This window comes from Micromonospora sp. NPDC049257, assembly GCF_040678915.1.
GTDB lineage: Bacteria > Actinomycetota > Actinomycetes > Mycobacteriales > Micromonosporaceae > Micromonospora > Micromonospora antibiotica.
This window is the reverse complement of record NZ_JBFAQU010000022.1, coordinates 1-56,842: the sequence shown is the minus strand read 5'-3', so window position 1 is coordinate 56,842 and position 56,842 is coordinate 1. Positions and strand designations below refer to the sequence as shown.

Genomic DNA, 56,842 nt, shown 5'->3' with positions numbered 1-56,842 from the left:
CCGGGCTGCTCACCGTCGCCGCCGCGCCCACCGTGCACGGCGACCGGGAGCGGGCCTGGCAGGTCTGGCGACGGGACCGCCACGACCACCCCAGCCCCAACGCCGGGCAGTGCGAGGCGGCCATGGCCGGCGCGCTCGGCGTCCGGCTGGGCGGCCGCAACGTCTACTTCGGGCGGTCCGAGGTGCGACCGTTCCTCGGTGACGGCCCACGCCCCGAGGCCCGGCACCTGAAACGGGCCGGCCGGCTGTCCGGGACGGTCGGCCTGGCCGCCCTCGCGCTGGCTGCCGCCTGGCCGTTGACCGGCCGCCCGCTGGCCACCGCCGCCGGCCGCACCCTGCTGCGTCGACCGGCCCGGCAGATCGTCGCCCGTCTCGGCACCGCCGGCCGGGTGAGCGGACGGTGAGCGGAGGGCTGCTCGTCGCGGGCACCACCTCCGACGCGGGCAAGAGCGTGCTGACCGCCGGCATCTGCCGCTGGTTGCACCGGCAGGGGGTCGCCGTCGCGCCGTTCAAGGCGCAGAACATGTCGAACAACTCCGCCGTGGTGGTCGGCCCCGACGGGCGTGGCGGTGAGATCGGTCGGGCCCAGGCGATGCAGGCCGCCGCCTGTGGCCTCACCCCCGACCTGCGGTTCAACCCGGTGCTGCTCAAACCGGGCAGCGACCTGGCCAGTCAGGTGGTGCTGCTCGGGGAGGCCGTCGACACGGTCACCGCCGGCAACTTCCGTACCATGCGACCCAGGCTCGCCGAGACGGCGTACGCGGCTCTGGCCGAACTGCGGGCAACGTACGACGTGGTGATCTGTGAGGGGGCCGGCAGCCCCGCCGAGATCAACCTGCGGGCCGGCGACTACGTCAACATGGGGCTCGCCCGGCACGCCGGTCTGCCCACCATCGTGGTCGGTGACATCGACCGGGGCGGCGTGTTCGCCTCGATGTTCGGCACGGTCGCCCTGCTCGACCCCGCCGACCAGGCGCTGATCGCCGGCTTCGTGATCAACAAGTTCCGGGGCGATCTGGGTCTGCTCCGCCCCGGGCTCGACATGCTGCACCGGGTGACCGGCCGGCCCACCTACGGGGTGCTGCCCTGGCAGCTCGACCTGTGGCTCGACGCCGAGGACTCGCTGGCCTACGGGCGGGTGCTCGGCCGGCCCGCCGCCCCGTACGGCACCGAATGGCTCGACGTCGCGGTGGTCCGGCTGCCCCGGATCAGCAACGCCACCGACGTGGAGGCCCTCGCCACCGAGCCGGGGGTCCGGGTCCGGCTCACCGTCGAACCCGCCGAGCTGGCCGCCGCCGACCTGGTCGTCCTGCCCGGCTCCAAGTCCACCGTCGCCGACCTGGCCTGGCTGCGGGAGACCGGGCTCGCCGAGGCGGTCACCGCGCACGCCGCCGCCGGCCGGCCGCTGCTCGGCATCTGCGGCGGGTTCCAGATGCTGGCCACGGCCATCCACGACCCGGTGGAGAGTCGGCAGGGCAGCGTCCCCGGCCTGGGCCTGCTGCCCATCGAGATCACCTTCGATCCGGGCAAGACCGTCCGGCCCGCCGTCGGCACCGCCGCCGACGTCCCGGTGCGCGGCTACGAGATCCACCACGGGTTCGTCTCCGCCGCCGATCCGGCGCTGCCCCCGCTGCTGCACCACGCCGACGGCCGTCCCGAAGGCGCCCGGCTCGGCGCGGTGCACGGCACCCACTGGCACGGTGCGTTCGAGTCCGACGGGTTCCGCCGCCGGTTCCTCACCGAGGTGGCCCGGTCGGCCGGGCGGCACGGCTTCACGGTCGCACCCGACACCAGCTTCGCCGCCGCCCGCGAACGCTCCCTCGACCTGCTCGGTGACCTGGTCGAGGAGCACCTGGACACGGCCGCGCTGTGGCGGCTCGTCGAGACCGGCGCCCCCGCCGGCCTCCCGTTCATCCCGCCCGGCGCACCACCGACGAACTGACCGTCCCGCCCGCACCGGCCGGTCGCGGCGATCGTGCCGCCCGTGGCCCGGCCACCGGCAGGTCGTCAGAGCCGGACATCGGCGGCCCCCGCCGGGCACCTTTCAGAGGCGGGCCTCGCCGTCACCGGCCCGCTCAGAGCCGGACGTCGGCGGGGCGGTCGGACAGGGGCAGCCCCGCCTCCCGCCACGCCTGCACACCGCCCGTCATGTCGGTGGCGTTGCGCAGGCCCAACGCCTGGAGGCTGGCCGCCGCCAGGCTGGAGCTGTAGCCGTGCCGGCACACCACCACGATCTCCCGGTCGTAGCCGGTCGACTCGGGGATGCGCCAGTCGCTGGCCGGGTCCAGCCGCCACTCCAGCACCGTCCGGTCGATGACGATCGCGCCGGGCAGTTCCCCCTGCTCGTGGCGTTGACCCTCGGTACGCGTGTCGACCAGCAGCGCACCCGCCCGTACCGCCTCGACCGTCTGTTGAGGACTCAGCCGCCGCAGCCCGGCTCGGGCCTGTTCCAGCAGGGCGTCCACACCGGGACTCATCACGTCATTGAGCACGTCCAGATCATGCCCCGGCCCCCGCACCCCCGCCTGACGAACAGCACTCCCCACGGCGGAACCAGGCTCACGGGGGACACCCGCTAGCGTCACCGGTGTGACGGTGGCCCTGGTGGAGGCGTACGCGACGCTGGCCCGCCGGGTGCTCGGCGGACCCGCCCGGTTGGGGCGTACCCGACTGGTGGCCGTCGACGGGCCCAGCGGCGCGGGCAAGAGCGTGTTCACCGCGCGCCTCGCGGACGCCCTGGCCGCCCTGCCCGACGGCGGGCGGCCACCGGTGGTGCACACCGACGACCTGCTCGACGGCTGGGACGACCAGTTCACCTTCTGGACCCGGCTGGAACGACGGGTGCTCGCCCCGCTGCGGGCCGGCCGACCGGGGTCCTACCAGCGGTACAGCTGGGTGCGGCGGTCGTTCCTGCCCCGCGCGGTGCCGGTGCCGGTCGCGCCGGTGCTGCTGCTGGAGGGGGTGAGCGCGGCGCGGGCGGCGATCCGGCCGGAGCTGACCCTGTCGGTGCAGGTCACCGCCCCGGCCGGGCTGCGGCTGCGCCGCGCGCTGGACCGGGACGGGGTGCAGCTCCTGCCGGAGCTGCGGCGCTGGCACGCCGGGGAGGAGACCCACTTCGCCGCCGACCGGACGGCCGCCGCCGTGGACCTGGTGGTCGACGGGGCACCGACGCTGCCGCACGACCGGGACCACTACTACGTCCGCCGCCCGCCGCCCCGGTCGACCCGGCCTGACTCCGCTGACCCCGGTCTGACGCCCGTGCAGGGGACGGTCGCTGCCGGTTCCGGCTCGCCGGGTACCTCCCGGTAAGGCCGGCATACGATGCCGGTCATGACCTCACCGATCATGTCCGAGTCCGAGGTACGGGCCGCCGTCGCGCGGGAGCTGCCCGGTGTCCGTGCCGACCTCGAACGCCTCGTCCGCATCCCCGGCATCGCGTTCGAGGGCTTCGACCACTCGCACGTCGAGCGCTCCGCCGAGGCGGTCGCCGAGTTGCTGCGCGGCTGCGACCTCGACGTGCGGATCGTGCGGTCGGGCGGCCAACCCGCCGTGATCGGGACGAGGGCCGCCCCGCCCGGCGCACCCACCGTGCTGATGTACGCCCACCACGACGTGCAGCCCGTCGGCGACCTGTCGCTGTGGGAGTCCGAGCCGTTCGAGCCGGTCGAGCGGGACGGCCGCCTCTACGGGCGCGGCGCGGCCGACGACAAGGCCGGCATCATGGCGCACGTCGCCGCCCTGCGCGCCTTCGGTGACCGACTCCCGGTCGGCGTGGTGCTGTTCATCGAGGGTGAGGAGGAGTACGGCTCCGACTCGCTGGAGCGGCTGCTCGCCGAGCACCGGGAGGAGATCGCCTCGGACGTCATCGTGATCGCCGACTCCACCAACTGGGACGTGGGCGTACCGGCCCTGACCACCTCGCTGCGCGGCGTGGTCAACCTGTTCGTCGAGCTGCGCACCCTGGACCACGCGGTGCACAGCGGCATGTTCGGCGGTGCCGTGCCGGATGCGCTGACCGCGCTGGTGCGCCTGCTGGCGACCCTGCACGACGATGCCGGAGACGTGGCCGTCGCGGGCCTGACCAGCCGGACCGGTGCCGCCGTCGACTATCCGCAGGACCGGTTCCGGTCCGAGGCCGGGCTGGTCGAGGGGGTGTCGCTGATCGGCAGCGGCCGGATCACCGACCGGCTCTGGACGAGGCCGGCGTTGGCCGTGCTCGGCATCGACGCCCCGGCCACCGGTGAGGCACCGAACGCGCTGGTCCCGGCGGCGAAGGCCAAGCTGAGCGTACGGCTGGCGCCGGGTGACGACCCCAAGCGGGCGTACGACGCGGTGTGTGCCCATCTGGAGCAGCACGCCCCGTGGGGTGCCCGGGTGGCGGTGACCCTGGAGCACGACGGTGACCCGTGTGTCATCGACGCGTCGGGGCCGATGTTCGACGCGGCCCGCGCGGCGTTCCGGGCCGCCTGGGACGGCACCGAGCCGGTGGACATCGGCGTCGGCGGTTCGATCCCGTTCATCGCCACCTTCCAGGAGATGTTCCCGCAGGCGGCGATCCTGGTCACCGGGGTGGAGGACCCGCACGCGCGGGCGCACGGCCCGAACGAGAGCCTGCACCTCGGTGAGTTCGCCCGGGTCTGCCTGGCCGAGGCGCTGTTGCTGGCCGGGGTGGCCGAGCAGGGGCGGCAGGCCGGTTAGGCCGCGGAACCACAAATTTCGGGGTCGTTGTCGGAGTTTGCGGCGTGTCGGACGGCAGGCTGGTATAGCCTTTCGAACATGCGTACGAACGACGTGATGACGCGGCTGGAAGCCGCCGTGAGCGCTCTGGGAGACGTCGACGTCTCCGCGTGGCCCGAGGACACGCTCAAGGAACAGCTCGGCGAGCTTTCGGCGGTGTTGGTCGCCCTGGACGGGGTGTTGTCCCGGGTCGCCGACGGCGTCCGCGCCCGGGGTCTGCGCATCGAGGAGCCCGTCTCGGCCTGAGCCGTGGTCCGGGTGGTCACACCCGGTGCCGTTGGGGAGGACGGCCCGATCGGGACGGCCCGGGTACGGCAATACCCGGGTGATGTCGGGGGTGGCTGGCAGGATGAGGTGCGTGCGGTTCCTCGACCTGGCAGCCACCTCCGCGGCCGTCGCGGCCACCTCCGGCCGACGCGCCAAGGTGGAGTTGCTGGCTGGCGCGCTGCGGGCGCTCGACCCGTCCGAGGTGTCGGTCGGCTCCGGCTATCTCGCCGGTGAGCTGCGCCAGCGGCAGACCGGCGTGGGCTGGGCCAGCCTGCGCGAACTGCCGCCACCGGCCGCCGGGCCGACCCTGACCGTGACCGCTGTCGACGCGGCGATCGACGAGATCGCGGCCGTGCACGGCCCCGGTTCCCAGGCCCGCCGCCGGCACCTGCTCGCCGCCCTCCTGGGTGCCGCCACCGCCGACGAGCAGCGGCTGTTGGTCGACCTGTTCCGTGGCGAGCTGCGCCAGGGCGCCCAGGCGGGCCTGCTCGCCGACGCCATCGCCCGGGCCGCCGAGGTGCCGGTGACGGCGGTCCGCCGCGCCCTGCTGCTCGCCGGTGACCTGCGGGCCGTCGCGCTGGCCGCCCGCACCGGCGGGGCCGCCGCACTGGCCGGGTTCGGGCTCCAGGTGGGCCGGCCGCTCGCGCCGATGTTGGCCCAGAGCGCACCCTCGGTCGATGCCGCGCTCCAGGCCACCGGGGTCCCGGCGGTGGTCGACGTGAAACTCGACGGCATCCGCATCCAGGTGCACCGCAACGGCGACGACGTCGCGGTCTTCACCCGCAGCCTCGACGAGATCACCGACCGGGTGCCCGGCGTGGTGGCCGCCGTGCGTGCGTTGCCGGCCCGGGAGCTGGTGCTCGACGGCGAGGCGATCGGGTTGGACACCGCAGGCCGCCCGTTGCCGTTCCCGCAGACCTCCAGCCGGGCGGCCCGCCGGGCCACCGCCGCCGCGACCGCTGCGACCTCCGCCGACGCTGCGACTTCCGCCGACGCTGCGACTTCCGCCGACGGTGCGACCTCCGCCGACGGTGCCCCCGCCGCCAGCGCTGCGGCCGACGTGGCCCCGCTGGCCGAGGCGACCGCGCTCACGCCGTACTTCTTCGATCTGCTGCACCTCGACGGCGACGACCTGATCGACCTGCCCGGCCGGCAGCGGTGGGCCCGGCTCGCCGACGTGGTCGACGGATCGCTGCTGGTCGGTCGGGTCGAGGTCGACGATCCCGAGCAGGCCGGCGCGGCGTTCGCCGCCGCGCTCGACGCCGGTCAGGAGGGGGTGGTGGTCAAGTCTCCGGACGCCCCCTACGACGCCGGTCGCCGGGGCACGGCCTGGGTCAAGGTCAAGCCCCGGCACACCCTCGACCTGGTCGTGCTGGCGGTGGAGTGGGGCAGCGGCCGGCGGGAGGGTTGGCTGTCCAACCTCCATCTCGGGGCGAGGGATCCGCGCACCGGTGAGTTCGTCATGCTCGGCAAGACCTTCAAGGGGCTCACCGACGAGTTGCTGCGCTGGCAGACCGAACGCTTCCTCGGGCTGGCCGTGGAGCGCGGCGACTGGGTGGTGCGGGTCCGCCCCGAGCAGGTGGTCGAGATCGCCTTCGACGGGGTGCTCGCCAGCACCCGCTACCCGGGCGGGGTGGCGCTGCGGTTCGCCCGGGTGCTGCGTTACCGCGACGACAAGTCGGCTGCCGAGGCCGACACCATCGACACGGTCCGGGCACTGCACGCCGGACGGCTCACCGGCTGAGCCGCACCCGGTGGGACGCCGGTCAGAGCGTGGACAGCGACCGGGCGTAGTTGACCTGGTTGTTGATCTGCTGGACCTGCGCCTGGTCGACGACCGGGATGCGGGCCACGTACTGGTGTCCGCCGTTGGTCACCGTCACCTGCACGGTGCCGTGGTGCCGCGTCTCCTTGATCAGCAGGAAGAGCAGGCTGAAGATGGTCAGGCAGAAGAAGCCGAGGATGGCGCAGACGATCGCCCAACTGGCGATCTTCTCCTCCCGCTGCCAGTAGTCGGCCACGTACCAGGTGGCGCCGGCCAGGGGCAGCACGCCGGTCGGGGTGCGGATCACCGGCGGGGTGACCATGATCTCGCCGATCTGCACCGCCACCGGCTGCTGACCACCCATCGCCCCCGGCGGCGGGGTGAAGCGCGGCGGGTACGGCCCCGGCTGGCCCATCGACGCGGCGTACGGGTCGACCCCGGCCGGTGCCGGGAACGGCGCCGGTGACGTGGCGAACTGGGCCGGTGGGGCCGAGAACTGGTCTGGCGATGCGGAGAACCGGGCGGGCGGGGCCGAGTACGGTCCGCCGCCCATCGACGGGGCGGAGAGGTCGACCGGCACCGCCGGGGGAGGTGCGGTCGGGAACGGGGCCGTGGGAGGTGTCTGCTGCGCCGGGGCCGGGGGCACGTCCGGCGACGGCGCCCAGGGATCGTAGGCGGGGTTCGCCGGCGTGGGCGGATCGGACGGGTACGACGGGGCGGGGTCGGAGGTCACCGCGACACCTCACGCGCGTTGAACATCCTGCGGACCATACAGCGTCCGGCGTCGCCTTGCGTCCCGGTGTGGTGCCGTGTTCCGGCGTGGTGCCATGTCCCGGCGTCGCCCCGCGTCTCGGCGTGGTGCCATGTCCCGGCCCCGCCCCGCATTTCGGCGTCGCCCCGTGTTCCGGCGTGGTGCCGGCCTGTCGGCCCGGCCGGGTAGGTGCCTGTCGTGCGTCCTTTCGAGGTGATGACGAGAACGAGTCAGGCCTACCGGGGCGTGATGGGCCGAGTCGCACGGTCCCGGCGGTCGACCGGTTGATGCTGTGACGTCATCAGCTCGAAAGGACGCGCACCCATGATGCGCCGCCCCCGGCTGGTGCCAGGTCCGCCGGCGGTGGGGCGGCGCGGGTCGGCTGGGACCCGTACCGTCCGTCCGGGGGAACCGACCCGGTCGGCCAAGCCTGGTCGGCAGTGGAGTGCCTGGCGCTGCGGGAGGGGACCGTTCAGCGGGGATCGCGGCCAGGCGGGGGTGCCGGTCGGGCGAAAGTGCTGGTCGGGCGGTCAGGCGGGGGTGACGGGTTCGGCGGCTCGGTCGACGGGCGGCTTCGGGGCGTCCAGGCCGGCGGCGCGGCGGGCCTCCCGCCGGGCCACCCAGCCGTAGCCGAAGAGCGTCATCGCGGCGAACAACCACCACTGGACGACGTAGCCGAAGTTCTGCCAGTTGTTGGTGTGCCCGATCGGCACCGCCCGGAACGTCGGGTCGTTCGCCGGGGTCTGCTCGTCGAGCAGCAGGTACGCCCCGTGCAGCGGGTACGGCAACTCCCGGGCCAGCTTGTCCACGGTCACCCGGCGGGTCTCCAACCGGCCGTCGCGCCGGTCCACCCCGTTGCCGCCGCTCTCGGTGGGGTGCACCCGGCCGACGACGGTCACCGTGCCGGTCGGCAGTGCCGGCACCTCGGGCATCGCCAGCGCGCCGCCGGGTGCCGGGGGGACCCAACCCCGGTCGACCAGCACCGCCGTGCCGTCGTCGAGCACCAGCGGGGCGAGCACCTCGAAGCCGACCCTGCTCTCCACCGTGCGGCCCCGGACCAGGACGACGTTCGCGGCGTCGTACCGGCCGCTGACGGTGACCCGGCTCCATTCGTCCTGCTCGGCGGGGGCTGGGCCGACCGTGCCCGCGCCGCCGGTCGGGGCGGGCAGCGTCGACCGTAGCGGTGCGGGGGTGCCCGCGGTGCCGGCGTCGATGCGTTCGTTGACGGCGGTGCGCTCCCGGTAGCGGTCCAGCTGCCAGTTGCCGAGCAGCACCATGACGGCGGCGGCGACCAGGGTCAGCGCGAGGATGCCCAGCCAGCGTGGGGTCAGCAGGAACCGGTACACAGCACGAGGCTACCCGTATGACCGGGGCCACCCTCCGCGACGGCCCGGGACCGGCCCGGGTGGCACCGGATCGGCGGTCCCACCTGTTGATGCGGGCGGGTATGGTCACGCGAGCGGATCGCCGCCGGTGTTCCTGGCGGCCGTCCGGGTCACCGTCCGTCACCACCGAGGAGTCGATGATGACTGCCGTGCCGCGCCTCGTGTTCAGCGCGCCGTCCTCCGGTCACGGCACCAATGCGCTCTCCGTCGGCCTGCTGGCGGCGCTGGCCGACCGGGGGCTCGACGTCGCCGGTTTCAAGGTCGGCCCGGACCACGTGGACGCCGCGTACCTCGGCCTGGCGGCCGGCCGTCCCGGTCGCAACCTCGATCCCCGGCTGATCGGGGCCGACCGCCTCGGGCCGCTCTTCGCCCACGGCGCGCAGGGTGCCGCGCTGGCCCTGGTCCAGGGCACCATGGGGCTGTACGACTCGGTCGCCGGCCGCCCCGAGGCGGAGTCCACCGCCGCGGTCGCGACCGCCCTGCGCAGCCCCGTCGTGCTGGTGGTCGACGTGGCGGCGATGGGGCAGTCGGTGGCGGCCCTGGTGCACGGTTTCCGCTCGTACGACGAGCAGCTCTGGTTGGGTGGGGTGATCCTCACCCAGGTCGCCTCCGGCCGGCACGAGTCCATGCTGCGGGAGGCGCTCGACGATGTCGGGGTGCCGGTCTACGGGGCGTTGCGCCGCCACGAGCTGCCCCCGGTGCTGCCTGCGCGCCGGCACGGCGTGGTGCCGGTCCTCGCCCGCGACGCGGAGGCGACCCGGGCGGTCCGCCGGCTCGGTGAGGCGGTCGCCGGCACGGTCGATCTGGAGCGCCTGCTCGCGCTGGCCCGCTCTGCTCCGGCGCTGTCCGTCGCGGCCTGGTCGCCGGCCACCGGGACCCCGGTGGCGGACGCGCCGGTGGTGGCGCTGGCCGGGGGGCCCGGCGGCAGCTACGGCCACCCGGAGACCGCCGAGCTGCTGCGGGCCGTCGGGGCGCAGGTGGTCACCGTCGATCCGCTGCGCGACGAGGCGCTGCCCGCCGGGACCCGCGCGCTTGTCGTCGGGGGTGCGCTACCCGAGTCGTACGCGCGGGACCTGTCGGCCAACCGGCGGCTCTGCATCGCGGTGGCCGAGCTGGCCCGTACCGGCCGCCCGGTGCTCGCCGAGGGCACCGGCCTGCTGTGGCTGGCCCGGGAACTGGACGGGTTGCCGATGTGCGGGGTGCTGGACGCGATCGGCGCGAGCCGGGACGGTCTGGTGGTGGGCTACCGGGAGGCGACCGCCCAGTCCGACAGCGTGGTCGCCCGGGCGGGTGCGACGGTGGTGGGCTACAAGCAGCACGGCGCGGTGCTCACCCCCCGGTCCGGGCCACGGGCGGCCTGGAGCTGGGAGGGTGGCACGCCCGAGGGTTTCGTCTGGCGGGGGGTGCACGCCTCCCAGCTCGGCCTGCACTGGGTGGCGTACCCCGAGATCGCGACCCGGTTGGTGACGGCGGCGGCGCTGCCGTCGCCGGTCGAGGGCGTCGCCGCCCCGGCCTGACGGCACCCGTCGGCCCGGGTTTCAGCCGACGATGGCGTCCGACGGTGGGGTGAACTGGCGGGTCGGGGTGCCCTTGAGACCGTCGCGCAGGGTCTGGGCGACCGCGTTGACCGGCACCTGGGACTGCCCGTCGCCGACGGCGTTGAACGGGTTGTCCGGGTCGGCGATGAAGCTCGCCGCCGCCAGTTCCGGGGTGTAGCCGACGAACCAGGCCGACCGGGTGCTGTCCGTGGTGCCGGTCTTGCCGGCGACCGGGCGGCCCACCGTGCGGCGGACGCTGTCCGCCGTCGACCAGCCGCCGCAGGTGCCCTTGGCCGGGGTGTCGCCGGTGGGGCAGCGGGCGGCGTCGGTGGCGGCACGGGCCGCGTCGGCGTTGACCACCTGCCGGCAGCGGGGCTTGGCGACCTCCCGTTCGATGCCACCGGCGGTCTTGTAGGTGGCCGGGGTGCCGTCCCGGTTGGTGATCGAGTTGACCGGCATCGCCTCGCAGTACCGGCCGTCGGCGGCGATCGCGGCGTACGCGTTGGCCATCTCCAGCGGGGTGGCGTCGGAGACGCCCAGGGTGAACGCGCCCCACTTCTTGGCCTTCGCCGGTGACGCCTGTTCCTTGTCGACGTCGGTACGCCAGCGCAGACCCAACTGCTCGGCGAGATGCACCCCCCGATCCGCGCCGATCTTCTCCTCCAGCTGCACGAAGTAGGTGTTGACCGACTTGCCGAACCCGGACCACATGGTCTGCCGGCCGGTCATCGCCCCACTGGCGTTGGACGGTGCCCACCCGTCGTAGACGGCCGACTTGTACCGGTACGGCGAGTCGAACGCGGTGGACAGCGGCATCCCGGCGTCCAGGGCGGCCAGCATCGGGAACATCTTGAACGTCGAGCCGGCCTGGTAGCCCGGGAGGGTGCCGCCGCCGAGCAGCGGGGCGACCGTGTTCGGGTAGTTCGCCTTCGTCTTCGGATCGGCCTCGGGGTTCGAGCTGGGCCCGTTGCCGCCGATATCCAGGGAGTAGGTCCGGTTCACGGCCATCGCCTTGATCCGTCCGGTGCCCGGTTCGGCGACCACGATCCCGTTGGCGAAGGGGCTGCCGACGCCCTCCTTGGCGCGGACGTTCTTCTCGGCGGCGGACTGGACCTTGGGGTCGAGGCTCAGCACGATCCGGTAGCCGCCCCGGCGCAGCTTGTCCATCCGTTCCAGCCGGTTCTCCCCGAACGCGGGCTGCGCGCTCCACCAGTTCTTCACGTAGTCGCAGGCGAAGCCCCAGGCGTTGTAGGCGCTGGAGATCGCGGCGCAGTCGTTGGCCGGGGTGGTGGGCCGGGTCCGGATCGGTTCGTTCTTGGCCACCGCGGCGGCGTCGGGGGACAGGTAGCCGAGCTGGGTCATCTTGTCGAGGACGTAGTTGCGCCGGCCGGTGGCCTCCTTCTGGTCCGAGCTGAGCGGGTCGTACTCGGAGGGGGACTTGACCAGCCCGGCGAGGGTGGCCGCCTCGACGGGGGTGAGGGTGGCCGGGGTCTTGGAGAAGAAGATCTGCGCCGCCGCGTAGATGCCGTACGCCCGGTGGCCGAAGTACGCCGAGTTGAGGTAGCGCTCCAGGATCTGCTCCTTGGTCAGCTCCTTCTCGATGTCCAGCGCCATCCGCATCTCCTTGACCTTGCGCAGGCTGGTCTGCTGGGTGGCCTCCTGGACCTCCTGCGGCGTCTGTGCGCTGTCCCGTAGCGCCATCCGGACGTACTGCATGGTCAGGGTGGAGGCGCCCTGGGAGACGCCGCTGGAGCGGGCGTTGGCCACGAAGGCACGGGCCACGCCCTTCGGGTCGACACCCGAGTGCTGGTAGAAGCGGTTGTCCTCGGCGGCGACGATGGCCTGCTGGATGTTCGGCGACATGTCCGACAACTTGGTGTATTGCCGGTACTCCTCGTAGAACATCGTCAGGATCGTCTTGCCGTCCGGCGCGTAGAGGTAGGACGTCTCGGCGGGCAGGGCGGTGCGCAGGATGTTCGTCTTGTGCTCCACGGCGTGCGCGGTGGCCTTGGCGCCCAGGCCGGTCACGGCGGCCAGCGGGTACGCCACGGCGGCGAGCACGACGCCGGCGATCAGCCCGGCGCGGAGGAGGGGAACGGAACGGCCTGCGGCGGAAAGGGGTCGATTGCTCACCTGGTCAAGTTATGACATTTCCGATTCATCCATGAGAAGAACTCGTGAACGCCTCCGAGGTGCGGCCCCCCGCCGTGATGTGGCCCACGCCGGGATCGGCTGTCCCCCGCGCCGGCTTCCCGGCAGGATCGCGGTCATGCGTGGGCAATCGACCGGCACCGAGCCGCCGACCGGCCCGGGGCCCGTCGTTCCCGGCCCGCCGACCGGCCCGGGGCCCGTCGTTCCCGGCCCGCCGACCGGCCCTGGGCCTGCCGACCCCGGGCCGTCCGCCGGGACCGAGCCGGATCTCGCGCACCACGGGGACGCCGAGGCCACCCCCGGCCTGGTCGACCTGGCCGTCAACGTGCGCCGCGACCCGATGCCGGACTGGCTGGCCGGCCCGCTCACCGCCGCCCTCGCCGACCTGGCCGGCTACCCCGACCCCCGGGAGGCCCGGGCCGCCGTCGCCGCCCGGCACGGCCGCCCACCGGCGGAGGTGCTGCTCACCGCCGGTGCCGCCGAGGGCTTCGTGCTGCTCGCCCGCGCCCTGGGCGGGGTACGCCGGCCGGTGGTGGTGCACCCGCAGTTCACCGAGCCGGAGGCCGCGCTGCGGGCCGCCGGGCACCGGGTCGAGCGGGTGCTGCTCGACCCGGACGACGACTTCCGGCTCGACCCGGCCCGGGTGCCGGCCGACGCCGACCTGGTCATGATCGGCAACCCGACCAACCCGACCTCGGTGCTGCACCCCGCCGCCGACCTGGCCGCCCTGGCCCGGCCCGGCCGGGTGCTCGTCGTCGACGAGGCGTTCGCCGACACCACAGGCGTACCCGGCGTCGAGGGTGAGCCGGAGTCGCTCGCCACCCGCCGCGACCTGCCCGGCCTGGTGGTGGTGCGCAGCCTCACCAAGACCTGGGGTCTGGCCGGCCTGCGGATCGGCTACCTGCTGGGTGAGGCCGCGCTGCTGGCGCGGCTGGCCGCCGTCCAGCCGCTCTGGGCCGTCTCCACCCCGGCGCTGGCCGCCGCCACCGCCGTCGCGTCCCCGACCGGGGTCGCCGCCGAGCGCGCCATCGCCGCCCGGCTCGCCGTCGACCGCGACCACCTGGTGCGCCGCCTGTCGGCCCTGCCCGGGGTACGCGTCGTGGGCCGACCGGCCAGCGCCTTCGTCCTGATCCACCGCCCCGGGGCCGACCGGTTGCGCCAGGTGCTGCGCGAGCGCGGGTGGGCCGTCCGACGCGGTGACACCTTCCCCGGGCTGGGGCCGGACTGGCTGCGGATCGCCGTCCGCGACCCGGCGACCACCGACGCGTTCATCGAGGTACTGAGGGAAATCCTGGAGGCATGATGCTGGAGACGACGATCGCGGCGATCGGTCCGCTGGACGGGCCGGCGATGACCGCAGCCCGGGACCTCCAGGCCCGGCTGACCAAGCCGGCCGGCTCACTCGGCGCCCTGGAGGAGCTGTCCGTACGCCTGGCCGGCCTGGCCGGGGCCTGCCCACCGCCGCTGCCCGAACCGGCGGCGGTGGCGATCTTCGCCGGTGACCACGGTGTGCACGCCCAGCGGGTCACCCCGTGGCCGCAGGAGGTCACCGCCCAGATGATCGGGAACTTCCTGGCCGGCGGGGCGGTGGTCAACGCGTTCGCCCGACAGGCCGGCGCCTCGGTCACCGTGGTCGACGTCGGCGTGGCCGCGCCGCTGCCGTTCCCGCCCACCGACGCCGCGCCCGCCGACGTGTCCGCCCCGACCGGCACCACCCTGGCACCGCCGCGCCTGCTCGACGCGAACGTACGGCGGGGCACCCGGGACATGACGGTCACCGCCGCGCTCACCCGGGACGAGGCGCGGGCGGCGGTGGAGGTCGGCATCCGGGTCGCCGGTGAGCTGCTCGACGCCGGGGCGGGCGTGCTGCTCACCGGCGACATGGGGATCGCCAACACCACGCCGGCCGCCGCGCTGATCGCCGCGTTCACCGGGGTGGACCCGGCCGAGGCGACCGGCCGGGGCACCGGGGTGGACGACGAGACGTACCGACGCAAGGTCGGCGTGGTGCGCGCGGCGCTGGACCGGCACCGGCCCGACCCGGCCGACCCGTTGGGGGTGCTGGCCGCCGTCGGTGGCCTGGAGCACGCGGCGCTGACCGGGCTGATCCTCGGCGCGGCGGCCCGCCGGGTGCCGGTGCTGCTCGACGGGGTGATCGCGGTCAGTGCCGCGCTCGCCGCCGCCGCCCTCGCCCCCGACGCGGTCGGCGCGATGGTCGCCGGGCACCGCTCCGCCGAGCCGGGCGCCACCGTGGCGCTGCGGCACCTCGGTCTCGACCCGCTGGTCGACCTCGGGCTGCGCCTCGGCGAGGGCACCGGCGCGCTGCTGGCCCTGCCGGTGGTCACCGGAGCGGTCCGGGTGCTGCACGAGGTGGCGACGTTCGACGCGGCGGGGGTTTCCGAGAAGTGAGCACCAACCCGTACCCCCTCGGCCTGCGGCTCGCCGGACGCCGGGTGGTCGTGGTGGGCGGCGGCGCCGTGGCCAGCCGGCGGGTGCCCGCCCTGCTGGACGCCGGGGCCGACGTGCTGCTGGTCGCCCCCGAGGTCACCCCCGCGTTACGCGCGCACGTCGACGCCGGGCGGCTGCACTGGCGACCCCGCCGGTTCGCCCCCGACGACCTCGACGGGGCGTGGCTGGTCCAGGTCGCGGTGGACGATCCGCTCGCCGCCGCCTCGGTCAGCGCCGTCGCCGACGAACGGCGGATCTTCTGCGTCCGGGCCGACGACCGGACGGCGGCCACCGCGTGGACCCCGGCGGTCACCCGGCACGGGCCGGTGACGGTGGCCGTGCTGGGCGGGGGGGACCCGCACCGGGCGATGGGGGTCCGGGACGCCGTCCGGGAGCTGCTCACCGCCCGGACGGGCCCGCTCGTCGACTCGGGGGAGGTCGACCCGGGTGAACCGGTGGCGGACGCGCCCCTCGCGGGCCCGCCGGAGCCGACGCCGGCCGGGTCCGGCGACGCCGCGACCCGTCCGGGTGGCCCGGTCGGTCGGGTGTCGCTGGTCGGCGCGGGACCGGGCGACCCGGAGCTGATCACGGTGAAGGGGTGGCGGCTGCTCACCGAGGCTGAGGTGGTGGTCGCCGACCGGCTGGTGCCCGGGTTGCTCCTGGACGAGTTGCGCCCCGACGTCGAGCTGGTCGACGCCGCGAAGATCCCCTACGGGCCGTCCCGCGCCCAGGAGGAGATCAACCGGATCCTGGTCGACCGGGCGCTCGCCGGCAAGGTCGTGGTACGCCTCAAGGGTGGCGACCCGTACGTCTTCGGGCGTGGCGGGGAGGAGTTGCTGGCCTGCGCGGAAGCCGGCGTACCGGTGACCGTGGTGCCCGGGGTGACCAGCGCCGTGGCCGTGCCGGCGTCGGTCGGTGTCCCGGTCACCCACCGGGCGGTGGCGCACGAGTTCACGGTGGTCTCCGGCCACGTCGCTCCGGACTCGCCGGTCTCCCTGGTGCGCTGGGAGGCCCTCGCCGGCCTGCGGGGCACCCTGGTGGTGCTGATGGGGCTCAAGAACCTGGCCGCCATCGCCGACACCCTGACCCGGCACGGCCGGGACGCGGCCACCCCGGTCGCGGTGATCCAGGAGGGCACCACGGGTGGTCAGCGCAGCCTGCGGTCGACCCTTGGCGCGGTGGCGGCCGACGTGGTCGGGGCGGGGCTGCGGCCCCCGGCCATCGTGGTGATCGGCGACGTGGTCGACGCCCTCGCCACCTGACCCCGCCCGCCGGGCCACGGGGGGTGATCGACTCCCGTTCGCGAAGGTAGCGGTGTCCCCGCCCGGGGACACCGCTACCTTCGACCAGACGAGTCGATCGAACCAGTCGATCTACTGCTTGAGCATGTTGTCCAGCAGCAGGGCACAGCGGATCAGCCCGAGGTGGCTGTACGCCTGCGGGTGGTTGCCCAGCCCCCGCTCGGCCAGCGGGTCGTACTGCTCGGGGAGCAGCCCGGTCGGGCCGGCGGTGTCGACCATCTGGGCGAACAGCTCCTCGGCGTCGGTACGCCGACCGGTGCGCAGGTACGCCTCGATCAGCCACGCCGTGCAGATGTGGAAGCCGCCCTCCCGGCCCGGCAGACCGTCGTCCCAGTGGTAGCGGTAGACGACCGGGCCGCTACGCAGATCCGCCTCGATCTTGAGCACGGTGGAGAGGAAGCGCGGGTCGTCGCCCGGGAGCAGGCCGGACAGCCCGATCCAGAGCGAGGAGGCATCCATGTCCTCGTCGCCGTACGCGACGCTGTACGCCTCGACCTCCTCGTGCCAGCCGTTCTCCAGCACGTTGGCGCCGATCCGGTCGCGCAGCTCCACCCACTCCGGCCGGTCCTCACCGTCGTGCTGACGCACCACGTGCAGGGCCCGGTCGACGGTCATCCAGCACATCACCTTGGAGAAGATGTGGTGCCGGGGTGGGAGGCGGGCCTCCCAGATGCCGTGGTCGGGCTCGTGCCAGCGGCGGCGGACCGCCTCGACCATGTTGTCCAGCACCCGCCACTCGTCGTCGCGGACCGAACCGCGGGCGTCGGCGACGGCCGCGATCAGGTCGGCGATCGGGCCGAAGACGTCCAGTTGGAGCTGGTGGTTGGCGAGGTTGCCGACCCGGACCGGCCGGGAGCCGGCGTACCCGGGCAGGGTGTCGATGACCGCCTCGGCACCCAGCTCGTAGCCGTCCACCGTGTAGAGCGGGTGCAGCCGCTCGGGGTGGCCGCCGGTGCGCTCGATGCAGCCGTCGACCCAGCGCAGCAGCGCCTCGGCCTCCTCGATCGAGCCGAGGTCGACCAGGGCCCGCGCGGTCATCGCCGCGTCGCGCAGCCAGCAGTACCGGTAGTCCCAGTTGCGGACGCCGCCCAGCTCCTCCGGCAGCGAGGTGGTCGCCGCCGCCAGGATCGAGCCGGTCGCCTCGTGGCAGAGCCCGCGCAGGGTGAGCGCGCTGCGGGCGACCAGGTCCCGGGCGGTGGCGGGCAGCCGCAGCGAGGCCACCCAGTCCTTCCAGGGCTGCTCGGCCTTGGCCTGCCGGTCGTGGACGGCGACCGCGTGGTCCTCCAGGCTGTGCGTGCCGAAGCGCAGCTCCAGCACCACCTGGCCGCCGGTGGCGGAGAGGTCGACCACGGCGTGCGCGGTCTCGTAGCCGCCGTCGTTGCGGACCTGCCAGGTCACCCCGGGGGAGTAGAGCGCGACGGGTTCGTTGGAGCCGAGCACCAGCAGGCCGTCGTCCGACGGCTGGAGCTGGGTGGCGACCTGACCGAACTCCGGGCGGGGGGCGAACTCGATGCGGGCCCGGCCGGAGCCGGTGAGCACCCGGACGAGGGTGGAGTCGCCGGTGATGACGGCCGGGCCGTCCGGGGTGGTCTCCCGGGCCGGCAGGTCCAGCCAGTCGGTGACGGTGAGCCCCGACCAGCGGGTCTCCACGGTCATCGTGCCGTTGCGGTAGCGCTGGCCCAGCGGGATGCCGCCGCGCTCCGGCCCGACGGTGAAGTGCCCGGCGGGGCTGCCGCCGACCAGGTCGGCGAAGATCGCCGCCGAGTCGGGCTTGGGGTGGCAGAGCCAGCTGACCTTGGCCTCGGGGGTGAGCAGCGCGACGGTACGCCCGTTGGCCAGCATCGAGTGCCGTTCGATCGGCACCGCCCGCTCGCCGAAGAGCCAGTGCCGTCGGGTCTCCAGCAGCAGGCCGAGCGCCCGGGCCGCCTCGATCGGTTCGGCCACCCGGTAGTGCGCCTGGGTGTCCCCGGGGCCGATCTTGATGCCGAGGTCGGGGCCACGCAGGGTGCCGAAGGCGTTCTCGTCGGTGACGTCGTCGCCGATGAAGAGCACCGCGCTGGCCGAGAGCTGGGTGCGTAGCTGGTCGACCGCGGTGCCCTTGTGGGTGGCGACCACCGACAGCTCGATGACCTCCTTGCCCTGGGTGACGGTGACGTCGTCCCACTTCGCGGGCCCGTTGCGGACGGCCTCGACGGCGGCGGCGGCGACCTGCGGGTCGACCCCGCGGGTGTGCACCGCGACGCTGGCCGGCTTGCGTTCCAGCCGCACCCCCGGGTGGGCCTGGGCGATCTCACGCAGCGCGTCGCGCAGCCGGGTGCGGACCGCGACCAGCTCGGGGGAGAGCCGCTCGACGAAGCCGATGTCGAACTCGGAGCCGTGGCTGCCGACGAGGTGGATCTCGTTGGGCAGCCGGGACAGCGCGGCCAGGTCGCGCAGCGCGCGCCCGGAGACCACCGCGACGGTGGTCTGCGGCAGCGCGGCCAGCGCCCGGACGGCGGCGACCGACTCGGGCAGCGGCACCGCCTTGCTCGGGTCCTCGACGATCGGCGCGAGCGTGCCGTCGTAGTCGCAGGCGACCAGGAGCTGTGGTACGCGGGCGATGCGTCCGATCGCGGCGAGCAGCTCCGGGTCCATCGTCCCGGCGGCGGGGGTGATGATCTCGGCGGTGGGGGCGTTCACTCGGCCTCCGTTCCCGGTGCGCCCAACTCGGTCAGAAAGGACTTCGCCCAGTGCCCCACATCGTGGGTGCGCAGATGACGTTGCATGATCCGCATGCGTCTGCGGGCCTCCGGCTTCTCTACGTGTACAGCCCGCAGGAGGGCGTCCTTGACGGCGTCGGGGTCGTGCGGGTTGCACAGGAACGCCTGACGCAGCTCGGTGGCCGCGCCGGCGAATTCGCTGAGCACGAGCGCACCGCCCTGGTCGGCGCGCGATGCGACGTACTCCTTGGCCACCAGGTTCATTCCGTCTCGCAGCGGGGTCACCATCATCACGTCGGCCGCGACGTACATCGCGGCCAGTTCGGAGCGACTGTACGACTGATGCAGGTAATGCACCGCAGGCACGCCGACCCTGCCGAATTCGCCATTAATCCGACCAACCTCGCGTTCCACCTTGACCCGAAGTGCCTGGTAGTGCTCCACGCGCTCGCGGCTGGGCGTGGCGACCTGCACCATAACCGCGTCCGGAACTGTCAACTTTCCGTCAGAGAGGAGTTCCCGGAAGGCCTTGAGACGGAGTTCGATGCCCTTGGTGTAGTCGAGCCGGTCGACGCCCAGGATGATCGTCTTCGGGTTGCCCAACTCCTCGCGGATCTGCTTGGCGCGGGCCTGGATCGCCGGGTCCTCGGCCAGCCGCTCCATCTCCTTGGTCTCGATGGAGATCGGGAAGGCGCCCGCCTTCACCTGCCGCCCGTCGACCTGGATCATCTGGCCCTCGTAGCGCAGCCCGAGCAGGTGCCGGGCCAGCCGGACGAAGTTCTGTGCCGCCAACCGCTGCTGGAAACCGACCAGGTCGCTGCCGAGCAGACCGCGCAGGATCTCGGTGCGGAACGGCATCTGCATGAACAGCTCGATCGGCGGGAACGGGATGTGCAGGAAGAAGCCGATCTTGAGATCCGGCCGCAGCTCGCGCAGCATCGCCGGGACCAGCTGGAGCTGGTAGTCCTGCACCCAGACCGTCGCGCCCTCGGCCGCGACGTCCGCCGCCGCCTCCGCGAACCGGGCGTTCACCAGCCGGTACGCCTCCCGCCAGCGACGCTTGTAGGCGGGGGTCTCGACCGCGTCGTGATAGAGCGGCCAGATGGTCGCGTTGGACTGGCCCTCGTAGTAGCGTTCCAACTCCTCGGCGCTCAACGGCACCGGATGCAGGCGGATGCCCTCCAGGTCGAACGGCTCCGGGGCGGCGCCGGTGCCACCGGCCCAGCCCACCCAGGTGCCCCGGTGCTCGGCCAGGACGGGGTGCAGCGCGGTCACCAGCCCACCCGGGCTGCGTCGCCACTGCCGCCCCTCGGGTGTGCTCACCTCGTCGACCGGCAGTCGGTTGGCCACAACGACAAAGGAGCTACGGACGGTCACGATCGGCCACCTCCGGGTGCTGACGGGTCCACCGCGATGAGCGTACTGAGCGTAGCTGCGGCATCTGGGACCCCGTGCCGGAGTTACCTACCCTTCCCACGCCCGCTGAACCCGTACCGTGATCTTGTCAACATCACCAGCTCAGCGGTAGCGAAAGTGACGTGGACCCGACCTGGCGGGGTGATGTGGGCGCGGCGGGCCGTACCTGTCAGGATTGACGGTGGCGTGCGCGTGGCCGGCCCCCGGCCGGCGGCGGCGGGCGAAGTCGCAGCCCGCGCCGCGCCGCCGTCCAAGGCGACAGCAATCGACGGAGGTAGCCCGCACCGTGGCCCAGTTCATCTACGTCCTGGAAAAGGCGCGCAAGGCGCACGGCGACAAGGTCGTGCTCGACAACGTGACGCTGAACTTCCTGCCGGGGGCCAAGATCGGTGTGGTCGGCCCGAACGGCGCCGGTAAGTCCAGCCTGCTGAAGATCATGGCAGGGCTCGACAAGCCGAGTAACGGCGAGGCCCGGCTGATGCCCGGCTACACCGTCGGCATGCTCGCCCAGGAGCCCCCGCTCAACGACAGCAAGACCGTGCTCGGCAACGTCGAGGAGGCGGTCGCCGAGACCAAGGCCAAGCTGGACCGGTTCAACGCCATCGCCGAGCAGATGGCCACCGACTACTCCGACGAGCTGATGGAGGAGATGGGCCGGCTCCAGGAGGAGCTGGACCACCTCGACGCCTGGGACGTCGACTCCAAGCTCGAACTGGCCATGGACGCGCTGCGCTGCCCGCCGCCGGACGCCGACGTCACCCAGCTCTCCGGTGGGGAGCGTCGCCGGGTCGCCCTGTGCAAGCTGCTGCTGGAGGCCCCCGACCTGCTGCTGCTCGACGAGCCCACCAACCACCTCGACGCGGAGAGCGTCTCCTGGTTGGAACAGCACCTGGCCAAGTACGCGGGCACCGTCATGGCGATCACCCACGACCGGTACTTCCTCGACAACGTGGCCAACTGGATCCTGGAGCTCGACCGCGGCCGGACCTACCCGTACGAGGGCAACTACTCCACCTACCTGGAGAAGAAGGCCGCCCGGCTGGCCGTCGAGGGTCGCCGCGACGCCAAGATGAAGAAGCGGCTCACCGAGGAACTGGAGTGGGTCCGCTCCAACGCCAAGGCCCGGCAGACCAAGTCCAAGGCCCGGCTGGACCGCTACGACGAGATGGCCAGCGAGGCGGAGAAGACCCGCAAGCTGGACTTCGAGGAGATCCAGATCCCGCCGGGCCCGCGCCTGGGCAGCACGGTGATCGAGGCCAACCACCTCAGCAAGGGCTTCGGCGACCGGCTGCTGATCGACGACCTGTCCTTCTCACTGCCGCGCAACGGCATCGTCGGCATCATCGGCCCGAACGGCGTCGGCAAGACCACCCTGTTCAAGACGATCGTCGGGCTGGAGCAGCCGACCGACGGCGAGGTCCGGGTGGGCCCCACCGTCTCCCTGTCGTACGTCGACCAGAACCGGCAGGGCCTCGACGGCGACAAGACGGTCTGGGAGGTCGTCTCCGACGGGCTCGACTACCTGATGGTGGGCAAGGTCGAGATGCCGTCCCGGGCGTACATCGCCGCCTTCGGGTTCAAGGGGCCCGACCAGCAGAAGCCGACCAAGGTGCTCTCCGGTGGCGAGCGCAACCGGCTCAACCTGGCGCTCACCCTCAAGATCGGCGGCAACGTCATCCTGCTCGACGAGCCGACCAACGACCTGGACGTCGAGACGCTGTCCAGCCTGGAGAACGCGCTGCTGGAGTTCCCCGGGTGCGCCGTGGTCATCTCCCACGACCGGATGTTCCTCGACCGGGTCGCCACCCATATCCTGGCCTGGGAGGGCGACGACGAGAACCCGTCGAAGTGGTTCTGGTTCGAGGGCAACTTCGACGCGTACGAGAAGAACAAGATCGACCGGCTCGGCGCCGAGGCGGCCCGCCCGCACCGGGTGACCTACCGCAAGCTGACCCGCGACTGAGCATGGCGGACCGTTTCGTCTACCACTGCACCCTGCGCTGGTCCGACCTGGACGCGTACGGCCACGTCAACAACTCGCGCTTCCTCACCCTGTACGAGGAGGCGCGGGTGGCGTTGATGTTCGCCGGCGGCAAGGCGTGGGGGGTCGGCTCGTTCGCCGACGGGGTCGTCATCCGCCGGCACGAGGTCGACTACCTGCGCCCGGTCGACTACGCGCTCGGTCGGGCCACCGCCCAGGCCGCGCCGACCGTCCGGATCGAACTGTGGGTGGAGCGCATCCGGGCCGCCTCGTTCACCGTCGCCTACGAGCTGTACGACGGTGAGGTGCTGGCCAGCACCGCCCGCTCGGTGCTGGTCCCGTTCGACCTGGTCGAGAAGCGACCCCGGCGGATCAGCGACGACGAACGGGCCTTCCTGGAGTCGTGGGCGCTGACCGACGGGGCGGCGTGAACGGCGGGTCCACCGTCCGGCCCGGGCACGGGCTGGCCGGTGCCGCCGACGCGGGAGCCTTCCTGGCCCGGCTGGTGCGCCTCGACCCGGCCACGGTGGTCCGGTTACGCCCGCTGCCCGACGTCGGCCGTACCGCCCTCTGGGCCCGGTTGCCGTGGGACGTGCTGGTGGTCCGGACGGTGGCCGGCCTGGCCCCCGCCGACGTGACCGTGGTGGCGGCCGAGTTGCTGGCCCGGTTGGCGGCGGCCGACGCCGCGTTGCCTCCCGGCCGCGACGACCGGTGGCGCTGGCCGTTGCCGCCGGGGGCGAGTCGACCGGTCGAGGTGTTGCCCGCGGCCGGGTTGCGGCGGATCGCCGAAGCCGCGGCCGGCACCCTGCGCACGGCCGCCGCCGAGGGGGTACGCGGCCGAGCGGTGGGGCAGCGGGTGCTGCGCGACGCGTTGCTCGACCATGTCGCGGTGACCGTCACGCCGGACGCCGACCCCACCGAGCCGGTGGAGGTGACCCAGCGGTTGGTGCAGGGTGTGGTCCGGATGGGCTTCCTCGGCCCGGCCGAGGTGACCGGGGCGCAGGAGGTCCAGGTGCGGGTGGCGGGCCGGTGGGTCGGCCTGGTGGGACCATATGGAGCCGCCTGGTCGCGGAAAGTTTCGGATCTCGCAATTCGTCCGGCGCGGGATCAGCCGAAAGTATGACCCCGGCTCATTCTTCCGGGTTGGTGCTGCCGTTGGGGGGGTGTCTCAACCCGGCTGTCCGGGTACCGTCCATCCTCGGATCCAACGCACCGTAGGCGATTGGATCCGCTGGGGAGTGAGGTGCGCGAGCGATGCCGTGGTGGTCATGGCGCCCTGGTCCCGCCGCTGGCGGCGACACGGAAACTCGAAGCGGGATCTCGGTGGACAGCCCCCGGGTGGGGCCACCGGCTCCCCGCCAACCGGCGGAGGACTGCCCCAACACCGAGCGGCCCGTGGTGACCGACCGACCCGTCTCCGTGGCACCGGTCACCCTGGCCCGGGTGTGCGACGCACTCGACCTGCTCGACGTGCGTTACCTCGCCGACGGCGACGGCAACCTGCTGGCCATGTGGGAGCGGCACGCGGTGCTGGTCACCCTCGAAGGCCCGGAGGACGAGATCCTGGTGATGCGGGCCCGTCCGCACGCGACCGTCCCGCCGGACTGGGCCGACCGGGCCTACCGGGTGGTCAACGAGTGGAACCACACCCGCCGGTTCTGCAAGGCCTACATCGGTGACCCGACCGAGCGCGGCCAGTTGCCCATCTACGCCGAGTTGCAGGTGCCGCTCGGCGCCGGGGCGCACGACGCGCTGCTGGTGGAGATGCTGGACTGCGGGGCGGCCGTGGCCACCACCTTCGTCGACTGGCTGCACGACGAGGGTGCCCTGCTCTGACGGGCGACCGGAGGACCCGCCCCCGCCGGTTCACCGGGCGGCCGGGTCCTCCATCACGTTGACCATGAAGTAGGCCGACCGCTCCAGGTAGTCCCAGAGCGTGGCGGCGAGCTCCGGTGGCAGCGCCAACTCGTCCACCGCCCGGCGCATGTGGCTCAGCCACGCGTCCCGCTCGGCCGCCCCGATCCGGAACGGTGCGTGCCGCATCCGCAGCCGGGGATGCCCCCGCTGGGCGGAGTAGGTGTTCGGGCCGCCCCAGTACTGCATCAGGAACAGGGTCATCCGCTCGGCAGCCGGCCCGAGGTCGCCCTCCGGGTACATGGGACGCAGCAGCGGGTCGGCGGCGATACCGGCATAGAACCTGTCGACCAGCCTGCGGAAGGTGGGCTCACCACCGACCGCGTCGAAGAGGGTCGCCTGCGGAACGGGCCGGGATTCGCCTGCGGAGGTCACCCTCTCATCCTGCCAGGTGTGCCGGTGCCACGGCCGCCGCCCGCCGGCCGATCACGTCACAGCGTGCCGTTGGGGGGCCCGCTCCCCGGGCCGTGTCGCCGTGCTGTCGGGCCGGTCCTCGGCGGGCCTGCCGGTGCCGGCGTTGGCCCGGTCGGCGGCGTTCACGGCGGCGTCGACCGTCGTGCGGTCCGGCCAGTGCAACGCGGTGAACAGCATCAGCACCACCCCGGCGGCGCTCCACACCCCGACCACCACCGGGACCGAGAAACGGTCGGCGAGCAGGCCGGTGGCGAGCACCGCACCGCCCTGGATCACCTGGATCCCGGTCGCCATCACGCCGAACGCGCGGGCCCGGTAGCCGTTGGGCAGGGCCCGCACGAAGAGGCCGTTCGCGGTCGGGATCAGCCCGGCGACCGCGAAGCCGCAGGCCGCCGCGAGCAGGGCGACCACCACCGGCGGAGGATTCAGCAGCGCCGGCACCAGCGCCAACGGGGCGAGCACCGCCAGCGGGCGCATCAGGGCGAGCCGGCCGCCGGGTGACACCAACCGCCCCACCAGCAACCCGCCGACGATGTAGCCGACCGGGTTGGCCGCCATGATGACGGCCTGGGCGGCACCGGAGTTCAGGCCGTTGCCGGAGCGCTCGCCGGCCCAGGCCGCGGCCAGTCCCTCCGGCACGATCGAGAAGAGCATCGCGCTGAACACCAGCAGGCTGATCGCCCGCAGGACGGGGGTACCGAACACGATCCGGAAGCCCTCACCGGTCTCCCGCAGCAGATGGGTCCGGTGGGCCGCGCTCAGTGCGGGCTCACGGTCCCGTACGCCGAACTGGACGATCAGGGCCGACAGGCCGAACGTGGCCGCGTTGAGCAGCAGCGCCGCTGTCGGACTGACCGCGGCGACCGCCGCGCCGGCCAGGTAACCGACCACCTGCGCGGCCTGGCCGGCGCTGGCGTTGAGCGACAGCCCGAGCACCAGCCGGTCGCCGGTGAGGATCGCCGGCAGCAGCGCCGACCGGGCCGCCTGGCCGGGTGGATTGGCCAGGGTGGCGGCGAAGAGCAGGGCCAGGATCGCCCAGACCGGCAGACCGGGCAGCACGATCAGGGCGGTCAGTACCATCCGGATCACGTCGCAGGTCACCATCACCTGCCGGTGCCGGTAGCGTTCGGCGAGGGCGGCGAGCAGCGGACCACCGACCAGCCAGGGCAGGTAGCTGACCGCGAACGCGGCGGCGGAGAGGGCGACTGACCGGCTCTCCTGGTAGACCAGCACGGTGACCGCGGCCTTGGCGACGTAGTCGCCGACCCAGGACAGGATGCTGGCGGTGAAGACCGCTCGGAACTCGGCCCGCCCGAACACCTCACGGAAGGTGGCCGGTTGGTCCGGGGCCGGTCGATCGTCGGACACCGTCGCCTCCATCGGGCCCCGGCACCGGCCACTTGTGATGGCCCGGCGGGGCCCCGTCGTCAGATTCGCGGATCAGCGATGACGTGATCACGCTCCCGGGAACGCGTGCACCGGATTCTGCCCGATCGTCTGACAACTGACTAGGGCGAACGGATTGATCGTCGCATCCCCGACTGAACGAACGGACGATACCCGAGGGGCCGGCCGGTAGGCGAGCCCCGACTTTCGGGCCGGTGTGCACGGTGGTGCCGACCGGGTGGAGGTGTGTCCACCAGGGGCGGAGCCCACGATCCGCCCCGTCGGGCAGGTGCCGCGAGACCTGCCCGACCGGTCGACCGGCACTGTGGACCCCGACCCCGACCCCGACCCCGACCCCGACCCTAGTCCGGTCCGGGCCCGCCGGACGGCTTCCCGGTGGTCGTCAGGTCCGGTCGCCGGACCCGGTGCCGCCGGACCCGGCCGGACCGGTGGTGGTGGGTGCTGCCGGGCCGGTGGTGGTGGGTGCTGCCGGGCCGGTGCCGGCCGGCCCGGAGCCGGCGGGGGTCGCCGGGAAGGTGGTCGTGCCCATCGGGGGCAGTCCCGGATAGAGCCGGGCGGCGGCGATCCGCGCGGTGATGCCCGAGTTCTCCAGCGCCTCGGCGAGTCGGCGGCGCAACTCCCGGCCCACCGCGAACTGCCCCTCCGCAGTGGTCTTGACCACCGTACGGAGCACCGCACCGTCGACCGTGACCTGTTCCACCCCGAGCACCTCGGGCGGCTCGACGATCTCCGGGGCCAGGTCCGGGTCCATCGCGACCGAGGCGGCGGCCGTGCGCAGGACCGCGTTGGCCTCCTCGGTGCCGGCGAACCCGATCGGCAGGTCGATCACGACCAGCGCCCAGCCCTGACTCTTGTTGCCCACCCGGATGATCTCGCCGTTGCGGATGTACCAGAGCACCCCGCGCCCGTCGCGGACCGTGGTGACCCGCAGCCCCACCGACTCGACCACCCCGGTCGCCTCGCCCAGGTCGACCGTGTCACCGACGCCGTACTGGTCCTCGATGAGCATGAACAGCCCGGCGATCAGGTCCTTCACCAAACTCTGCGCGCCGAAGCCGAGGGCCACCCCGGCGATGCCGGCGCTGGCCAGCAGTGGGGCCAGGTCGAAGCTGAACTCGCGCAGGATCATCAGTAGGGCGATGCCGAAGACGAAGGCGGTGACCATGCTGCGCAGCACCGAACCGATCGCCTCGGCCCGTTGGCGACGCCGTTCGGGGACGAACTCGGTCGGATCGAGCGCGGCCGTCGGCACCCGCTCCCGCAGGGGACGCAGCAACGTGGGCACCGACCCGTGCGCGGTGGTACGGACCAGCCGGTCGATCGTCCGGTGCAGCGCCCAGCGGGCCACGAACGCCAGCAGCAGGATCAGCACCACCCGCAGCGGCTTGAGCAGGATCCAGTAGCTGCCCTCGGCGAACCAGGCCGACCCGGTCAGCCGGTACAGGTATTCGCAGGAGGTGCTGCCCAGACAGTCGGCACCCGAGCCGCTCCCGGCCCCCGGGCTGCCACTCGGCGCCGGGCTCGGTGCGGCGGACGGGACGACGGTCGACAGGCTGAGGGCGCTCACCCTGTCTTAGTACCGCAGCGGGTGCGGCGGCCGACGGCCGGCCCACCGGGGAGTCCCGGCCCATGATCGTACGACGTCGAACCGGACATCTTCCTACACCGTGCGGAGGGTTCCGCGGGTACCCCGGATTAGTGCGTGCATTACGGGGTCCGATCAGGGACGATTGGCGTCAACGGACGACGGTGATCCCGCCGGAGTCGGTCGTGGCCCTCGGCTGCCCGGGGGTCGACCGGCGCAGCCAGCGGTGGGAGCGGCTGGACCGGGAGGGTGAGCACGATGCCTGACATACGACCCACGGTGGGCTCCGGCGCGCTGGTTCTCAACGCCACCTACGAGCCGCTGTGCGTCGTGTCCGTGCGTCGGGCCGCGATCCTGGTGCTCACCGCCAAGGCTGTCTGTGTCGCCGACGGCGACGGCATCCTGCACAGCGCCCACGACGCGTTACCGGTCCCCTCGGTGGTGCGGCTGACCCGTTTCGTCCGGGTGCCCTACCGCACCCACGTGGGGCTGTCCCGCCGGGCCATCTTCGCCCGCGACGGTGGCCGGTGTGCCTACTGCCGAGGGCCGGCCGAGACCATCGACCACGTCTTCCCGCGTAGCCGGGGTGGTCGGCACGCGTGGGAGAACGTGGTCGCCGCGTGCGCCCGGTGCAACCACACCAAGGGCGACAAGACCCCCGCCGAGCTGGGCTGGCGGCTGCACAGCCTGCCGGCGGCACCGAAGGGCAACGCCTGGCGGGTGCTCGGCCACCGCGCGCCGGACCCCCGCTGGGCGGACTGGCTGGACCTGCGCGACCCGCTGCGCGAGGCCGAGGCCGCCTGACCGGGGTTGCTCGACCGGTCAGTGGGCCCGGACCAGGGTGGCGTAGACCACGACGTTGTCGGCGTAGCCCGTCGCGCCGCCGACCCAGCGGCCACCGCAGGTGATCAACCGCAGGTTGGGGCGGCTGAAGTCGCCGAATATCTGGTCGGTCGGCAACCGTTCCTTGCCGTACCGCTGCACCTCGTCGACCGTGAAGACGGCCACCTGACGGTCGGCGCGGGTCACCTCGATCTCGTCACCGTCGCGTAGTTCCTTCAACCCATGGAAGACCGCCGGCCCGGTGGTGGTGTCCACGTGCCCGACGATCACCGCCGGGCCGTACTGGCCGGGGGTGGGGCCCTGGTCGTACCAGCCGGCCTCCTGGGCGCGGGTGGCGTCCGGCACGGCGATGCTGCCGTCCGCGGCGATGCCGACCTGGTGTACGGGGGCGCGCAGGTCGAGCCGGGAGATGGCGATCTGCGTCGGAGGGCTCCCCGACAGCACGGGGAACTTCTTCGGTGGTGGACGCAGGCCGGCGATGAACCGGTCCGGCAGGACACTCAGTCCGGTGACCCGTTCCACCCCGAGCATCGTCACGATCAGCAGCATCACGGCGGCGATCGCCAGCACCGGAAGGCCCGGCCCGGTGCCGGCGAACCGGCCGCCGAACGCCGGTTGCCGGGGCACCGGGTGTACCGGACGGGCCTGGGTGACCGGGTCGGCGGTGGTCACGCTGGCGGAGAACGCCTGCCCGGCCACCCGGCGGAAGCGGACGGCCACCCGGCGGAGGCGGCGTGCGGTCCGGCAGGCGCGGGCGGCGGCCCGGCCGGCGGCCCGGCGGCAGCGGGTGGCGGCCCGCCCGGTCCGCCGGGCCGCCGCCCGCATCCGGTTGCCGCTCGGCCGGGGCCGACGGTGACGGGTACGGGCCATGGCGGCGGGCGGTCAGGAACCCGGCCGGGTCCGCCGACGGTTGCCGCCGAAGACGCCGAGCCCGGCGACCACGGCGACCACGGCCAGCCCGCCGACCAGCAGCAGCGAACCGGCACCCCGGTCGCCCGCCATGCCACCGCCGCCGGTCGCCGGACCCTTGCTCGGCTGCGCCATGTTCAGCACGGTCAGCATGGTGGAGGCGGTGTTGCCGTTGGCGCACCGCAGGTCGACCGGGTAGTCGCCGGCCTGCTTGTTGCCCGGGATGGTGACCGCACCGGTGAGGAAGCCGTTGCCGGGGCGCAGCACCACCCGCCCGAAGGCGTCCGAGTGCACGGTGGCCTGCTGGTTGTTGGCGTTGTCGCAGTTGGCCCGGACGGTGACCCGGGTGCCGGCCTGCGCGCTGTTCGGCGTGACCTCGACGAAGGTGTTCTCGCCGGCCCGCGCCGCTGGGGCCGCCATCAGGACGAATGCCCCGACCAGGGCGAACATCGTGAGTACGGCGTGGATGGCACGACGGTGCAGAGTGAGCCCCCGCATGATTCCCCCCTCCCGGCGACGATTCGCCGGAATCCTGCGACGGGTGTGCGGACCTGCATTCCCGCTGGCCCGGGGGCAAACCCGGACTCAGGCCCGCCCGGGGGCGGGGGTGGGCGGCAGCGGGGTGACCGGATGCCACTGCAACGGGCTGGACAGCACCATCGTGCTGGAGGGCTGCCCGTACGGGGCGAGTCGGTCGATGACCGCCTCGAACTGCCCGATCGAGCCGGCGGCGACCTTGAGCACGCTGCACGCGTCCCCGGTGATCCGGTGGATCTCCTGGATCTCCGGCCAGTCGACGACCTGCGGGTCGTGCAGGATGCAGCGCGAGCCGTAACAGGACATCCGGATCAGCGCCACCACCGGTCGGCCGGCGCGGGCCAGGTCGACATGGGCGTGGTAGCCGGTGATCACGCCGGACTCCTCCAGTCGCCGGACCCGCTCGGCGACCGCAGGTGGGGACAGGTGCACCCGCCGGGACAACTCGCTGTACGACAGCCGCGCGTCGGCCTGCAACTCGCGCAGCAGGGCCCAGTCCATCTCGTCCACGCACCGACCTTATCTTCGGCAGGCTGATCCGCCGAAGTGCCTTTCGTTCGTGAAGTGGAAGTCGCTCAGCTCCGTCAAAGCGGCATTCCACCGCCCCGGCCCGTCGGGAGATCATGTCGGACAAGGCATCGGAGGAGGCGAGACGGTGGAACAGACGGACCTGCGGGCGCGCGCCACCACCCCGGCGGTGCGCCCGGTCACCCCGCAGCAGCGCAGCGCCCGGGCCGCCCGCAACGGCGGCGAACCCACCCTGGAGTTCGCCGACCGGGTGCCCTACGACGCGTACGTGCACGCCAGCACCCTGCACACCCTCCAGCAGCCGCTGAGCAGCGACCCGGGGGAGATGTCCTTCCTGATGGTCAGCCAGATCATGGAGCTGTACTTCGGGCTGACCTGCCACGAGCTACGCCAGGCCCGGGACGACCTGCGGGCCGACCGGGTCTGGCCGGCGCTCGCCCCGCTGCGCCGCGCCGCCCTGCACCTGGAAGGGCTCAACGCCGCCTGGCGCGGACTGCGCTGGATGACCCCGGCCGACTTCAACCGGTTCCGCAACCTGCTCGGTGAGGGCTCCGGTTTCCAGTCCGCGATGTACCGCCAGCTGGAGTTCCTGCTCGGGCTGCGCGAACCGGCGCTGATCCGCCCCTTCCGCCGGCAGACCCAGGTCTACGACGAACTGCACGCCGCGCTGGCCGAGCCGAGCCTCTGGGACGAGGTGGTCGCCCTGCTCGGCCGGCACGGTCACGACCTGCCCGCCGAGCTGCTCGACCGGGACGTCGCCGACGAGCACCTGCCGCATCCCCGGGTCGAGGCGGCCTGGGTGGCGGTCTACGACGACGACGGCCCGGACAACCACCTGCGGCAGCTCGGCGACGCGCTGGCCGACGTGGCCGAGCAGTTCGGCGACTGGCGCTGGAACCACGTCAAGGCCGTGCAGCGCACCATGGGCGCCAAGGTGGGCAGCGGCGGGTCGGCCGGGCTGGCCTGGTTGCAGCGCAGCATGTCCCGGGTGGTCTTCCCCGAACTGTGGTCGGCCCGCACCGCGATGTGACCCCGGCGGCCCGCGCTCGCGGCGGGCCACGGCACCGCGTCCGGTCCACGGGCCGGCCCCGCCGCCGGGCGGGGCGACGGGACCGGCCGGTGTGCGGTCAGGAGTGCGGGCAGGTGTCCCGGTACTCCTGGATCGCGCTGCCCCGGGGCGCCGGGCAGAGGAACTGCTCGTAGCGGGTGTCGTCGTCGACGAACCGCTTCAGCCAGGAGATGCTGTACTTCGCCACGGTGACGTTGGGCGAGGTCGGCGCGGAGTGACCGGCCGCGTTCAACTCCAGGTACGCCTTGTCCAGGCTCGCCGGCAGGCTGGTGTAGAACGGCTCCGAGTGCGAGGCCACCGGGGCGGTCGAGTCGTTCTCCGCGCCGATCACCAGCGTCGGCACCCGTACCGACGACCAGTTCTTGACCGTGTGCCAGCCGGTGAGCGGGATGGCGGCCTGCAACGCGGGCCGGGTGTTCGCCGCCGACAGGCTGCCGCCGCCGCCCATCGAGTGCCCCATCACCGCGAGTCGGGTGCGGTCGATCCGGGTCCGCACCGCGCTGCTGCCGGTCAGGTAGTCCAACGCGGCGAGCAGCTGGGTGCCCCGGGAGGCCGGCTGGTCGTACACGGAGAGGGTGTCGATGGTGATCACCACGAAGCCCTGCGAGGCCAGCCGGGGGCCGAGCCAGGCGACGCTGGACTGGCTGGCGGTATAACCGGGGGAGATCGCCACCGCGCCGAAGGTGCCCTCGGCGGTGCTGGTCGGGTAGTAGATCGTGCCACCCCGGAACCCGCTCACGGCGGACGCCGCGACGGTGCTCTGGGCGATGGCGAACGGGCCCCGGGTGGCCTCGATGCTGGCCGTCGTCGGGGCGGGGCCCCGCTCGTAGGGATTGGCGGCGACCGCTGCGACCGTCCGGCTGTCGACGGGTGCGGCGGTCGCGGCGGGTGCGGCGACCGCGCTGCCGCCGACCAGGGCGAGCGCGAGCAGCGGGCGGGTGACCAGTCGGGGCCAGGGCCGGCGGGACCGGGACCGGGGCCGGGCGGGGTGGGCGTGGAGGGCGGGCACGGGTTGCACGGGGGCTCCCTGCGGGTGGGTGGACCGGAATCGATCGAAAACGTCCGATCGGTACGGGCCATCCTCCGGGTCCCGGCACCGAGACCGGCAATCCCGGCCGGGTCATGTCAGACGGAATATGGGGCGCACGCCACACCCGTGCCGGTCGTGTCGTCCCGGCGCGATCGGGTGCCGAACCGGCAGGATGGGACCGGTTCGACCCGACTCGTCGCCATCGCGGGGCCGCTGGAACACTGGAGTGACAGATGGGATCGGCACCCCGCAGGCTCGCGGGGCGTCGGCTCCGCTAACGTGAATGGCAGCGGAGTCGGGAGCCCGTTGTCACGATCGTCCACCCGACCCGGAAGCTCTGGTCTCTCTTACCGCCTGGGGGCGTTGGGATTGTCTGTCACTGACACGTTGCTGATCTTCGTCGGCATCCCGGCGGCGGTGGTGCTGGTGATCGTCGGGCTGGTCTTCGCCGCCAACCACGGCAGCGCCGGCGGCGCCAAGCGCTACCGGCCGGGCCGACGCTTCGACTTCACGCCGGTCTGGTTCCTGGGCCGCCCGGAGCAGTTGGCCGACTCGGCCGGCACCGCCCTGGCCGCCGGCGCCCAGGCACCGGCGCTGACCAGCCACAAGCAGCAGCAGGCCGGCATCGAGGCGCCGGCCGGTGGAACCGGAGGCGCAAGTGACCGTTGGTGAGCAGGTCGACCAGGCCGGTACGGGCACCCCGCCCGAGGTGCTGGACGGGCCGTTCTCGACCCGGCAACTGCTGCGCATCGACGAGGCGCTGCGCCTGGCCGACCAGGGCAGCGGCCTGGTCTTCTCGGTCTATGTCGGAGGTCTCGACGAGCCGGTCCGGGAGCACGCCGAGCGGCTGCACCGGCAGCTCGCCGAGCCGGACAAGTCGGTGCTGATCGCCGTGTCGCCCAACCAGCGCCAGCTGGAGGTCGTCACCGGCCGGTACGCCCGCAAGCGCATCCCCGACACGTACGTCAAGCTGGCCGCGCTGTCCATGGTGGCGTCCTTCGGCGGCGGTGACCTGGCCGGCGGCATCATCCAGGGCCTCGACCAGCTCGCCAGCCACGCCGGTCGGGCCTGAGCCCGCCCGCAACCCGCTGACCCGTCCGGAGCCCGGCCCGCAGCACGCGGACCGGGCTCCGGCACATCCGGGTGCTCCCGGTAGTCCAGCTTCCGCTGACCGGATCCGGTCCGGTCAGCGGCCTGCTGCGTGGACAGCGCTCAGCGGGGCCAGCCTGAGGGATCGAGTCGCATCGGCCACGGCTCGTCGACCGGCACCGGCTCGTCCGGGCCGACCGTGCCGAGCAGGTTGTAGTGCACCCCCTTGACCAGGGTGTACCGGTAGACGACCGGACCGAAGTCGCCCCGCTCGACCCGCCAGTAGGCGGGAATGCCGGACTCCGCATAGAGCGCGGGTTTGGTCAGCCGGTCGTGGCGGCGGCTGTTGGGCGATTCCACCTCGACGACCAAAGCGACGTCCGCGGGGTCGGCCCACATCCGGTCCCGGGGGGTGCCCGGCCTGAGCACGGTGACGTCCGGGATGAGGTTGCCGGCCGGCACCCGAACCCCGATCTCCCGGATCACCCGCCAGCCGGTGGGCGCGCTCTGCCGCAGCGCCATCCGGATGTCGTCGGCGAGTTCGTGATGGTACGGCCCGGCCGGAGGGGTCACGTGCAGACTCCCGTCGATGATCTCGTAGCGGTTACCGTCCTCGGGCAGGTCGAACAGGTCCTGTTCGCGCCAGTCCCGCCCGGGTGGCCGCCACTCGTACGTCGGCTGTGCCATCACGTCCACCTCCTCGACACACGATAACGGCCGGGGTCGGCGTGGGCTGCCACCCGCGCCGGCCCCGGGCCGGGCCGCCAGAATCAGCCGTTGCGGGCGTCCCGCGCGCGGGCCTTCAACGCCCGGACCACCCCGTCGCGCCCCTCGGCCACCAACCGGCGCAGCGACGCCGGGTGGCCGTCGCCGGCCAGCCACGCGTCGGTGGCCGCCACCGTCTCCTCCTCGACCAGGTACGCCGGGTACGCCAGCTGCACGAACTCCTGCGCCGGCTCGCTGTCGCGCTGCGCCCACACCTGCGCCACCGTGGCGAAGTACCGCTCCCGGTACGGCGCGACCAGCGCGACCTGCGCCGGGTGGGTCAACCCCTGCAACAGCGCCCGGTTACGCCAGTTCGGCAGCGCGTCCGGGCCGGTCAGCAGGGACCACACCGTCGCCTTGTTCGCCTCGGTCGGCACCAGCGCGTGCGCGTACGCGGCCTCCCGTTCACCGGAGGCCGTCCGGTCGCCGGCCAGTTCCGCCTCGATCTCGGCGGTGCCGGCCGCCCCGTTGGCCACCAGCGACTGCAGGATCGTCCAGCGCAGCTCGGTGTCGACGGTCAGACCGGTGGGCACGTCGGTGCCGGTCAGCCAGCCGCGCAGCGTCGCCAGGTCCTCGTCGGCGCGGGCCGCCGAGGCGTACGCGCGGGCCCAGGCGAGCTGGAATCCGCTGCCCGGCTCGGCCGCCGCCAGCGCGTCCTTCGCGGCCCGGGACAGCCCGGCCCAGCCGGTCGGTGCCCACGCCGGGTCGGCGTAGAAGATCAGCGCCGTGCTGGCCTGCCGCAGGGTGGCGGTGACCAGGTTGATGTCGGTCTCGGCGGGCAGCCCGGCCAGCACCAGCGCCACGTAGTCGCGGGCGGACAGCTCGGCGTCGCGGACCATGTCCCAGGCGGCCGTCCAGCACAGCGCCCGGGCCAGCGACGAGTCGAAGCCGGCGATGTGCTGCACCACCGTCGCCATCGACCGCTCGTCGAGGCGCAGCTTGGTGTAGGTCAGGTCGTCGTCGTTGAGTAGCAGCACGTCGGCGGCCGGGCGGCCGTGCAGCACCGACAGGTCGGTCGCCTCGCCGGTGACGTCGACCTCGACCCGTTCCCGGCGGACCAGCCGGCCCTCGGTCAGGTCGTACAGGCCCACCCCGATCCGGTGGGTACGCAGCGTCGGGTGGCCGGCCGGTGCCTCCTGCCGGACCAGCACCCGCTCGTAGCCGCCGTCGGCGTCGATGGTCACCTCGGGGCGCAGGGTGTTGACCTGGGCGGTCTCCAGCCACTGGGCGGCGAACTTGCGCAGCTCCCGGCCGGAGGCCGTCTCCAGCTCCGACAGCAGGTCGTCGAAGGTGGCGTTGCCCCAGGCGTGCTTGGCGAAGTAGGCCCGCAGCCCGGCCAGGAACGGCTCCTCACCGACGTACGCCACGAGCTGCTTGAGCACGCTGGCACCCTTGGCGTACGTGATGCCGTCGAAGTTGACCTCGACGGCCTCCAGGTCGGGCATCTCGCAGTAGACCGGGTGGGCGGAAGAGAGCTGGTCCTGCCGGTAACCCCAGTTCTTGCGGATCGACAGGAAGGTCGTCCACGCCTCGGAGAACCGGGTGGCGTGGGTGTTGCACCAGTGGCTGGCCCACTCGGCGAACGACTCGTTGAGCCACAGGTCGTTCCACCAGCGCATGGTGACCAGGTCACCGAACCACATGTGGGCCAGCTCGTGCAGGATCGTGTTGGCCCGCTGCTCGTACTCGAAGTCGGTGACCTGCGAGCGGAACAGGTAGTGCGACTCGGCGTGGGTGACGCAGCCGAAGTTCTCCATCGCGCCGGCGTTGAAGTCGGGCACCCAGAGCTGGTCGTACTTGGGCAGCGGGTAGCGCACCCCGAACTGCTCGTGGAAGAAGTCGAAGCCCTGCTTGGTGATCAGGAACAGGTCGTCGGCCTCCAGGTGGGGGGCCATCGACGCCCGGCAGAAGACCCCCAGGTCGATGCCGTCGTGGCTGTCGCGCACCTCGTGGTACGGCCCGGCACAGAGCGCGGTGACGTAGGTGCTCATCCGCGCCGAGGTGGTGAAGTGGACGGTCTTGAGCCCCTCGCCGGCCGGTTCCTCCCGCTCGACGGGCATGTTGGACACCACCCGCCAGTGCGCCGGGACGGTGGCGTGCCAGGTGTAGACGCTCTTCAGGTCGGGCTGGTCGAAGCAGGCGAAGACCTTCTGCGCGTCGGCCGTCTCGAACTGGCTGTAGAGGTAGGTCTCGCCGTCGACTGGGTCGACCGTGCGGTGCAGGCCCTGCCCGCTGTTGGAGTAGCCGAAGTCGGCCTCCACCACGAGCACGTTCTCGGTGGCCAGCCCGGTCAGCGCCAGGCCCTTCTCGGCCGACCAGCCGGCGAGGTCCACCGGTTCGCCGTTGAGCGTGGCCGCGTGCACCGCCTCGGCGGCGGTCTCGATGAAGGTGCCGGCGCCGGGTTCGGCGCAGCGGAACCTGACCTCGGTCACCGACCGGAAGGTGCGGCCCTCGGCCTGCACCGCGGTGGACAGGTCGAGGTTGATGTCGTACCCGGTGACCTCCAGCAGGCGGGCCCGCTCGGTGGCCTCGACCTGGGTCAGGTTGCGCACTCCTGGCACTTTCGTCTCCATCCCACTCTCGCCGCCTTCCGGCTGCGCCAGCCCCTGCCGGCCGCTCGTGGCGGCGACCCGAGCCGAGTCTTCCATGCACCGACCCTGCGGTGGTCGACGTCACGCTCTCATTCCGCTACCGATCGATGCCGTTCGGGGTGAGGATCGAATCAGCCGCGTCGGGTCCGCCGACGTGCCTGATGTCACGAAGGGACTCCACCGTGACCGAACGTGTCGCCGTCGACATGTGGTTCGACCCGCTGTGCCCGTGGGCCTGGATCACCTCCCGTTGGCTCCTGGAGGTCGAACAGGTCCGGGAGGTGGACATCAGCTACCACGTGATGAGCCTGTCCGTGCTCAACGAGGGCCGGGAACTGCCCGAGCAGTACCAGGAGATGATGAAGCTGGGTTGGGGGCCGGTGCGGGTCTGCATCGCCGTGGAGCAGGCGCACGGCGGCGCGACGCTGGCGAAGCTCTACACCGCGATGGGCACCCGGATCCACCTCGGCAAGGAATCGCTCGGCCGGGAGATGATCACCGCGGCGCTCGCCGACGTCGGGCTGGACCCGTCGTTCGCCGACGCCGCCGACTCCACCGAGTACGACGAGGCGCTGCGGGCCAGCCACGAGGCCGGGATGCGGCCGGTCGGCACCGACGTCGGCACCCCCGTGGTGCACGCCCCCGGCCCGGACGGCGAGAAGGTCGCCTTCTTCGGCCCGGTCATCACCCCGTCGCCGAAGGGGGAGGCCGCCGGTCGGCTCTGGGACGGCGTCCTGCTGGTCGCCGGCACCCCCGGCTTCTACGAGCTGAAGCGGTCCCGCGAGCTGGGCCCGATCTTCGACTGATCCCCACCCCGGTCGGGTCCCGGTCCGGTCGGGCCGGGCCCCGACCGGGGGACGGTTCATCTGGTGGACCCGGCGCGGGGTCGGCGTCGCCTGGGCCGTCGTCGCCGGTAGCGTCAACCCCCATGACGGTCGTACATCCGATCGCCCGGGCCTGGATCACCACTGGCGGCACCGGCGCGCAGAACTACGACGAGTTCGCCGACGACGCGGAGATCACCGCGATCATCGAGGCGAACCCGCACAGTGCCCTCGGCATCGAGATGCCCCACCGGGCGCCGGAAAGCCTGGGGAAGTCCTTCCTCGACGCGCTCGGCGACGCGGTGTCCCGGCTCACCGAGGCCAAGGACGACGGCAGCTACACCCCGGCCGAGCAGGTGGTGGTCCTCTACCGGATCAGCGCGCCGGGGGAGGAGTCGGCGTACGGGCTGTTCGCCATGGTCGACACCGACCAGATCTCCACCAGCGCCGACGAGCCCGGCCTGGTGATCCGCAACGAGGACGTGTTCATCGCCAAGGTGCGGGAGCGGGTCGCCCTGGCCGAGGCGCTGGGGCACCTGCTGTCCCCCGTACTCCTTCTCCAGACCGGGCGCGGTGACGAGCTGCACGCCGCGCTCGCGGCGGCCACCGACCAGGCCGGGGTGCCGGCCGCCACCGACACCGACCAGGCCGGCCGCACGCACGCCATCTGGCTGGTCGGCCCCGGCCCGGAGCAGGACGCGCTGACCGCGCTGGCCGGCGGCGGCGAGCTGGTGGTCGCCGACGGCAACCACCGCAGCCTGGCCGCGCAGACCGGCGGCTTCGCGCGCTTCCTCGCGGTGGTCACCACCCCGGCGTCGGTCGCCATCCAGCCCTACAACCGGCTGGTCAGCGAGCTGCCCTGCACCCCCGACGAGCTGCTCGACCGGCTGCGCGCCGCCGGGGCGCAGCTCGCCCCGGTCGACGGCCCGGTCGAGGTCCCGGCGGCCGGCGGCACCGTGCACCTCCGCCTCGCCGGCCAGGGGTACGCGGTGACCCTGCCGCACGACGCGGACGCCGCCCGGCTGGAGAACCTCGACCACGCCCTGGTGGAGCGGCTGCTGCTGCGCGACGCCCTCGGCCTCGACCCGGGCGACAAGCGGATCACCTACGTCGGCGGCGACTACCCGGCGAGCTGGCTCACCGGCGAGGTCGACGCCGGCCGGGCGGAGCTCGCCGTCCTGATCGCCCCGGTGACCGTGGACGACTTCGTCGCGGTGAACCTGGCCCGGGAGAAGATGCCCCGCAAGAGCACCTGGTTCACCCCGAAGGCACGCGGCGGCCTGGTCGTCGCCGAGCTGCCCCGCTGATCCCGGCCCGCTGCTGATCGCGGCCCCGGCGGTGGTCGCCGTCCCGGCGTACCCCCGCTCCCGGTTGTGACGAATTCGCCCCGGCACGCCGCCCCCACGGCGGGCCGGGGCGCGGCCCTGACAGACTGCCCGGTATGCGCGTCTACCTGGGATCCGATCACGCCGGTTTCGAGTTGAAGGTGCACCTGGCCAATCATCTGGCCAAGCAGGGCTACGAGCTGGTCGACGTCGGCCCGCACGCCTTCGACCCCGACGACGACTACCCGACCTTCTGCCTGCACACCGGCGACCGGGTGGTGGCCGACCCGGGCAGCCTGGGTGTGGTCATCGGCGGCTCCGGCAACGGCGAGCAGATCGCCGCCAACAAGGTCGCCGGCATCCGGGCGGCGCTGGCCTGGAGCGTCGAGACCGCCCAGCTCGGCCGGCAGCACAACGACGCCAACGTGGTGGCCGTCGGCGCCCGCCAGCACACCCTGGACGAGGCCGCCGCCATCGTCGAGGCGTTCCTCACCACCCCGTTCTCGGGCAACGAGCGGCACGCCCGGCGGATCGCCCAGGTGGCCGAGTACGAGCGCACCCACGAGCTGCCCGAGCTGCCCGCCCCCGCCGAGCTGCCCTGACCCCCGCCTCGTCCTGACCTCTCGACCGGGCCGGCCGCCGCCGGCCCGGTCACCGGCCGGCCCGGTCACCGGCCCGAGCGGGGCAACTCCTCCCGGGGCACCCAGTTCCGTCGGATGATCACCAGTCGTTCCTCGGCCTCGGCCAGATCCTGCTCGGTGGGGCGGGCGGCGTCCCGGGCCCGCAGCGCGGAACCCACCCCGACCTGGGACGAGCCGGAACCGACCAGCCCGCGCAGCCCTCGCTCGCTGTCCTCCGCCCCCGGGCCACCGCGCCGGGGCCGGGGGGCCGGTGTCCCGTCGTGCACCGGCGCCGTCGCCGCCGTCGGAAGCTCACCGCCACCGTCCGTCGCCTCCGGCTGGTGCCGTAACCGGCGTCGCCGCCGCTCCGCATCCGCCATCTCCCGACCGTACCGTCCGACAGGCCCCCGGGCCGGGCCGGTCGAGGCAGTTTGTCCGCTCGCTACCCTCGGAGGTGGTGGACCGGTCGACGGCCGGCACCGGTCATGGGGAGGAAACGAGATGGCAGACCAGACACAGCCGTGGGCGGAGCGGACCGTCGAGGTGCCACCCCAGCCCGGTGTCGGGGTCCCGCCGCAGCGGGAGCCGTTCCGTCGGGGCGTCGCCTCGGTGGGGCAGTCCCGGGCTCCGCGTACCGAGCCGTTCCCGGTGGTCGAGCACGACACGTCCGGCTGGTCCGAGCCGGCGACGCCGCGCCGGCCGATGAGCTGGCACGTGGAGCAGTTGCGCCGGGGCGGCGAGTGGAGCGCGGCCGGCGCGTTGTTCGCGTTCGTCTGCTGGGGGATCTGGGCCATCTCCGGCCGGGGCGAACTGGGCACCCCGCTGCTCACCTTCCTGCTCAGCCTGCTGGTGGCGGCCGGCCTGTTCGCGCTCTCCCGGCTGCTCGGCCGGGTGGTCCTGGAACGCCAACTGGGCCGGGTACGCCGCAGCGCGCGCGGCGCGCACCTGGTGACCGCGGTGTTCCTGGCCGGGGTCGGCATCGCCTACCTCCAGCAGACCCAGTGGGTGATGGACGCCTGGAACTTCCTCACCGGCAACTGAGTCGGCCGCCTGGCCGGGCCGGACGGCACCGCCACCCACCCGGGCCGGACGGCACCGCCTTCCACCCGGGCCGGCCCCGGACGGCACCGCGGGCGGGCCGGGTGTGACCCGGTCCGCCCGCGTCCGGTCGCGGGGACGCCCCGCGACACCGGTCGACACTCCTCCAGGCCGGGGGCTGTCTTACCCCGCCGCGACGGCTTCATCCCCGTCCGGCCGGGTGACCCCCGGCGGCGGGACCACGATCGTATGACCTCATCGAGATGTTGAGCTGTGTCAATTTATCGCCCTAGGCTCCCGCCATCGAACCGGCGCCCCACCAAGCGCGCCGCCGAGGGTTGGAGGCCCAGTGAACCGTTGGCGCAGTCTCATCGGCCGGATGGCCGCCACACTGGTGGCGGTCACCGCCGGATCGCTCGTCCTGACCGCCCCGGCCACCGCCGCGCCGACCCCCGACGCGGCCCCGTCCGTCGTCGGCGGCACCCGGGCGGCGCAGGGCGAGTTCCCGTTCATGGTCCGGCTCTCCATGGGCTGCGGCGGGGCGCTCTACAGCCCCCGGCTGGTGCTCACCGCCGCCCACTGCGTGAACCGCACCGGAACGAACACCAGCATCACCGCGACCCTCGGCGCGGTCGACCTCCAGTCGAGCAGCCGGATCCAGGTCAAGTCGAACTACGTATACCGGGCCCCCGGCTACAACGGCACCGGTAAGGACTGGGCGCTCATCCGGCTCGCCACCCCGGTCACCTCACAGGCCACCCTGCCGATCGCCACCACCACCGCGTACGACAGCGGCACCTTCACCATCGCCGGTTGGGGTGCGGCCCGCGAGGGCGGTGCGCAGCAGCGTTACCTGCTCAAGGCGACGGTGCCCTTCGTCAGCGACGCCAGCTGCTCCGCCTCCTACCCCGGTGAGCTGGTCGCCGCCGAGGAGATCTGCGCCGGCTACGCCAGTGGCGGCACCGACACCTGCCAGGGCGACTCCGGTGGCCCGATGTTCCGCCGCGACGCCGCGAACGCCTGGATCCAGGTGGGCATCGTCAGCTGGGGCGACGGCTGCGCCCGGCCCAACGCCCCCGGCGTCTACACCCAGGTGAGCACGTTCGCCGCGTCGATCGCCTCGGCAGCCGCCAGCCTCGGCGGCTGACCCGCCGGCCCGCAACCGGGACCACCCGCACCACGCACCACCGCGCCACCGACCGCCCTGCCGGGCCGTCGGTGGCGCGGTCACGTCCGACCCGTCGGGGGCCCACGTGCGGGGGCGCTGCCGGCTCGGCCGTCCCGGCGCTGCCGGCTCAGCCGTCCCCGTGCCGGGGTGTGGCCGGCTCAGCCGTCCCCGGCGAACCGGTACAGCACGAAGTCCCGTTCCGCCCCGCAGACGATCACCGAGGTGTTCCACGCACACGACTCGCTGCGGACGCCCTGAAGCTGCCCCATCTCGGTCAGGTCGCCGGCCTTGGACACCCCGGCGAGGCTGCGGTCGTCCTCGACACTGCTCGGCGTCTCGGCGAAGAGCAGCAGGTTGCCGGCGTCGACCCGGGCCGCCGTGCCCTGGCGGTCGGTCAGCACCGCCTTCCCGGCCGGGTCGTACAGGCTCACCGTGGTCTTCGGCGACTGCCGCCGGACGAGCAGGTGCCCACCCACCGGCACCAGGTCCGCGCCGCCCGGCGTCGCCCAGCGCCGGCTGCCCTTGCCCTCGGTGGCGGCGACCACCTCGGTCCGCTCGGCGTCACCCTCGGGCACCTCCAACAGGCAGGCCCGGTGCTCGCCGCAGGCCACCAGCCCGGTGACCCGCCGCTGCTGACCCGCGCTGTAGAGCACCGTCGGCTCGGCGAAGCTGCCCAGATCGTAGCCGAGCAGCTTGTATCCCTGGTCCTCCTCCACGACGTAGAACCGGTCGCCGTACGCGACCATCCGGTCGCTGACGTCGGCCACCCCGTCGCGGCGACGCAGCACCTCGCCACTGTCCATGTCGAGCACCCGGACCGAGCGGTCGGCACCCACCTGCACCAGCCGGTCGGTGTCACCGAGCCAGGGGGCGCGGGAGACGCCGTCGAACCCGGCGGGGCCGACCTCGGCCTGCTCGGTGCCGACCGGCAGCACCGTGCTGCGGGTGTCGCCGTACTCGCTGCGCGGGTTGTCCTGTGCCCAGCCCTGCCGTCCGTCGCGCAGCCGCAGCCCGACCAGGCGGCTGCCGGCGCGGTCCACCCACACCAGGGTCTCCCGGGTGACGTGCACCGCGTCGTCCCCGTGTACGGGCAGCCGCCACCGTTCCCCGCCGTCGCCGGCGTCGAGCACCACCACGTCGCGGGGGGTGCTGTCGCCGGCCGCGTCGGCGACGGCCAGCACCGCGCCCGGCACCGCCCGCAGACCGGCCCACCGCTGGCTGCCCGCCGAGATCGTGCTCCGCCACGCCTGCTTGCCGGTGCCGGCGTCGACCGCCACCACCGTCAGCCGGTCGTCGGACAGCTGGTAGGCCAGGTAGGCGCGGTCGTCGAGGACGGTGGTGAACATCGCCGTCGGCCGGTCCCCGTCGGCAGCGGGCCGGGCCACCTGGGTGAGGGTGTGGAACTCCAGCGCCGGATAGCGGTCCCGGGTGAACCAGAGCGCCGCCGCGCCGAGCACGCCGAGCAGCGCCAGGCCCGCACCGAGCCCGATCCACAGCCGGCGACGCCCGCGCCGCACCGGCGTCGGGGGGCCGGCACCGGTCCCCGGTGGTGGCACCGCCCCCGGTGGTACGCCCGGCCAGCCCGCCGGATACCCGGCCTGGGCGGGCGCGCTGCCCGGTACGGTCCCGTGCGGCGGCATCCCGCCCAGGGTCGGCACCGGCGTTCCGCCTGATCCGGCCACTGGTGTCCCACCGAGCGGGGTACCCGCCCCGGCCACCAGCGTCGCGCCGGGTCCCGCCGGCAGGGTGGGGCCTGGCCCTGGCAGGAGGGTGTGGCTCGTGCCGCCGGCCGCCGCTACGCCTGCCGGCAGGTTGGCGGCCGTGCCGGCAGGTTGGCCGTCATCCGACCCGACCGGGGCGGACACGGCGTCGGGTGCCCACGGCGCGGCGTCGTGCGTCGCAGCGGGCGGGGCGGGCGGGGCCTGCACCGGGGCGGGCGACGGCGGTGCCGGGGCGGGCCCGGCTGCGCCGGCCGGCCCGGGACGTCGGCCCGGCCGGGGCAGCGGCAGGTCGGTGAGCGCCCCCTCGGCCACCGGCAGCTCGGGCTGCTCCAGCACGGTCGGCGCGACCCCCAGCTCGCCGTGCAGCAGCCGGGCCACCAGCGGCACCCGGGACGAGCCGCCGACGAGGAACAACCCGGCGAGCCGGTCCGGGGTGAGGCCCGCCTCGGCGACCACCTCCCGGGTCCGGGCGACCGCCCGGATCAGCAGGGGAGTGGCGAGTTGCTCCAGCTCCGCCCGGGTGAGCGGGACGGCGGTTTCCAGGCCGGGCACCGCGACCGGTGCCACCGCGACCCGGGACAGCATCTCCTTCGCCCCCCGGACGTTGTCCCAGAGCTGCTGCCGGTCCCGCCACTGCCCGGTCGTCTCCGGCCGGGTCAGCCGGGCCCACAGCGCCGCCTGCGCGTCGCCGAGCCGCTCACCGAGCCGTCCGAGCAGGGCCGCGTCCAGGTCCAGTCCGCCGAGGTCGGCCATCCCGCCGGTGGCGATCACCGTGAAACCCGAGTCGCCCCAGGGGTCGGCGCCCTCGTTGCGGACCACCGCCACGTCCAGCGTGCCGCCGCCGAAGTCGAACACGGCGACCGCCTCGCCCACCGGCACCGGTCGGCGCAGCACCTCGGTGTAGTAGCGGGCCGCCGCGACCGGTTCCCGCAGCAGCCGGGTGCCGACCGGCACCGGACCGGACATGGTGTGCTCGGCGGCCGACGGCCAACCGGCCAGGGCCAGCGCGTCGTGCAGCACCTGCCGTCGGGGGGCCGCCCAGGCGGCGGGGTAGGTGAGTACCGCCGGCGGCAGGAACCCCACCGTCGCCACCGCCTGCTCGGCGACCGCCCACAGGGTCGCGGCGAGCAGCTCCGCCGGGGCGTACGACCGGTCGCCGAGGAGGACCGTCGGGTCGTCCACCCGACGCTTCGGGTTCGGCTCGTAGCGCGTCGGGTCCGCCTGGGCCAGCCGTTGGGCGTCCCGGCCGACGTGCAGCCGGCCGTCGGTGTCGGCGTACACCCCGGAGGGGAGGATCGGGTGACCGTCGACGAGCAGCGGTCGGGTCCGCCCGTCCGGCCAGCGCAACACGGCCACCGTGTTGGAGGTGCCCAGGTCGATCCCGAGGGCGTATCCGTCCTGCTGGCCTGCCATCCGTCGCTACCTCCACCGGGCGAGGGGATGCCCGGTCCCGCATGGTACGCAGCCCGTGCCGCCCCGCCGTCGGCCGTGCTCACTGCCGTCGTGACCCCGGGGCCGGACCACCGGGTCCGCTCAGCCCCGACGGCCGGGTTCGCGGGGCGGGATCGCGTCGGCGTAGGAGCCGGCCGGCCCCGAGTAGCGCACCCCGTCGCGGTACGGCGTGGCGTTCGCGGTGCACCCGTGCAGGCCCAGCGTCTGCTGCTGCATCACCGGCGCAGGTCGGCCCCGCCCCGGGCACCGCTCGTGGCCGTGGCCCAGCCGGTGCCCGACCTCGTGGTTGACCATGTACCGCCGGTAGACGGCCAGGCTCGCGCCGTAGCCCGGCACCCCCTTCATCCAGCGGGCCACGTTGATCACCACCCGGTTGCCGTTGCGGCACGAGGTGTAGCCGTCCGCCGCGTCCCCGCACAGCTCGTCGCGGGTGCCCGGGGTGGCCAGGTGGACGGTGAAGTCGGCCGGGCCGCCGGGGCCGACCCGCCACAGCCGCAGCGTCCCGCCCGTGGTCCACCCCTGCGGGGCGGTCAACGTCGCGCCGACCTCGGCCGCGAACTGCGCCACCGGCAGCCCTCGGATGTCGCCTTCCACGGCGACCCGGTACCGCAGCAGCCGCCCGGTTCCCGCCGGGGCCGCCGGCTCACCGGCCGCCACCTGCCAGCGGTTGGTCCCGTCCGCCGGATAACTGACCGGTGCGGGTGCCGCTCCGCCAGGTCCGCCCGCCCCGCCAGGTCTGTCCGTCCCACCCGCCGGGCCGGAGTCACCCGGCCCGATCGGCCCGCCCGCCCGGCCGGAGTCACCGGGCCGGTCGGACATCCCGGCGGGGACGGCCGGGGACGCCGGCCCCGCCGGGGGACGCTCTGCCGCCGGCATCCCGCAGCCGGTCAGCCAGGCCGCCATCAGCAGCGCCGTCACCGACCGTCCGCGTGGGCCGGTGCCGGTGCGGGGGCTAACCTTCGTCGCCATGCTGCCTCCTCCGCCCACCGCCGGGCAGCGTCGGGCAGCGGGAAGGACGGGCGGTCCGCCGGAACAGTTGATCCCGACGGGACTCAACCTTTCGGTGCCCCCGCCCGTCCTGTCCGGCGTGGCAGATGGGAAGAGCGGGCATGGCCCGGGGTGACGCCGAGTTCGTCGAGTTCGCCCGGTCCGCCTCCGGGCGGCTCAGACACGCCGCGTTCCTGATGACCGGCAACCACCACCAGGCCGAGGACGCCGCGCAGACCGCCCTGGTCCGCACGTACGCGTCCTGGTCCCGGATCCGCGAGGAGGACGCCTACGGGTACGCCCGCACGGTGCTGGTCAACCACCTCGTCGACGGGTGGCGGCGGCCGATCCGGGAGTACCCCACCGACGACCTGCCCGAGCAGCGGCGCGGCGACGTCGCCGACGACGTGGCCACCCGCCGTTGGCTGCTCGACATCCTCGGCGCGCTCAGCCCTCGCGAGCGGGCCATCGTCGTGCTCCGCTACTACTTCGACCTACCGGAGGCACAGGTGGCCCGCGAACTGGGCGTATCGCTCGGCACGGTGAAGAGCACCGGTTCCCGGGCGTTGCAGAAGCTGCGCGCCACCGGGACCCCGGCGACCCAGGGGACCGGCCGATGACCGAGCCTGAGCAGTTGCGCCGGGCGATGCGGGCGACCGAACGGCCGTACCCCGAGGACCTCGACCTGACCGTGATCATGCGCGACGGCCGGCGGTTGCGTCGCCGCCGCCGGCTCGCCGGGGCAGGCGCGACGGCGCTGGTCACCGTGCTGGTGGCCGGCGGTGTGGGGCTCGGCGTGCGGTGGACCCGGCCGCCGGCACCGGACCGCCCACCCGCCGCCGCGACCGCCCCCACCCTCCCTGCCCCCACCCTCTCCGCCCCCACCGTGGGACCCCCGGTCACGTCGCCGCCCTACCCGGGCCCGACCCGGGGGGAGCAACGCCGGCAGCCCGTCGGCGACGTGGTGGACACCGGCATCCGGTACGGCTCCGGCGAGCGGGTGCTCTATGTCGTCGCGGTCGACCTGCCGGAGGCACCCGGGGTGACGATCGGGTTGATGGCCGGTCGCCGCACTTCGGCCGGCGAGCTGATCGACGACATCGTCGTCAACGACGTGCGGGGCAGCGACCGGAGGCCGGGCTTCCACGAGATCGGCTACGACGACGCGACCCCCTCGGATGTCCGCCCGGTGGTGCCCACCTTCGGCTACTTCGTCGGGCCGGCAACCCGGATCGTCGGCACCGCCGCCGGGCGGCAGGTCGACGCCCGGCTGGTCCGCTGGAGCACGGACCCGGACCTGGTGATCTTCTGGTTCGACCCGGCCGATCTGACGCCCGGCGTACGTCTCGACGGCATCGTCGCCCGCGACGCGGCCGGCCGGCGGCTCTGACCCCGTCGGCTTGTATCGTCCCCGGCGTGACGCGCCCCGACTGGTCAGACGTCCGTGGACGACTCGCGCTGCTGGCCGCAGCCCCCGGTGCCGGCGCGGTGTTCGGTGCCGCCGACCACGGGTGGCAGCTCGAACTGCCGTTGACCACCGAGGAGCTGGCGCAGGCCGAGGCGCAGTTCCAGGTCGAGCTGCCCGCCGAGTACCGGTCGTTCCTGCTGGAGGCGGGACGGGGTGGAGCCGGGCCGGCCTACGGACTCTTCCCGATGCGACGGCTCGACGGCCGGTGGCAGTGGGAGGGCGACGGCGCCGACCTCACCACCCCGGAGGCGCTCGGGCGTCCCTTCGCCCACGTCGCGGCGTTCAACCCGGCCGACGGCCTGCCCGCCCACCCGGACGAGGACGACTACGACTCGCAGGAGGCGTTCACCGCCGCGCAGGACGCCTACGAGGAGCAGTACGAGAGGCTCGTCTTCACGCCCGAGCACTCGATGGGCCTGCTGTACCTGTGCCATCTCGGCTGCGCGCTGCGGGAGGCGCTCGTGGTCAGCGGCCCCGCACGGGGTCGGATGTGGGCGGACGACATCGCCGAGGGTGGTGGTTTCCGGCCCCTGCACGACGACGACGGCACGCCGCTCGGCTTCGCCCGCTGGTACCGGCGCTGGCTGGCGGCAGCCGAGGCCCAGGTCGCAACCGGGTCCGCCCCGGCGTAGCCGCCCCGGGCCGGCCCGGCTGCGCGCCGGTACGCCGGCCCACGGTGGCGGGCGCGCTGCCGACCGGCACCCGCACGGCGGTCCAACCTAGCCGTCCCGGTCGACCGTGAACGGGCGGTACCCCGGTGGCACCTCGCTGACCTGCAGGTCGGAGAAGACCAGGGTGAGCACGTGGGCGTTGGTCTCAATCAGCACCTCGTGGAAGTCGAGCCCGGTCGCCTCGGCCCAGCTCCGCGCGGTGGCCGACTCCGCCTGGACCCGGGCCCCCGGATAGAGCGCGTGCCACTTCACCCCCCACACGTACCCGTCCAGGTCGACGCCTGTCTCGTGGTCGATCAGGCGATCGTCCAGGGACGCCCGCCAGGTGACCGGCGGGACCGAGGTCCGGCAGTGCGCCTCGACGCAGTACCGGAACAGGTAGCGCAGGTAGGTCGGCGCGATCTCGGTGCGGGGATCCGCGGTCACGTGGACGATGGCCTCGTAGTCCCGCATGTAGTCGGTGAACCCGTGGTAGACCAGCGCGTGGTCGAACACGTCGTCGAGGGCACGGCCGAGGGTCTCGAGGTCCACGGCGCTGTTCTACTCCATCGTCGACGTGTCCACGTTCACCGCACCGCACCGCGCCGACCGGAGGGTGCGGCGGGCCGGAGAGTGCGGCGGGCCGGACGGCGTCACCTGCGAGGACCGCCGTCGGTGAGAAGCTGGACGCGATCGACCGGCTCGGATGACGCGCCGGGTCGTCAGCGGGTAAATCGCTGTGAGGGGACGCGCCCGGCCTCGTACCGTGAGGCGGATGGGGCATCGACAGGATCGGATTCGACGCGAACTCGGATCGTTCATGAGGGCGTACGGCCGGGTGGCGGCCAGCAACTGCAGCGATCCCAATGACCGCAATTACAGCCACAAGTTCGAAGCTGAGATCAAGCGGATGAAACCGGAAGACCTCGATCGCCTGCTGCGCGACGAAGACGATGGCGGCGCGGACGACTGACTGTCGAACCCGGATCCACCGAGCGTGGCGGACCTGCGCCGCGCTGGCGCGGCACCTTGATGGCGGTACGACGGAGCCGCAGGCGGATGAGTCGTAGCGTGAGGTGACCGGTCGGGGTGACGAGGTCCGCGACCTGATCACCGAGGTCTCGGCCGCAATCCCGGCGACCCCGCCCGAACTGGCTCGTGACCCCGGGAGCCGATGCTAGTCACCTACTAGGGAGAAGTAGCCGACCCAGGTGCCGCGATCAGGCGGTTCACCTGGTCCTTTGGGTGGAGCGGGCGACGGGAATCGAACCCGCACCGTCAGTTTGGAAGACTGAAGCTCTACCATTGAGCTACGCCCGCATCGCGCCCCGTACACCAGGACGCGCCCACACCTTACCCGCTCCCTCCACCCCCCGCGCACCGGCATTCCCTCCCCGCCTTGACCCCGGTGATCAAGAGGTTTGCGTCACCTGCGGCGATCAACTTGGCGCAAACCTCTTGATCACCGGGGCGGGTGGCCTTTCGGGGGTGCGCCGGAGGTGGGGTGGGGGAGGGGGTGGTGGGGACGCCCCGGCATTCCCGGCGGGGCGGGACGGCTTACACTTCTTTTGCCACGGGGTGTGGCGCAGCTTGGTAGCGCACTCGCTTTGGGAGCGAGGGGCCGTGGGTTCAAATCCCGCCACCCCGACTGCGTGCGCATCCGGGGCACCTCCCGGGGGCGACGCCGATTCCGTGCGGTATGCCGGGCGCTGCCGGAGCAGCGTCCCGGCTCGCCTACACTCGATGCGCGCAATCACGCCCAGACCCACCACTGAGATCCGTCAAGGAGTACGCCTGTGAAGAGCACCGTCGAGACTCTGAGCCCGACGCGCGTGCGGCTCGCCATCGAGGTGCCGTTCGTCGAGCTCGAGCCGAGCCTCAAGAAGGCGTACCGGGAGATCGGCCAGCAGGTCCAGGTTCCCGGCTTCCGTCGGGGCAAGATCCCCGCCGCCGTGATCGACCAGCGGGTGGGCCGGGGCACCGTGCTCAACGAGGCGGTGCAGGAGGCCATCCCGCAGAACATCCTCGCCGCGGTCCGCGAGCACGACCTCAAGACGCTCGGTCGTCCCGAGGTGGAGATCACCGAGTTCAACGACGGCGATTCGCTCAACTTCACCGCCGAGGTCGACGTGCGGCCCGAGTTGACCCTGCCGGACCCGGCCACCGTCGAGGTGACCGTCGACGAGCTGCAGATCGACGAGAGCGAGATCGACGAGCAGGTCAAGAACCTGCGCGAGCGGTTCGCCACGCTCAAGACCGTCGAGCGGGCCGCCGCCGAGGGCGACTACGTGCAGATCGACCTGAACGCGACGGTCGACGGCGAGGACGTGCCCGGCGGTTCGGCGAGCAACATCTCGCACGAGGTCGGCAGCAAGCAGCTCCTGCCGGGGCTGGACGAGGCCCTGGTCGGTCTCGCCGCCGGCGACGACACCACCTTCACCACCCAGCTGGTGGGCGGCGACTTCGCCGGCCGCGACGCCGAGGTGGCGGTGACCGTCCGTACGGTCAAGGAGAAGGAGCTGCCGGAGCTGGACGACGACTTCGCCCAGATGGCCAGCGAGTTCGACACCATCGACGAGCTGCGTGCCGACCTGCGGGAGAAGGTCAGCCGGGGCAAGCGGGTCGAGCAGATCTACGCCGCCCGGGACAAGGCCCTGGAGCAGCTGGTCGCCGCCGCCGAGGTGCCGGCGCCGGAGGGCATCGTCCGCGAGGAGGTCGAGAGCCGCAAGCAGGCGATGGTCGACCAGCTGGAGCGGATCGGCGCCTCGATGGAGGAGTACCTCGCCGCCGAGGAGAAGACCGAGGAGCAGATCGACGCCGAGCTGGCCGAGGCGGCGACCGAGGGTGTCAAGATCCAGCTGCTGCTGGACACCCTGGCCGACGCCGAGGACACCCAGGTCTCCGACGACGAGTTCGGCCACGAGATCGTCCACCGGGCGCAGCGCGCCGGGATGGCCCCGCAGCAGTACTACGACCAGCTGGTCCGCTCCGGCGCTGCCGCCGCCGTCTTCGGTGACGTGCGGCGCGGCAAGGCGCTCGCCTCCGTGATGGAGAAGATCAAGATCAAGGACACCGCCGGCAACGAGGTCACCCTCGATGCGCTGCGGGCCGAGAGCGAGCAGGCGCACGACCACGACCACGAGCACTGATCCGACCCGGTCGGCCGCCGTCCGCCCGTTGCGGCGAACGGCGGCCGAACCACTTCTGCGGGTACGTCCCGAGCCAGCTGCGCTGAGAGCGAACAGTGCCGCGACCGGGAGTCGATCACCCGGTGGAGCGGTTAATGTCGGGTACGACGGTACGGAGAGCGAAGGGCTGCCATGACCGACATGCACATCCCAGCGAAGCCGCTCCGGGCGATCGAAGCCCGAGGTGGCGACACCATTGGCAACCTCGACGACTCGGTCTACAACCGGTTGCTCAAGGAGCGCATCATCTTCCTCGGCAGTGAGGTGAACGACCAGGTCGCCAACCGCATCTGCGCCCAGCTGCTGCTGCTCGCGGCGGAGGACCCGGACCGCGACATCTTCCTCTGGATCAACTCGCCGGGTGGCTCGGTCTACTCCGGCATGGCGATCTACGACACCATGCAGTACATCGACAACGACGTGTCGACCGTGGCGATGGGTATGGCCGCCTCGATGGGTCAGCTGCTGCTCTGCGCGGGCACCAAGGGCAAGCGGTACGCCCTGCCGCACGCGCGGATCATGATGCACCAGCCGTCCGGTGGCCTCGGCGGCACCGCGTCGGACATCGCGATCCAGGCCGAGCAGATGCTCTACACCAAGCGGATGTTCCAGGAGCGGGTCGCGCACCACACCGGCCAGAGCCAGGCGCAGATCGAGGCCGACTCGGACCGGGACCGCTGGTTCACCGCCCAGGAGGCCATGGACTACGGCTTCATCGACAAGGTGATCATCGGGGCCACGCAGGTTCCGGATGGCGCCGGGACCCTGAGCTGAGGAGCTGACGATGACCGATCTGAGCCTGCCGCCCCAGTTCGCGGCCGTGCACAACCGTTACGTCCTGCCGTCGTTCGTCGAGCGCACCTCGTACGGGGTCAAGGAGTCCAACCCGTACAACAAGCTCTTCGAGGACCGGATCATCTTCCTCGGCGTCCAGGTCGACGACGCGTCGGCCAACGACGTGATGGCGCAGCTGCTGACGCTCGAGGGCACCGACCCGGACCGCGACATCATCATGTACATCAACTCGCCCGGTGGTTCGTTCACCGCCATGACGGCGATCTACGACACCATGCAGTACGTCCGGCCGGACATCTCCACGGTCTGCCTGGGTCAGGCGGCCAGCGCGGCGGCGGTGCTGTTGTCGGCGGGCACCCCCGGTAAGCGGATGGCGCTGCCCAACTCGCGGATCATCATCCACCAGCCGGCCACCGAGGGCGGCTACGGGCAGGGCTCGGACATCGAGATCCAGGCCCGGGAGATCCTGCGGATGCGTACCCAGCTGGAGGACATGCTCTCCCGGCACTGCAACCGGCCGATCGAGCAGGTTCGCAAGGACATCGACCGTGACAAGATCATGACGGCCGAGGAGTCCAAGGAGTACGGGCTGGTCGACACGATCCTGACCAGCCGCAAGAAGGGTCTGCTGGCCTCCAACGCGGCCCGCTGAGCACTGCCGATCGGAGGTCGGTCGGGGCGAGGAGTTCCCGACCGGCCTCTGACACACCCGTTTTGGGGGTCGGAGAAACCACCGCCAGCGGGTAACGTCGGGTCCGTACGGCGTGGCCGGGTCGGACCGGCGGAACGGATTTCACCACGGACGGGTGCCCCGGCGCCCGCGGTTCAGGGCCGGGTTCCGGTCGACGAGTGCAGGGAGAACGTAGGTGGCACGGATCGGTGACGGCGGCGACCTACTGAAGTGCTCGTTCTGCGGCAAGTCGCAGAAGCAGGTCAAGAAGCTCATCGCGGGGCCAGGTGTCTACATCTGCGACGAGTGCATCGACCTCTGCAACGAGATCATCGAAGAGGAGCTGGCCGAGTCCGGCGAGGTGAAGTGGGAAGAGCTTCCCAAGCCGATGGAGATCTGCCAGTTCCTCGACAACTACGTCGTCGGCCAGGACCAGGCCAAGAAGGCGCTCGCGGTCGCGGTCTACAACCACTACAAGCGCATCCAGGCCGAGGCGGCCAACGCGCCGGGCTCCGGCAACGACGCGGTCGAGCTGGCCAAGTCCAACATCCTGCTGCTCGGCCCCACCGGCTGCGGTAAGACACACCTCGCGCAGACCCTGGCCCGGATGCTGAACGTCCCCTTCGCGATCGCGGACGCCACGGCGCTGACCGAGGCGGGCTACGTCGGCGAGGACGTGGAGAACATCCTGCTCAAGCTGATCCAGGCCGCCGACTACGACATCAAGCGCGCCGAGACCGGCATCATCTACATCGACGAGGTCGACAAGATCGCCCGTAAGTCGGAGAACCCGTCGATCACCCGGGACGTCTCCGGCGAAGGGGTGCAGCAGGCGCTGCTCAAGATGCTTGAGGGCACGGTGTCCAACGTGCCGCCGCAGGGCGGACGCAAGCACCCCCACCAGGAGTTCATCCAGATCGACACCACCAACGTGCTGTTCATCTGCGGTGGTGCCTTCGCCGGCCTCGACCAGATCATCGAGTCCCGCACCGGTTCCGGCGGCACCGGCTTCGGCGCTCGGCTCCGGTCGGTCTCGGAGCGCTCCACCGACGACATCTTCAGCCAGGTGATGCCGGAGGACATGCTCAAGTTCGGGCTGATCCCCGAGTTCATCGGCCGACTGCCGGTGATCACCAACGTCCGCAGCCTGGACCGCTCCGCCCTGGTGCGCATCCTCACCGAGCCGCGTAACGCCCTCGTGCGGCAATACCAGCGGCTCTTCGAGCTGGACGGCGTCGAGCTGGAGTTCGAGCCGCCGGCGTTGGAGGCGATCGCCGACCAGGCCATGCTCCGGGGCACCGGTGCCCGGGGTCTGCGCGCCATCATGGAAGAGGTCCTCCTCTCCGTGATGTACGAGGTGCCGAGCAACCCCGACGCCGCCCGGGTGCTGATCACCCGCGAGGCCGTTCTGGAGAACGTCAACCCGACCATCGTCCCGCGCGAGTTCACCGGCCGCCGGGCCCGCCGCGACCGCGAGGAGAAGTCGGCCTGACCGACCCCTCCCCGAACACCGTCGGAAGCACGGCCGCTGTCCCGGGCCGTGCTTCTGCGCGTGACGGTCCGGGTCTGCCCCCGGATTTCGCCACCCGCCCCGGCCTGCTGGCTGTCGTCGCCGGCACGGGCATGTCGCCGCTGTTGCCCCGCCGGGCAACGGCGGGGCAACAGCCGCCGAACTGCTGGGCGGCGTCGCTGACGGGCTGTAGCCGGTCACCACCGGCCGGGGACGCCCCACGTGGTGCCCGGGGGGAGCCACGGCGTGTGCCGTCCGCCCACCGCCGTGCTGTGGGCGTTCACGGGGGACCGGGAGCGGTCTTCGCCGGTGTGGTGGGTCGCAGCGCCGGCCCGCTGTCCGGGTCTGCCGTGCGCGTCCGCTGTCCGCCGCAGGCTGTCCGCTGTCCCGGGTCGCCGTCCGCCCGTACCCTGGCATCATGCGCGTCGCCGTCTGCCAGCTCAACGCCCGCGACGACCGGGCGGCCAACCTGGCCGCCGCCGAGGCCCTGCTGGTCAGGGCCGCGGCGGCCGGTGCCGACCTGGCGGTCCTTCCCGAGTACGTCGACTATCTCGGCCGGTCCGACGGGATGCCGGCGGCGGAGGGGGCCGACGGCGCGGTGGGGACCTTCTTCGCCGAGGTAGCCGGCCGGCTGGGGATCTGGCTGATCGCCGGTTCCTTCCACGAGGTCGGGCCGGACCCGGCGCACACCTGGAACACCTCGCTGGTCTTCGACCGGTCCGGCAGGCTGGCCGCCAGCTACCGAAAGATCCATCTGTACGACGTGGAGATCCCCGGCCGGGTGTCCTACCGGGAATCCGCCACGGTGGCGCCGGGACACGAGCCGGTGGTGGTCGACGTGGAAGGGCTGCGGGTGGGCCTGTCCATCTGTTATGACCTGCGTTTCCCGGAGCTCTACCGGCGGCTCGCCGTCGAGGGGGGCGCGCATCTGCTGGTCGTTCCGGCGGCGTTCATGATGCACACCGGGCGGGACCACTGGGAGGTCCTGCTGCGGGCCCGGGCGATCGAGAACCAGTGTTTCGTGGCCGCGGCCGGGCAGACCGGCGACCACGAGCCGGGTCGGACCTGTTTCGGGCGCAGCATGGTGATCGACCCGTGGGGCACGGTCCTCGGCCAGGTGCCGGACGGGCCGGGCCTGACCGTGGTCGACCTGGACCTCGATCGGCTGCGCACGATCCGGGCCGAGCTGCCCAGCCTGGCGAACCGTCGTCTCTGACCGACCTCGACGCCCCGGCGACGCCGCCCTGCGCCTGCTGGCATCTGGACCGGTCGCCGACCGACCTGGTCGCCGAGCACCGGCCGGTTCTGGCCCTGTTGGTCCGGCGGTGCCTCGCTGCGGTGCGGCTGCCGGTTCACGATCCGCCGGGTCCGGGGCGGGGTGCGTGTCGGGTCAGCTCAGCAGTACCCCGGCGATGGCCAGGCCGATGATCGCGGCGGCCGTCACCAGCAACGCCGTTCCCATCCTGGACGGTCCCCGCTGGGCGAGTCGAACGACCGACAGTACGACGACGACGAGAACGACCGCCGCGATCACCAGCTGCCAGAAGGGCAGGAGGAGCCCGAGCAGCGCGTCGTCGGCGAGGGTGACCGTGGGGGATCGGGACGCCTCATCCATGGCAGCCACTCTGGCACGGATCGGCCATCCCGTCGTCGGTTCCGGTGCGCGGTGCCGCAGCGAACTCGGCGCATCCCAGCGCGCCCGGCACGTCGTACCGCCCCGCAGCGGGCCGGCTGCCGCCGGGAGGGGGGTCAGCCGGTCGACCGGGTGCCGGCCGCTCGGATGGTACGACCGCCGAGCACGAAAAGTGACGATCATTGATTTGCCTTCCGGTGGACAGCCGCGTAACTTTCTCTCTGCACGCGGCAGGCCGGACAAACCGGCTGAAAGCAAGCACCAGGATCGTGGCGGAGACGCCGAGCGATGCTGAGGATCGGGCAGTGCGAGAGGCCCCGCAGGTTGGGGTTGCGAACGCGAAGCTGACCGGGTAGAGTGCTGAAGCCGGCAGGGAGCCGGGCGGGCGCCGCGAAAGCGGATGCCAGCCGGTCTGCCGATTCCCACGACAGCAACGACCGCCGGAAACGGCGTGCGTCGGCGTGGAAATGGTTTGAGTCGAGCTGGCTGATCGCGAAAGCGAATTTGACAGCGAAATTCAGCCCTAGTAAGTTAAGCGAGTTGCCCCGGACGGTTCGCCGCGATAAGCGGTGACCGAATGGTGTGTGGTTGTTCTTTGAGAACTCAACAGGGTGCTTGATAAGCCAGTGCCAATTATGATTTATACCCCGTGCTGGGCAGACTTTCGGGTTTG

General features: G+C 73.0%; 51 protein-coding genes, 2 tRNA genes and 1 pseudogene (1 of these 54 cut by a window edge). 33 read left to right on the top strand and 21 right to left on the bottom strand.

The genetic code is table 11. The annotated features are described in order from the left end of the window. A protein-coding gene (locus AB0K25_RS25135; RefSeq protein ID WP_219464353.1) for a cobalamin biosynthesis protein crosses the window boundary here: on the top strand, nt 1-404 show its 3' end. The gene continues 634 nt to the left of window position 1, outside the view; 404 of the gene's 1,038 nt are visible here — the last part of the coding sequence; the start codon falls outside the window, past its left edge; the stop codon is at nt 402-404. After that, nucleotides 401-1,942: a cobyric acid synthase gene (locus AB0K25_RS25130; protein ID WP_219464352.1), complete on the top strand. Its 1,542-nt coding sequence runs from the start codon at nt 401-403 to the stop codon at nt 1,940-1,942. Before AB0K25_RS25135 ends, AB0K25_RS25130 begins: the two co-directional genes overlap by 4 nt. Nucleotides 1,943-2,075: 133 nt before the next feature. Here the strand turns inward: AB0K25_RS25130 and AB0K25_RS25125 are convergent, their stop codons facing one another. Continuing rightward, nucleotides 2,076-2,477, bottom strand: coding sequence for a rhodanese-like domain-containing protein (locus AB0K25_RS25125; protein ID WP_219470309.1), 402 nt, complete (start codon nt 2,475-2,477; stop codon nt 2,076-2,078). A gap of 112 nt (nt 2,478-2,589) precedes the next feature. Between AB0K25_RS25125 and AB0K25_RS25120 the strand changes: the two genes are divergently transcribed. From AB0K25_RS25120 to AB0K25_RS25105, 4 genes are all read left to right on the top strand, one after another. Then, the gene (locus AB0K25_RS25120; protein ID WP_363823044.1) at nt 2,590-3,309 is read left to right on the top strand and encodes a hypothetical protein; all 720 of its coding nucleotides are present in this window, start codon (nt 2,590-2,592) and stop codon (nt 3,307-3,309) included. Nucleotides 3,310-3,345: 36 nt separating this feature from the next. Further along, a complete protein-coding gene (locus AB0K25_RS25115; RefSeq protein WP_363823092.1) occupies nt 3,346-4,698 on the top strand; it encodes a dipeptidase in 1,353 nt (450 codons plus the stop codon). A gap of 78 nt (nt 4,699-4,776) precedes the next feature. Beyond that, the gene (locus tag AB0K25_RS25110) at nt 4,777-4,983 is read left to right on the top strand and encodes a hypothetical protein (RefSeq protein WP_208570443.1); all 207 of its coding nucleotides are present in this window, start codon (nt 4,777-4,779) and stop codon (nt 4,981-4,983) included. 103 nt (nt 4,984-5,086) lie between these two features. Then, nucleotides 5,087-6,748, top strand: coding sequence for an ATP-dependent DNA ligase (locus AB0K25_RS25105; RefSeq protein ID WP_363823041.1), 1,662 nt, complete (start codon nt 5,087-5,089; stop codon nt 6,746-6,748). 22 nt (nt 6,749-6,770) lie between these two features. Here AB0K25_RS25105 and AB0K25_RS25100 read toward each other — a convergent pair whose 3' ends face one another. Together AB0K25_RS25100 and AB0K25_RS25095 are read right to left on the bottom strand one after the other, a co-directional pair. Next, on the bottom strand, nt 6,771-7,502 hold the full coding sequence (locus AB0K25_RS25100) for a hypothetical protein (RefSeq protein WP_357534916.1): 732 nt from the start codon (nt 7,500-7,502) through the stop codon (nt 6,771-6,773). A gap of 548 nt (nt 7,503-8,050) precedes the next feature. After that, nucleotides 8,051-8,866, bottom strand: a complete 816-nt coding sequence (locus AB0K25_RS25095; RefSeq protein WP_219464349.1) for an SURF1 family protein — start codon at nt 8,864-8,866, stop codon at nt 8,051-8,053. 179 nt (nt 8,867-9,045) lie between these two features. Here AB0K25_RS25095 and AB0K25_RS25090 point away from each other — a divergent pair, with 179 nt between their 5' ends. Then, the gene (locus AB0K25_RS25090; RefSeq protein ID WP_208570446.1) at nt 9,046-10,422 is read left to right on the top strand and encodes a cobyrinate a,c-diamide synthase; all 1,377 of its coding nucleotides are present in this window, start codon (nt 9,046-9,048) and stop codon (nt 10,420-10,422) included. Nucleotides 10,423-10,443: 21 nt separating this feature from the next. Here AB0K25_RS25090 and AB0K25_RS25085 read toward each other — a convergent pair whose 3' ends face one another. Next, nucleotides 10,444-12,576 carry a transglycosylase domain-containing protein gene (locus tag AB0K25_RS25085; protein ID WP_363823036.1) on the bottom strand — a complete coding sequence of 711 codons (2,133 nt, stop codon included), beginning with the start codon at nt 12,574-12,576 and terminating at the stop codon, nt 10,444-10,446. Between the two features lie 136 nt (nt 12,577-12,712). On the opposite strand from AB0K25_RS25085, the gene cobC reads away from it, so the two are divergent. From cobC to cobA, 3 genes are read left to right on the top strand one after another with little or no spacing between them, the layout of a single operon-like run. Beyond that, nucleotides 12,713-13,897, top strand: a complete 1,185-nt coding sequence (cobC, locus tag AB0K25_RS25080) for an Rv2231c family pyridoxal phosphate-dependent protein CobC (RefSeq protein WP_363823033.1) — start codon at nt 12,713-12,715, stop codon at nt 13,895-13,897. Then, nucleotides 13,897-15,003, top strand: coding sequence for a nicotinate-nucleotide--dimethylbenzimidazole phosphoribosyltransferase (cobT, locus tag AB0K25_RS25075; RefSeq protein ID WP_363823090.1), 1,107 nt, complete (start codon nt 13,897-13,899; stop codon nt 15,001-15,003). The genes cobC and cobT overlap by 1 nt, the downstream gene beginning before the upstream one ends. Further along, entirely contained in the window at nt 15,000-16,304 is a 1,305-nt protein-coding gene (gene cobA / locus AB0K25_RS25070) for a uroporphyrinogen-III C-methyltransferase (RefSeq protein WP_363823030.1), read from the top strand. The genes cobT and cobA overlap by 4 nt, the downstream gene beginning before the upstream one ends. A gap of 111 nt (nt 16,305-16,415) precedes the next feature. On the opposite strand, the gene otsB is transcribed toward cobA, so the two are convergent. Then, nucleotides 16,416-18,977 (bottom strand): trehalose-phosphatase, encoded by a 2,562-nt coding sequence (gene otsB, locus AB0K25_RS25065; protein ID WP_208570485.1) that lies wholly within the window; start codon nt 18,975-18,977, stop codon nt 16,416-16,418. Nucleotides 18,978-19,018: 41 nt separating this feature from the next. Beyond that, a complete protein-coding gene (locus AB0K25_RS25060; protein ID WP_208570450.1) occupies nt 19,019-20,419 on the bottom strand; it encodes a trehalose-6-phosphate synthase in 1,401 nt (466 codons plus the stop codon). Nucleotides 20,420-20,744: 325 nt separating this feature from the next. Between AB0K25_RS25060 and ettA the strand changes: the two genes are divergently transcribed. The 4 genes from ettA to AB0K25_RS25040 all read left to right on the top strand — a co-directional run bounded on the left by ettA (nt 20,745) and on the right by AB0K25_RS25040 (nt 24,275). Next, nucleotides 20,745-22,421: an energy-dependent translational throttle protein EttA gene (ettA, locus tag AB0K25_RS25055; RefSeq protein ID WP_219464347.1), complete on the top strand. Its 1,677-nt coding sequence runs from the start codon at nt 20,745-20,747 to the stop codon at nt 22,419-22,421. 2 nt (nt 22,422-22,423) lie between these two features. Further along, complete coding sequence (locus AB0K25_RS25050) at nt 22,424-22,870, top strand: thioesterase family protein (RefSeq protein ID WP_208570452.1); 447 nt, start codon at nt 22,424-22,426, stop codon at nt 22,868-22,870. Then, nucleotides 22,843-23,562 carry a hypothetical protein gene (locus tag AB0K25_RS25045; protein ID WP_219464346.1) on the top strand — a complete coding sequence of 240 codons (720 nt, stop codon included), beginning with the start codon at nt 22,843-22,845 and terminating at the stop codon, nt 23,560-23,562. The genes AB0K25_RS25050 and AB0K25_RS25045 overlap by 28 nt, the downstream gene beginning before the upstream one ends. Nucleotides 23,563-23,693: 131 nt before the next feature. Continuing rightward, nucleotides 23,694-24,275: a YbjN domain-containing protein gene (locus tag AB0K25_RS25040; protein WP_208570454.1), complete on the top strand. Its 582-nt coding sequence runs from the start codon at nt 23,694-23,696 to the stop codon at nt 24,273-24,275. 30 nt (nt 24,276-24,305) lie between these two features. On the opposite strand, the gene AB0K25_RS25035 is transcribed toward AB0K25_RS25040, so the two are convergent. From AB0K25_RS25035 to AB0K25_RS25025, 3 genes and pseudogenes are all read right to left on the bottom strand, one after another. Continuing rightward, nucleotides 24,306-24,728, bottom strand: a complete 423-nt coding sequence (locus tag AB0K25_RS25035; protein ID WP_357534907.1) for a globin — start codon at nt 24,726-24,728, stop codon at nt 24,306-24,308. Nucleotides 24,729-24,779: 51 nt separating this feature from the next. After that, nucleotides 24,780-26,147, bottom strand: coding sequence for an MFS transporter (locus tag AB0K25_RS25030; protein WP_208570456.1), 1,368 nt, complete (start codon nt 26,145-26,147; stop codon nt 24,780-24,782). A gap of 559 nt (nt 26,148-26,706) precedes the next feature. Beyond that, nucleotides 26,707-27,741 (bottom strand): annotated as a pseudogene (locus tag AB0K25_RS25025) (mechanosensitive ion channel family protein); the annotation flags it as partial. Between the two features lie 276 nt (nt 27,742-28,017). On the opposite strand from AB0K25_RS25025, the gene AB0K25_RS25020 reads away from it, so the two are divergent. Beyond that, nucleotides 28,018-28,563, top strand: a complete 546-nt coding sequence (locus AB0K25_RS25020; RefSeq protein WP_208570457.1) for an HNH endonuclease — start codon at nt 28,018-28,020, stop codon at nt 28,561-28,563. Nucleotides 28,564-28,581: 18 nt separating this feature from the next. Here the strand turns inward: AB0K25_RS25020 and AB0K25_RS25015 are convergent, their stop codons facing one another. The 3 genes from AB0K25_RS25015 to AB0K25_RS25005 all read right to left on the bottom strand — a co-directional run bounded on the left by AB0K25_RS25015 (nt 28,582) and on the right by AB0K25_RS25005 (nt 30,558). Further along, nucleotides 28,582-29,427 carry a class F sortase gene (locus tag AB0K25_RS25015; protein ID WP_363823088.1) on the bottom strand — a complete coding sequence of 282 codons (846 nt, stop codon included), beginning with the start codon at nt 29,425-29,427 and terminating at the stop codon, nt 28,582-28,584. Between the two features lie 57 nt (nt 29,428-29,484). Then, the gene (locus AB0K25_RS25010) at nt 29,485-30,009 is read right to left on the bottom strand and encodes a hypothetical protein (protein ID WP_255597709.1); all 525 of its coding nucleotides are present in this window, start codon (nt 30,007-30,009) and stop codon (nt 29,485-29,487) included. A gap of 87 nt (nt 30,010-30,096) precedes the next feature. Then, entirely contained in the window at nt 30,097-30,558 is a 462-nt protein-coding gene (locus AB0K25_RS25005; protein WP_208570459.1) for an Lrp/AsnC family transcriptional regulator, read from the bottom strand. 145 nt (nt 30,559-30,703) lie between these two features. On the opposite strand from AB0K25_RS25005, the gene AB0K25_RS25000 reads away from it, so the two are divergent. Next, nucleotides 30,704-31,606: a tryptophan 2,3-dioxygenase family protein gene (locus tag AB0K25_RS25000; protein WP_219464344.1), complete on the top strand. Its 903-nt coding sequence runs from the start codon at nt 30,704-30,706 to the stop codon at nt 31,604-31,606. A gap of 97 nt (nt 31,607-31,703) precedes the next feature. Here the strand turns inward: AB0K25_RS25000 and AB0K25_RS24995 are convergent, their stop codons facing one another. After that, entirely contained in the window at nt 31,704-32,663 is a 960-nt protein-coding gene (locus AB0K25_RS24995; protein WP_308290888.1) for an alpha/beta hydrolase, read from the bottom strand. A 399-nt stretch (nt 32,664-33,062) separates the two neighbouring features. On the opposite strand from AB0K25_RS24995, the gene AB0K25_RS24990 reads away from it, so the two are divergent. Continuing rightward, nucleotides 33,063-33,347, top strand: a complete 285-nt coding sequence (locus AB0K25_RS24990) for a hypothetical protein (protein WP_208570488.1) — start codon at nt 33,063-33,065, stop codon at nt 33,345-33,347. Next, nucleotides 33,334-33,747, top strand: a complete 414-nt coding sequence (locus AB0K25_RS24985) for a DUF5130 family protein (protein ID WP_219464342.1) — start codon at nt 33,334-33,336, stop codon at nt 33,745-33,747. The genes AB0K25_RS24990 and AB0K25_RS24985 overlap by 14 nt, the downstream gene beginning before the upstream one ends. Before the next feature lie 140 nt (nt 33,748-33,887). Here the strand turns inward: AB0K25_RS24985 and AB0K25_RS24980 are convergent, their stop codons facing one another. After that, nucleotides 33,888-34,451 carry a Uma2 family endonuclease gene (locus tag AB0K25_RS24980; RefSeq protein ID WP_219464340.1) on the bottom strand — a complete coding sequence of 188 codons (564 nt, stop codon included), beginning with the start codon at nt 34,449-34,451 and terminating at the stop codon, nt 33,888-33,890. An 83-nt stretch (nt 34,452-34,534) separates the two neighbouring features. After that, a complete protein-coding gene (gene pepN / locus AB0K25_RS24975; protein ID WP_363823086.1) occupies nt 34,535-37,081 on the bottom strand; it encodes an aminopeptidase N in 2,547 nt (848 codons plus the stop codon). 221 nt (nt 37,082-37,302) lie between these two features. On the opposite strand from pepN, the gene AB0K25_RS24970 reads away from it, so the two are divergent. From AB0K25_RS24970 to AB0K25_RS24960, 3 genes are all read left to right on the top strand, one after another. After that, entirely contained in the window at nt 37,303-37,926 is a 624-nt protein-coding gene (locus tag AB0K25_RS24970) for a DsbA family protein (protein ID WP_357534900.1), read from the top strand. Between the two features lie 122 nt (nt 37,927-38,048). Continuing rightward, nucleotides 38,049-39,251 (top strand): DUF1015 family protein, encoded by a 1,203-nt coding sequence (locus AB0K25_RS24965; RefSeq protein WP_363823021.1) that lies wholly within the window; start codon nt 38,049-38,051, stop codon nt 39,249-39,251. A 134-nt stretch (nt 39,252-39,385) separates the two neighbouring features. Then, complete coding sequence (locus AB0K25_RS24960; RefSeq protein WP_208570464.1) at nt 39,386-39,871, top strand: ribose-5-phosphate isomerase; 486 nt, start codon at nt 39,386-39,388, stop codon at nt 39,869-39,871. A 65-nt stretch (nt 39,872-39,936) separates the two neighbouring features. On the opposite strand, the gene AB0K25_RS24955 is transcribed toward AB0K25_RS24960, so the two are convergent. Continuing rightward, nucleotides 39,937-40,269, bottom strand: coding sequence for a hypothetical protein (locus tag AB0K25_RS24955; protein ID WP_208570465.1), 333 nt, complete (start codon nt 40,267-40,269; stop codon nt 39,937-39,939). Between the two features lie 121 nt (nt 40,270-40,390). On the opposite strand from AB0K25_RS24955, the gene AB0K25_RS24950 reads away from it, so the two are divergent. Next, a complete protein-coding gene (locus tag AB0K25_RS24950; protein WP_219464338.1) occupies nt 40,391-40,930 on the top strand; it encodes a hypothetical protein in 540 nt (179 codons plus the stop codon). A gap of 346 nt (nt 40,931-41,276) precedes the next feature. After that, entirely contained in the window at nt 41,277-42,074 is a 798-nt protein-coding gene (locus AB0K25_RS24945) for a serine protease (RefSeq protein ID WP_219464337.1), read from the top strand. A 179-nt stretch (nt 42,075-42,253) separates the two neighbouring features. On the opposite strand, the gene AB0K25_RS24940 is transcribed toward AB0K25_RS24945, so the two are convergent. Together AB0K25_RS24940 and AB0K25_RS24935 are read right to left on the bottom strand one after the other, a co-directional pair. Further along, nucleotides 42,254-45,229 (bottom strand): Hsp70 family protein, encoded by a 2,976-nt coding sequence (locus AB0K25_RS24940; protein WP_363823018.1) that lies wholly within the window; start codon nt 45,227-45,229, stop codon nt 42,254-42,256. Between the two features lie 120 nt (nt 45,230-45,349). Next, nucleotides 45,350-46,237 carry a DUF3152 domain-containing protein gene (locus AB0K25_RS24935; RefSeq protein ID WP_255597704.1) on the bottom strand — a complete coding sequence of 296 codons (888 nt, stop codon included), beginning with the start codon at nt 46,235-46,237 and terminating at the stop codon, nt 45,350-45,352. Between the two features lie 140 nt (nt 46,238-46,377). Here AB0K25_RS24935 and AB0K25_RS24930 point away from each other — a divergent pair, with 140 nt between their 5' ends. From AB0K25_RS24930 to AB0K25_RS24920, 3 genes are read left to right on the top strand one after another with little or no spacing between them, the layout of a single operon-like run. Beyond that, nucleotides 46,378-46,875: a SigE family RNA polymerase sigma factor gene (locus tag AB0K25_RS24930; RefSeq protein ID WP_219464336.1), complete on the top strand. Its 498-nt coding sequence runs from the start codon at nt 46,378-46,380 to the stop codon at nt 46,873-46,875. Continuing rightward, nucleotides 46,872-47,645, top strand: a complete 774-nt coding sequence (locus tag AB0K25_RS24925; RefSeq protein WP_357534895.1) for a hypothetical protein — start codon at nt 46,872-46,874, stop codon at nt 47,643-47,645. Before AB0K25_RS24930 ends, AB0K25_RS24925 begins: the two co-directional genes overlap by 4 nt. Before the next feature lie 26 nt (nt 47,646-47,671). Then, on the top strand, nt 47,672-48,355 hold the full coding sequence (locus tag AB0K25_RS24920) for an SMI1/KNR4 family protein (RefSeq protein WP_219464333.1): 684 nt from the start codon (nt 47,672-47,674) through the stop codon (nt 48,353-48,355). 87 nt (nt 48,356-48,442) lie between these two features. Here AB0K25_RS24920 and AB0K25_RS24915 read toward each other — a convergent pair whose 3' ends face one another. Continuing rightward, entirely contained in the window at nt 48,443-48,925 is a 483-nt protein-coding gene (locus AB0K25_RS24915; protein ID WP_219464332.1) for a hypothetical protein, read from the bottom strand. A gap of 223 nt (nt 48,926-49,148) precedes the next feature. Here AB0K25_RS24915 and AB0K25_RS24910 point away from each other — a divergent pair, with 223 nt between their 5' ends. Next, nucleotides 49,149-49,346 (top strand): hypothetical protein, encoded by a 198-nt coding sequence (locus tag AB0K25_RS24910; RefSeq protein WP_219464330.1) that lies wholly within the window; start codon nt 49,149-49,151, stop codon nt 49,344-49,346. A 273-nt stretch (nt 49,347-49,619) separates the two neighbouring features. Here AB0K25_RS24910 and AB0K25_RS24905 read toward each other — a convergent pair. Beyond that, nucleotides 49,620-49,693 (bottom strand) — tRNA-Gly (locus AB0K25_RS24905). 254 nt (nt 49,694-49,947) lie between these two features. Here AB0K25_RS24905 and AB0K25_RS24900 point away from each other — a divergent pair. From AB0K25_RS24900 to AB0K25_RS24875, 6 genes are all read left to right on the top strand, one after another. Beyond that, nucleotides 49,948-50,021, top strand: a tRNA-Pro gene (locus AB0K25_RS24900). Between the two features lie 148 nt (nt 50,022-50,169). Next, nucleotides 50,170-51,522 carry a trigger factor gene (gene tig, locus AB0K25_RS24895; protein ID WP_208570475.1) on the top strand — a complete coding sequence of 451 codons (1,353 nt, stop codon included), beginning with the start codon at nt 50,170-50,172 and terminating at the stop codon, nt 51,520-51,522. 171 nt (nt 51,523-51,693) lie between these two features. Next, the gene (locus AB0K25_RS24890) at nt 51,694-52,335 is read left to right on the top strand and encodes an ATP-dependent Clp protease proteolytic subunit (RefSeq protein ID WP_067310650.1); all 642 of its coding nucleotides are present in this window, start codon (nt 51,694-51,696) and stop codon (nt 52,333-52,335) included. Nucleotides 52,336-52,345: 10 nt separating this feature from the next. Then, entirely contained in the window at nt 52,346-53,008 is a 663-nt protein-coding gene (locus AB0K25_RS24885) for an ATP-dependent Clp protease proteolytic subunit (RefSeq protein WP_091250718.1), read from the top strand. Nucleotides 53,009-53,222: 214 nt separating this feature from the next. Continuing rightward, entirely contained in the window at nt 53,223-54,518 is a 1,296-nt protein-coding gene (gene clpX, locus AB0K25_RS24880) for an ATP-dependent Clp protease ATP-binding subunit ClpX (RefSeq protein WP_067310644.1), read from the top strand. 436 nt (nt 54,519-54,954) lie between these two features. Further along, nucleotides 54,955-55,752, top strand: coding sequence for a carbon-nitrogen hydrolase family protein (locus tag AB0K25_RS24875; protein ID WP_363823013.1), 798 nt, complete (start codon nt 54,955-54,957; stop codon nt 55,750-55,752). Between the two features lie 174 nt (nt 55,753-55,926). Here the strand turns inward: AB0K25_RS24875 and AB0K25_RS24870 are convergent, their stop codons facing one another. Further along, nucleotides 55,927-56,151, bottom strand: a complete 225-nt coding sequence (locus AB0K25_RS24870) for a hypothetical protein (protein ID WP_208570477.1) — start codon at nt 56,149-56,151, stop codon at nt 55,927-55,929. Nucleotides 56,152-56,842 lie beyond the last annotated feature (691 nt).

Bases quoted from the DNA above. Each gene is read 5' to 3' on its own strand.
- AB0K25_RS24925 (WP_357534895.1), top strand. From the start codon at position 46,872: ATGACCGAGCCTGAGCAGTTGCGCCGGGCGATGCGGGCGACCGAACGG.
- AB0K25_RS25105 (WP_363823041.1), top strand. From the start codon at position 5,087: ATGAGGTGCGTGCGGTTCCTCGACCTGGCAGCCACCTCCGCGGCCGTC.
- otsB (WP_208570485.1), bottom strand. From the start codon at position 18,977: ATGGACCCGGAGCTGCTCGCCGCGATCGGACGCATCGCCCGCGTACCA.
- AB0K25_RS24940 (WP_363823018.1), bottom strand. From the start codon at position 45,229: ATGGCAGGCCAGCAGGACGGATACGCCCTCGGGATCGACCTGGGCACC.
- AB0K25_RS24955 (WP_208570465.1), bottom strand. From the start codon at position 40,269: ATGGCGGATGCGGAGCGGCGGCGACGCCGGTTACGGCACCAGCCGGAG.
- AB0K25_RS24965 (WP_363823021.1), top strand. From the start codon at position 38,049: ATGACGGTCGTACATCCGATCGCCCGGGCCTGGATCACCACTGGCGGC.
- AB0K25_RS25020 (WP_208570457.1), top strand. From the start codon at position 28,018: ATGCCTGACATACGACCCACGGTGGGCTCCGGCGCGCTGGTTCTCAAC.
- cobC (WP_363823033.1), top strand. From the start codon at position 12,713: ATGCGTGGGCAATCGACCGGCACCGAGCCGCCGACCGGCCCGGGGCCC.
- AB0K25_RS24930 (WP_219464336.1), top strand. From the start codon at position 46,378: ATGGCCCGGGGTGACGCCGAGTTCGTCGAGTTCGCCCGGTCCGCCTCC.
- AB0K25_RS24910 (WP_219464330.1), top strand. From the start codon at position 49,149: ATGGGGCATCGACAGGATCGGATTCGACGCGAACTCGGATCGTTCATG.
- AB0K25_RS25040 (WP_208570454.1), top strand. From the start codon at position 23,694: ATGCCGTGGTGGTCATGGCGCCCTGGTCCCGCCGCTGGCGGCGACACG.
- AB0K25_RS25050 (WP_208570452.1), top strand. From the start codon at position 22,424: ATGGCGGACCGTTTCGTCTACCACTGCACCCTGCGCTGGTCCGACCTG.
- AB0K25_RS24885 (WP_091250718.1), top strand. From the start codon at position 52,346: ATGACCGATCTGAGCCTGCCGCCCCAGTTCGCGGCCGTGCACAACCGT.
- AB0K25_RS25090 (WP_208570446.1), top strand. From the start codon at position 9,046: ATGACTGCCGTGCCGCGCCTCGTGTTCAGCGCGCCGTCCTCCGGTCAC.
- AB0K25_RS24980 (WP_219464340.1), bottom strand. From the start codon at position 34,451: ATGGCACAGCCGACGTACGAGTGGCGGCCACCCGGGCGGGACTGGCGC.
- AB0K25_RS24960 (WP_208570464.1), top strand. From the start codon at position 39,386: ATGCGCGTCTACCTGGGATCCGATCACGCCGGTTTCGAGTTGAAGGTG.
- AB0K25_RS24935 (WP_255597704.1), bottom strand. From the start codon at position 46,237: ATGGCGACGAAGGTTAGCCCCCGCACCGGCACCGGCCCACGCGGACGG.
- AB0K25_RS25010 (WP_255597709.1), bottom strand. From the start codon at position 30,009: ATGCGGGGGCTCACTCTGCACCGTCGTGCCATCCACGCCGTACTCACG.
- AB0K25_RS25125 (WP_219470309.1), bottom strand. From the start codon at position 2,477: ATGAGTCCCGGTGTGGACGCCCTGCTGGAACAGGCCCGAGCCGGGCTG.
- AB0K25_RS25115 (WP_363823092.1), top strand. From the start codon at position 3,346: ATGTCCGAGTCCGAGGTACGGGCCGCCGTCGCGCGGGAGCTGCCCGGT.
- AB0K25_RS25015 (WP_363823088.1), bottom strand. From the start codon at position 29,427: ATGCGGGCGGCGGCCCGGCGGACCGGGCGGGCCGCCACCCGCTGCCGC.
- AB0K25_RS24875 (WP_363823013.1), top strand. From the start codon at position 54,955: ATGCGCGTCGCCGTCTGCCAGCTCAACGCCCGCGACGACCGGGCGGCC.
- AB0K25_RS24870 (WP_208570477.1), bottom strand. From the start codon at position 56,151: ATGGATGAGGCGTCCCGATCCCCCACGGTCACCCTCGCCGACGACGCG.
- cobT (WP_363823090.1), top strand. From the start codon at position 13,897: ATGCTGGAGACGACGATCGCGGCGATCGGTCCGCTGGACGGGCCGGCG.
- AB0K25_RS25030 (WP_208570456.1), bottom strand. From the start codon at position 26,147: ATGGAGGCGACGGTGTCCGACGATCGACCGGCCCCGGACCAACCGGCC.
- AB0K25_RS24950 (WP_219464338.1), top strand. From the start codon at position 40,391: ATGGCAGACCAGACACAGCCGTGGGCGGAGCGGACCGTCGAGGTGCCA.
- AB0K25_RS25110 (WP_208570443.1), top strand. From the start codon at position 4,777: ATGCGTACGAACGACGTGATGACGCGGCTGGAAGCCGCCGTGAGCGCT.
- AB0K25_RS24890 (WP_067310650.1), top strand. From the start codon at position 51,694: ATGACCGACATGCACATCCCAGCGAAGCCGCTCCGGGCGATCGAAGCC.